This is a genomic window from Fluctibacter corallii (assembly GCF_025751585.1).
Lineage (GTDB): Bacteria > Pseudomonadota > Gammaproteobacteria > Enterobacterales > Alteromonadaceae > Fluctibacter_A > Fluctibacter_A corallii.
In genome coordinates, this window is the sequence record NZ_JAOWKX010000009.1 from 115,343 (window position 1) to 173,013 (window position 57,671).

The window sequence follows — 57,671 nt, forward strand, 5'->3', positions numbered from 1 at the left end:
CTGCTAATGATGCATGCGGATAAATTGCCTCAATGGCTTTTTCTGCATTGTCGCTTAGGTAGCGCTCAGCAATCGCGCCAGTGATGCGATGCCCTGTTTGTCCCCAACCTAGTGCGTTGGTGCTTACTACTGCAAGTAGCCCTGCTGTAAAAAGGTGTTTGATTTTCATTCTATTTCTTTTCCTCTGGCTGGTTGTAGCCCCAGCGTGAAGTTAACTGTTGGTCAATTCCCAGATGATCGAGAATGCGACCTACAACAAAGTCGACTAAATCCTCAATAGAGGTTGGATTGTGATAAAAACCTGGTGCAGCGGGCATCATGGTGACCCCCATTTGCGAAAGTTTCAGCATGTTTTCAAGGTGAATCGTCGATAAGGGCATTTCTCGGGGCACCATAATCAGTTGCCCACGCTCCTTAATTACCACGTCTGCGGCGCGCTCGATCAGGTTGTCACTCTTGCCCGTCGCGACAGCAGAGAGTGTGCCAGTAGAACAAGGGCAAATTACCATGTGTTTGGGCGCGGCAGAGCCAGAGGCAACAGGAGAAAACCACTCATCTTTACCAAATACGGTTAGCCGGCTCTCCTCAACGTCAAAATAGTCTTGAAAGAACGCGCTGGCGGCAGAGGGGTTAGCTGGAATCTTGATGTTGTTTTCTGTTGCTAGCACCACGCGAGCCGCGGATGAGATCAACAAGTACACATCTTTACCTGCTGCAAGCAGCGAGGCGACCAACTTCAACCCATACGGCGCACCGCTGGCGCCAGTAAATGCAACGGTAATATAATTAGTGTGCATGTTTCTCCTGCAATGCAGATAATAGTTTGTCATGAAGGCCGCCAAAGCCACCGTTACTCATCACAATGATTCGGTCTCCTGGTTTGGCGATAGCCGTGACAGACGTGACGATATTGTCTACATCACGGTGCAAGTGCGTAGGCACAATGCTTTTTTCTGTCAGTTCAGACATTTCCCACTGTAGTCCAGTCGGTTCAAAAAGAAAAACTTCATCCGCCATTTGCCACGATGTTGCCAGTGTGTCTTTGTGCGTCCCCTGTTTCATGGTGGCTGAGCGAGGTTCTAAGATGGCAATGATCTTGGCATTACCTACGTTAGAACGTAAGCCTTCAAGGGTGGTTAAAATGGCTGAAGGATGGTGTGCAAAATCGTCATACACGCGAATGTTGTTTATATCACCACGTAATTCCATGCGGCGTTTCACGTTAACAAATTTGCCAAGGGCTTCCATGGCTACTTTTGGGTCGATACCCGCGTGTCTGGCGGCGGCAATCGCCATGATGCCATTGGCGATATTGTGGTTGCCAATAAGTGACCACGTAACGCTGCCCAGTGATTCACCATGTAAAATCACCTCAAACTGGCTACCGTCTTTGGCCCTTTCACCAATTTGCCATTCTTTACCTAATTGCTGATGGTTGCTCCATAGCCCCATGTCTATTACATCTTCGAGATTTTCGTCGTCTGCTGGCGTAAGCACTAATCCATTCGAGGGCAGAATGCGCAGCAAATGGTGAAATTGCTTCTTAATATCTTTCAGGCTATCGAAGATATCTGCGTGATCGAACTCAAGGTTATTCATGATCAAGGTGCGAGGATGGTAATGAACAAACTTGGAGCGTTTATCAAAAAAGGCACTGTCGTATTCATCTGCTTCAATGACGAAAAACGGGGAGTCTCCTAACCGAGCCGAAATACCAAAGTTCTCAGGAATTCCGCCAATCAAAAAGCCAGGTTTCATGCCCGCATAATCTAGTATCCATGCAAGCATACTCGAGGTTGACGTTTTGCCATGGGTGCCTGATGCAGCCAATACCCAGCGGTGTTTAAGTACATTTTCAGACAACCACTGCGGGCCGCTAATGTAATTTATGTTGCGTTCAAGTACATATTCTACAGCTGGATTGCCGCGCGTCATGGCATTGCCAATGATCACAAGGTCAGGCTCAGGATTAAGTTGAACAGGATCAAACCCTTGGGTAAGCGTGATACCTAACTCTTCTAATTGTGTGCTCATTGGCGGATACACGTTTGCGTCTGATCCTGTGACGTGGTGGCCAAGAGATTTAGCAATCGCGGCGATACCACCCATAAAAGTACCGCAAATGCCTAAAATATGTATATGCATGTGTCTCACTGCGTAAAAATAGCTGTGCCAGTGTAATACCCTGACTCTGTGCGCCGCGTGCGCTTATTCGTTGCGAACCAAAGATAGCAAGACTACCAGAAAGAATGCGTGGCGTTAATGTCTTCCATCTTCTTTACAACAACTAGCTGAGTTTTTGTTCAATCCCAGTTACAATACGCCTAACAGTCTAAAAATAATAAAAATATTCACTGTTAGCTGATTTGTATCAGTTGTAAAACCCTACATAAAAACAGAAATTCAAAGGTTTGGATACCCATGAAACGACTCAACTCTCAACTTCAGGAAGACGGCGCACCGTTAGAACTGATTTTGCTTATTCGTACTTTACTGGCTGGCTGTAAAGAAATTTCCTTCCGTGTTAGTCAGGGTGCGCTGGCTGGCGTGCTGGGTTCACTACTGAGTGAAAACGTACAGGGTGAGACCCAAAAGAAACTGGACGTAATTTCAAACCAGATCTTAAAAGACATTTTGCGTGAATCGGGCTACGTTAAAGCGATTTCTTCTGAAGAAGAAGATGAAGTGGTGCCGTGTAACCCAGAGGGCAAATATTTAGTGAGTTTCGATCCGCTAGATGGCTCGTCAAATACCGATATCAACAGCTTAATTGGCACCATTTTCTCGATTACGCATGCGCCGCAATGGATGGAGCCAGATGACCCCTCCGCGTTCTTGCAACCGGGTACGCAAATGGTTGCGGCAGGATACGTACTGTATGGCCCATCAACCATGCTGGCCATGACAACGGGGCGCGGTACGCACATGTACACCCTCGATAAAACCCATGGCGGATTCCTGCTTACCGAGGCAAATGTCACCGTGCCAGAGCAAACCAAAGAGTTTGCTATTAACGCGTCAAACCAACGTCATTGGGAGCAGCCAATGCAAGATTACGTCACCGATTTATTGCTTGGTGATGAAGGGCCGCGCGGTAAAAACTTCAACATGCGCTGGGTAGGAGCGATGGTAGGTGATATTCACCGAGTGCTGTGCCGTGGTGGTATTTTCTCGTATCCTGCTGACAAACGTAACCCGAAAATTCCAGGCAAACTGCGTTTACTCTATGAAGCAAACCCCATGTCATTTTTGATTGAACAAGCTGGAGGCGCATCGTCTACAGGAGAAGGGCGTATTTTGGAAGTGATGCCAGAAGAAATCCATCAACGGGTGCCAGTTATCATGGGCTCTAAAGAAGAAGTAGAAACCTGCGTTAGCTATTATCGCCGATAGGTGCTTTGCTAACCCTTATCAGCAGCATGATTCGTCGCTAAGCTTGTTGGTTTAAAAGAGATGGCGCAAAGAGAACTTACTCTCTGCGCCATTTTTGTCTCTTTTATCTTATATATTTATCCACGTATTTTCTGTTTACAGCCATTACAGTAAGGGTGCGATCACTAAACTTACTATTGCCATCACGTTGATAAGAATATTCATCGATGGGCCAGACGTATCTTTAAAGGGATCGCCCACGGTATCGCCAACCACCGCGGCAGCATGCACTTCTGAACCTTTTCCACCAAAATGGCCTTTTTCTACGTACTTTTTGGCGTTATCCCATGCACCACCGGCATTTGCCATCATTAACGCAAGTAACACGCAGCCTAGTAACGCACCACCAAGCATTCCTCCTAACGCATGAGCGCCAATACCGAAGCCTACTGCGGGTGGAACGATTACCGCAATTGCACCCGGTAATATCATTTTCTTTAATGCGGCTGCTGTGGCGATATCCACACAACGCCCTGTATCTGGCTCGGCTTTGCCTTCCATCAAACCGTCGATTTCGCGAAACTGTCGACGAATCTCCTGAATCATATCAAAGGCAGCATCACCTACGGCGGTCATGGTGATAGAGGCAATCAGAAAAGGGAGTATCCCGCCAATAAACAGGCCGGTGAGCACGGTTGGATCACCTAAATGCAGCATGAACGTACCGCGGCTAAGCGACATGGTTTCAACGAATGCGGCAATGATTGCCAGCGCCGCCAGCGCCGCCGCACCAATAGCAAACCCCTTACCAATCGCGGCAGTGGTATTTCCTAGTTCATCGAGAGAATCTGTGATTGCGCGGGTGTCTTCGCCTAAGCCACCCATTTCCGCAATGCCTCCCGCGTTGTCAGCGACGGGGCCGTATGCGTCTATAGCCATTGTAATACCGACGGTTGCAAGCATACCAACTGCTGCGATACCCACACCATAAAGCCCAGACAAAGATGTTGAAATAAAGATAATGGCACAAATGGTTAGTACTGGAATCACTACAGATTGCATGCCAACAGACAGACCTGTAATCATGACTGTTGCGGGACCCGTTTCGCCAGATTGCGCAATTTTGCGTACCGGCCCAGCCGCCGTGTAATACTCGGTCACTAATCCAATAATGATGCCACCAATGGCACCACAAATAACCGACCACCACACATTGATACTAATGCCCGTTAAGGTAACGACGAAGTAGGCTGCTGCGATAAATAATATGGCGGCTGAAATTGTCCCTGCGCGCAGTGCCACTTCGGGTTTACTTGATGACATTAGGTTAACGAATACGATCCCTAACACCGAGCAAAGTAACCCTGTTGATGCCAATGCCAATGGCAGAAACATTAAGCTTTCTCGTGCGCCAAGGGTGCCAACTACCATGGTCGAGGCAATCGCAATGGTTGCGATCATTGAGCCGCAGTAGGACTCAAAAATATCAGAGCCCATTCCTGCTACATCGCCCACGTTGTCGCCTACATTGTCAGCGATCACCCCCGGATTTCGCGGGTCGTCTTCAGGAATTCCTGCTTCTACTTTACCGACTAAATCTGCGCCGACATCGGCGCTTTTGGTGTAAATGCCGCCACCAACACGAGAAAATAACGCCACAATCGATGCGCCCATGCCAAATCCGTGAATCACATGAGCGGATTCTGGGTTGTCGCCAAAGAACCAATACAACCCTCCCAGACCAAGTAATCCCATTGACGCAACGCACAAACCCATTATAGAACCACCTGAAAACGCAATCGACAACGCGGCGGGTGCGCCTTCATCGTGCGCTGCCTGCGTGGTGCGCACATTGGCCTTGGTGGCGGTGAACATGCCAATGTATCCTGCTAATGCGGAACAACATGCTCCCACTACAAAGGCGAGGGTGGTGTCGGCACCTAGCGAGAAAAACAATGCTAACCCGACCACTAGCGCAAAAATAAACAACATCTTGTACTCACGGTGCATAAATACCATCGCGCCTAAGTGAATGGCATCGGCAATCTTAGCAATAACAGGGTTACTGACGGGTTTACGTTTTATCATCTGATAAATAAGCAAGGCAATGACGAGCCCCGCGATTCCCAAGAAGGGTGGTAGGTATAGGTAGTCTGTCATAATGTCCCCTAAAAAGTGGCTATGACACAAAGTGCGACTGCAAGTTCGTCTCGTCTTGGAAGGCGTTGGAACCCCACGCTTTGCGTGATTGGCGAGCTGGATGCTTTATCATTTCCTCACGTTGCGCCCGTACCCGCTTGTTTTCGTTACAAAATATTTACATCCTCATGGTGAATATACCGAGCTATTCGGTAAGAACACAAGTGATTTGCACAAAAATACGTCAAATTGCGTAAAAACCTGACGATTCTAAAGCATTGTTGATTTCATCTTGACGGCGATCCCTTTATAATTTCGCCCAATATTCTTTGAACTATTCATAAAGGTTGATGTTATGAGCTTGAACGCTGTTCCAGCAGGTAAAAACCTGCCAGATGAAATTAACGTTATCATCGAAATTCCTGCGCACGCAGATCCGGTTAAATACGAAGTAGATAAAGAGTCTGGCGCGATTTTTGTTGATCGCTTCATGGCAACTTGTATGCACTATCCAACAAACTACGGTTACGTGCCACATACTTTGTCAGAAGACGGTGACCCAGTTGATGTACTTGTGATCACGCCTTTCCCACTTATGGCTGGCGCGGTTATTCGTTGTCGTCCAGTTGGCGTATTAAATATGACTGACGAGTCAGGTACAGACGCAAAAGTACTTGCAGTACCTGCAGACAAGTTGTCTACGATTTATCGTGGTATTACAGAAGTGGATCAGGTGCCTGAATTACTTCGTAACCAAATTGAACACTTCTTCGAGCACTACAAAGATCTTGAGCCAAATAAATGGGTTAAAATTGAAGGTTGGGCAAACGCAGCGGCAGCAAAAGAAGAGATTGTTGCAAGCGTTAAGCGTTACGAAGAAACTGAAGACAAGCCTGCGTTTTAATTCAGGCGTGGTGTCTTATACATTCCTAAAAGCCGGCGTTTCTGCCGGTTTTTTAGTTTTATGGCCTGCTTCGATCACACATACTTTGCTTTAAACCAATAGTAAATGCGGGTTAACCAACTTGGTTTTAGCGAAACCTGTTTCAGTTCAGAATGCAGCACGTTGTATATTTGCATACGACGCTCAACACAGAGTTCCTTTTTGGTATTGAGCTCGTCTTTTGTCATTTCGGTGTTGTTTCGAGAGGCATAGCTGTAAAATTCGGTGCCGCTCTCTCCGTACTTACGTACGAGCTGCTGCGCCTCATGGCTTCCCATTAATAATAAACGTGCTTCCGCGCTGCTTAGGCCTTTGGCTAGCGAGTACATTTCATCACGCGCTTCGGTTATCGCATTTTCACGTTTTTCTGAGAAGGATTTGCCTTCACTCAATACATTGACTCGCTCTGTAATGCGTGAGTGGTAAGTGAGTAGGGCATGGTGAAATGCTTCAATATCCAGCGACACATTTTCTAAAAATTCTTGTTGCTTGGTGGCGTATTGTTTTTCAAGCTCACGTTTGGTTGTGCTTCTGGCAATTAAATAGGTAAATACGCCGGTGATCCCTGCACCCAGCCCAACTTTGATGGCGGTATCAATCAGTTCAAATTCTTCTTTAGTGAGTGCCATATACAACCTGATGTGTTTAAACGTAGAAAAGCCCTAAGTTTTTCATATTCTCCCTATGATTGGCTACTGCAAATCGAACATCCAGCAATCTTTGGATTAAGTACTAATCTTAGTTTTGATAGTACATATGACTTTGGTGATTGAAAATTAGACTACATGTTTGCTATATTTTTAGAAAAAGGGATAGGTGACTAAGATTAAAGTGTAACTTCCTATACACACTTCAATCACATCTAGCTTCGAGTTTATTGCTTCTGCGTGAAGCCTAAAGTAAATTCAGAAATAGCCTCTTGCAATCTCGCTTTTTTGTGAGAGTCGAGTGTCAGTGTACCGCTATCTTCGAGGGCATTCACAATTTTTATAGATTGTTCATCGAATAATCGTTTTAGTTCCTTTTCTGCAATATCAGGGGAATTTTTAGTCATGTTTAATATCAAACTCGCCTCGTCTACAATATATGGATCCAACTGTGATAGCTTACTTAAAACCCAGCTACTGTTGAGGTTCTCTTGTATTGAACTGTAGCTTCCATTAGATTTGTCATCACTTACAGGCGTGATGCATTTAACAACTTTGCATGGGTCTTTTCCGCCACCGCCACCGCCACCGCTTACACCTACAGACGAGTGAACGGCCGCAACCGTAGAAACTCCAACCGCAACAGTTACCCCCACGTTTAAAGCTGCTACTACGTTTACCGCTACTGATACATATGTTGCCGCTACCGCCAACACCACTACCGCAGCCACTGCAACGCCGTTTGTAGATAGCCCGTAATCTTCACCCAGAATATTTGAGATTATGTTATGTAATTCATTTATATCTGAATCTTTAAGTGATTTAGACATGAGGGCTTGGTTTAATTTGTCCGAATTTTCCAGCAATGCTGATGATACTTTCTCTGAAAGCTCTGATTTTCGAGCTCCTTTTCCAATTAAACCCATATTCGCCAACTCGGAAAGATAAGCGGTGTAATCTCCTTTAATCAGAGCCTCTTGCATTGGAGGAGAGAGCGTGGCCTTCATGATTTTAATTTCCACTGAGCGTTCTTCTAGCAAATATTCAGGGAGAGAATACTCAGATAAAAATCGTTCTGTATCATATAAAAATTTGTTACGTTTACTTTCGTCTGTCAATACATGATGCCAAAGTAAAGAAACTTCCTGTAATTGTTCAAGCATATCGGCGGAAAAGTTTAATCCACTTAATTCTAGCCTTATTTTTTTCCTAGTTAAGCTATCCTTTGCCGCATCTCGACCGAAAAGGCTCATGGGCTTACCGTAAAGGCTGGCTCGATGATCTAATTGATTTTCGCTCGCAGTAAGGTCTGTAACAGGAATAGCAAGTGATGCGGCTGCGACTGTAATGCCTAATGACTTGGTTGCTTTTTTCTTTCTATCCATTTTATTCATCTCCTATGTTAGAACTGGATAAGAAATCAAGTAAGTTACCTGATATTAAGACTTGATAGTCATGCAATTTAAGCACAGTAACTTCAGCATACCCATCGACCAATAATAGAAAGGATTTTCTTCCTTCTACATCTTCAAACCATCCCGATTTGTAGCTTGGTAATCCAATGCCATTTATCCTTAAATTTGGAGCATAACTTCCTAGTTTTTCACTTTTTAAAATGAAAATGTCATCCACATTCTCATTTGGTATTTTTATGTTATAAAAAGCCGCTTTTATATATATTTCTTTTGAATCTTTCGTTATTCTATTCTTGCTTATTGTTAATAAAAAGAATAAGAAAGCTAATAAAAGTGCTGCAAATGTCCCATAAGATATGGTTTTTACTAATTTTTGATTTGTTATAAGTGCGGGTAATAAAACTATCAACCCTGGTACTAAAACAGATATCATGAAAAAAGTAATAGTTGTTTTTAGTTCTATGTCATAGCTGATCATTGTTATTTCCTACCTTTGTATTCAGGGAGATTTTAAAGACTGTTTCGGGTATATATTTTTTATATTCAGATTTTAATTTCTTAACTATCCTTTCGTCTTTATGAAGAAAAACGCAAGCTTGACATATGTGGCTAAAATTTGGCATCTCATTATTAATAAATTCAGAACCCATCACTTTCTCTATAATTGCATATGGTCCGTCTGTGTGGATCCAATGCTTTAAAAAATCATTTTTCTGAGAATTGTATAAGGTTTCTATGCTATTTGAGCCCAAGTCTCCCAATTTCATTTCAGGTATGTGTTCCAAAGTTAATCCACAACAAGCACTTAGTAAATTGTGGGGTGTAACTACTACATTCTTAAAAACTTGATCACAACCCTTTCTCAATGTATTTGAATCTAGCTGCTCTCCTCTCTCTATATGATTTTCTCTGAATGGCATCCATGAGTTTGACTGAACCAATATTTTGCCACTATAAATTTTTTCTTTCAGCTTAGTGTGGTTAATTATTTTTTCCAGAAAGTCAGAATCTTGAGTATCTTTCTCTACGGTTATTAATGTAAATATATCGCGATCGCTAGTTGATATGGCAGAATTCACGACAGATTCAATAGGAACCCATTTTTGATGATCAAGACCTGTACTGAAATTGATTTCGGTAAGACCAGATTGCTGCAACATATCCGCAACCTTTTCTGAGTTATCTCTAGTTTTACCCCAGAAACCATTAGTTACACATCTTGTCATAAGATTTAAACTGGCTGCCTCTTTTATTGATTTATATAGATCATTTTTTAGAAGGAAACATTCTCCACCACTAAAGACAACAAGTTTAAGAGATTTAAATTTCTCATGGGCATCATTAATTTGCTTAGTTATTTCTCTAAGCGACAATCTCCCCTTGACTTTGGGGTTTGACTCGAAGCAGCACTCAGCACATGCTGCATTGCAGCGATATGTTGTAAGAATAGTTAATATATCTGGTTTGTCTTGATAGAAAGACGTCGGAATGATGTCCATATTATAATCCTTTATATATTTCCTTGTTAATTGAAGGTATCTTAGCCTATTATTTGACCATTGCAAGCAAATTCGTATAAAAAATGATCATTGTCATGGAGCGCTGATTATGACCAGTTCAAAGAGATTTAGACTTTATAAATTTTTATTTTTTATTAATATGATGTATACATTCAGCTCATTTGCTGGAAGCGAATCGAATGTGTCTGGAAATTGGTATGGACTTCTTTCTTACCAAGGTCAAGATTTTCCTCTGATTTTTCGTATTGATGCTGCCGATGGAAGGGCATTTATAGATAGCCCTAGCCAAAATGCCTATAATATACCTGCTGAGGTAGTTAAAAACGAGAATAGTTCCATTACGCTAGTATCATCAATATTGGATGTAAATTTTAAAGGTGAAATAATTGTTCATGCTGGTGGTCCGTTTATATTTGGCTTATGGAAGCAAGGAGATATTGAACTAAAGTTGAAGCTTTATAAGAGGGTTGAAGGGAGTGGCTCACCTTCTTATCGAACTGAACATCTGTCGTTTAAAGGAATCGAAGGGAAGTTATCTGGCACTTTAAGTTTTCCAAAAGGAAACGATTTGCAAACACTCTTAATTTTATGTCATGGTTCTGGGCCCCATACTCGAGAACAAATTGTGGCGGGGCATAAGACATTCGAAGTTTTAACTAACCATCTGAACTCACTAGGCTTTAGCGTTTTCTCGTATGATAAACGAGGAACTGGAAGCTCTAAGGGAGATTTCATGTTTACAAGTCTTAAAGACCAGCTAGATGATCTTTACACAATAATTGATAATCTCTCGAATCGTCCTGAGTTCTCTAACTATTCAATAGGTCTTATGGGTCATAGTGAAGGTTCCTTGAGGGCGGCTGAAGCCTCTAGTAGCCAACATGTAAAGTTCATTGTTATGCTAGCACCGCCGATAGCAGATGGTGTAGATCTTATTAGAGACCAAAACCGAATTGCCATTGGTAAAATGGCTCTCTCAAAAAAGGCGAAAACGCTCATATTGTCAACTATGGATGTTATATACGAAGAAGTTATAGCTAATAGTGATGTAATTACAACAAAGTTAAAAGTCAATGAACATATTGATGAAATTTGGGAGGATCTGGGCTCGGAAGATAAAAAATTACTTATGGAGTGGAAGTTAAACTTAGTTCGTCAACTTACCGACAATTCGCTTTTGGGTGCTTCTGATAGAGATTTTATTAAGGCAAAGCCGATGAATATTATTTCTCGTATACGCAAACCCACTTTAGTGCTTTTTGGTGGTAAAGATGTTCAAGTAGAAGCCTCCAAAAATTCAAAATTACTAAATATGAGTAAAGTAAATGTTCATATCGAGTCACATATCATGCCAAATATGAACCATATTTTCCAAGAAACAACAAATGGTGCTGTAGAACTTTACTATAGGCCTATTGAGCCAATGTCAAAAACGATGGTGAGTTATATTGAAAATTGGGTCATTAAAAATCAGTTGTTTAAAAATTAAATTTATATATTAATTTCAGAGCTAATAGCTGCAAATCTGGCAATTTTGTGGCTTATAGGCCACCCGCTACATCAAGAAAACTGCCAGTGGTAAAAGATGACCTATCTGACGCTAGCCAGAAAATAGCTTCAGCCACTTCCTCGGCCGTGCCGCCCCTTTTCAATGGCAATTTGCTTTTTATTCTATCGACGCGGTTTGGCTCACCGCCTAATGCATGCATCTCTGTGTAAATCAGGCCAGGTCGCACAGCATTAACGCGAATACCTTCTTCAGCTACCTCTAAGGCGACCCCACGAGTTAGCGCATCTATGGCTGCTTTTGAAGCGGCATAATCTACATATTCATTTGGTGCGCCTGTTTTCGCAGCTGCTGATGAGACATTCACGATGCTTCCTCCTGCTCCCCCATTTTTTGTCGACATACGCTTGATGGCGGCTTGTGTGCATAAAAAACATGACAACAGGTTAACATCTAATATGTGCCTGAAGCGTTCCAAAGAGATGTTCGCTAAACGTGACTGTTTATCCAAGACGCCGGCATTGTTTACTAGCACCGCTAGTTCGCCTAATTTATCTGCTTCTTGAAACAAACGACACACATCTTCTTCTCGTGACACGTCGGCTTGCACGGCTACACAAGGCGTATCCCATTGACTCAGCGTACTTTTTAACGCTTCAGCGTGCGTTTTCGCATGCAGGTAATTGATAACTACACTATACCCCTTCTGTGCAAATAGCTGTGCTGAACGTGCGCCAATGCCTCTGCTACTACCTGTAATTACTACCACCTTGCTCACGCAGTTCTCCTCTTTGTTAACGATTTACAGTGAACAGACTGTATGTCAAATTGGTATCATTGTCGACAATAATAGTGTTAATAAAGAATATGTATGATAATAAAGTCATTTTCCAAGTTATATTGTCGACAAAAATAATGGGGTAATACTTTGACTGCATATACAATTTTTGGAACAGTAAATACACTGTTGATTATTGGTAGCCTTATTGGGGTTTTTTCACAATTAAGAACAATTTGGCAAAGAAAAACGCATCCAACCGGTAATAGCAGCCCGACTGCGCTATTGTCGCTTAATCAGTTTTCAGTCAGCTACTTAGCTTACCTATCGTTTTTCATTTATGGATATTCAATTGAGCCCTTCAATCACTACATCGTTTGGCCGCGCCTAATCGCATCCATATTGGTACTCCTCATATTGCTGGAGATCTTCAAGGACCGGAAAACTCGCGCGTCGCGGGCAAGTGTGGGATTCGCATGTATAGCATTAGCGCTCGGCGTAGCTGGATTATTCATTGGCGAAACCTTCGCAGATGAAGGTAGGACTGTTTCGACAATCATTATTTTGGTGGTCTCAATACTGATAGCGCAAGGCTACTTCCATCAAATCAGGCTTATTGTTCGTTCTGGTTCTACTGGCGCCGTTGACTTAACAATGAGTCAGTTCATTCTGATGATGGATATATCAACTATCGCATTCGCGTTTAGTATGGGGCTCGAAAATGGTTGGCCTTTACTTGTACTCGCGACAACGAGCGGCGTGACAAAAATCATTATTTGGTATTTATTTCATTGGGTTAAGTGCAGTCACACTGCTGAAATACGCAGAAATAGCATGATAAGTTAATTGTTATAAGACTAAGCCGCGACAGCCCAGCAACATGGCTGGGCTTGGTATGCATACCGCAGTTTGTGGTTGCTAATTGCCTTTAATCAGAGATCATTGCAATTATTAAAGAAGCTGATTTTGGAATGAAGGTAGGTGACTTGGAGTCTTGATATTTTTTGCTGCCTCTTTCCCAAAGGCCTCAAGCTCTTTCTTGTTCATGTGCCTATCCTCTATCCCAAAACGGTATGCATTGATAGGCAGTTACACATAACTATTTACAGTCTCAATTCAATTTATCTAGGGTATTAGCTAGGTAACTTTCTTCATTTAGAACAGCGTATCACCAGCTAATTTCTTTAAAGCAAATTTGCCTCGTTCAGCGACAGCAGCAGCTCGGTCAATAGCGAACTTATCTGCTAAAACCGATGAATCACTACCAAGGTTGTCCAACTCTTTAATTAGAATTTCGGCAGCAACTCTTCGCACTAAAGATGAGCGATCATTTGAAGCTAAAAGCAGTGTTGGCAAAAGCGGAACCCTGCACGATAAATTACGTTCAGCTACAATTGGTTTCATCCGACCTTCGTTGTATCTGCGATCTGTCCATTCCCATACTCGCCCCTCAAACCAGCTTATTTTGCCTTCAAATAAACTTCTATAAGCCTTTGCCCGCAAAGAAGGTTGAATAGCACTGGTGGCAATTTCCTCAAGGCTGTCATCTAAAGCATCAGTGCGGCCAACTTCCGACAAAATCGAAGCTAAAGGCCCTGCTGCTGAGTTAACTAACTTTGACTTCACCTGCTTAGCTATTTCTTTATTGTCCAAAGCATTAAGCAAAGTTTTTCTATTTGAATCGTCAATTCGCTGCCACGAAGACCAATGGCTAAGCGTAAAGCAGATCACCTCAGCCACATAAGAAGGCTCTGTGTTAACAAGCACCTTAGCAAGAGCATCTTGTGCAGCTTGCCTTACTTGTGGAACCCAGTCATTTAACCGTCTCAGGACAAGTGCCAAAAACAACTTGTTAGGAACCTTCTCACTAATGGTTCTTAGCGCTTTCTCTCTTCTATATCCGTCCCAACTGCATAAATCTAATAGCGTAATTCTAGGTGTGTTGCTCTCCCAAAATTTCCATCTATTCGAGTAACCTGATGCCAACGCATTATCATATTCATCTCGAATATACCTCTCCCAGTATTCTAAATTAGCCAAAGGCAACTCAGATGTTGCGTCAAGCACAGAGGATATATCCGCCACTACCTTGCTTGATGACTTTGTCGAATCAACAAATTCTTTTAATGCGGCAGATATCTTCAGCTCTAATTTTTCTATGTCAGCCACAGTTCTCTTCCTTCTCTTCGCTTTCAATCTCCCCGTTTTAAACGGGAAGATTTTCGTTCCTTTCCAATACCGCCTTGAATAGTAGGTTTAGTGATTCAAATTGAGCTCCTCGTCCTTTGTTACTTGCTGCATAGTTTTCATGACGAGTTAACTCTGATTCGATAAACTCGTTTATTACCGGAATCGCTGGTGCATACTCTTTTTCTAAACTTACTCTTTTGCGAGCTAATAAATCAGTTATAGCCTCATCTAACTTTTCATTATGGGCAACTAACTTGCGTAGCTCCTCAAATTCTATTGGTGCAGGCTTGTCATATTTTTCTAGCCACATGATGGCGAGCAACGGTCTCAACACATAGAAATATTTTTTCAAAGGCACTAAATCCTTTTTCAAATACTCTCGAAAGTTACCTTTCGCCATATGTAAGTAGTGATATATCCCTTTGTGCGAAGAGGCTATAGTCGGCATTAACTCTCTAGCCCTTTGAGCAAAATAACCGTCATCTACATAGATGATTGGAGACTGTAGCCATTCAATAAAAGCAGGATTTGACTTCCAAAATAGTTTTAAAGCTTTGCGCAGATCCCAACCATTGATATCTATTTCGTCGACTATTGGATATTCAATAACGTCGCGTCTATCTTCAAGATCTACTGAAAGATACCAGTCTTTCTTATGAACATAGATAAAACGCACATCATAATCGCTGTTTGGGCTAGAAAATCCCCAAGCCCGACTGCCAGATTCAATGGCATAAAGCACCGTAACATCGTGTTCTTTTTCTGCTTCAACGATACGACGCATTATCTCTGCACGTACTTCCTCGTCAATTGCTTCTTCAACATTGATTGTTAATTTTCTATCTTCCATTTTACCTACTCACTTTAATACGCCAACGACCTTCTTCTTCTTGACTAGCCTGTATGTTTATATCCAAGAACTGCTCAATCACCTCGATATTGGTTTTAGTATGCATACTTGGTTCTGTTGTGGTGAATTCTCCCTGTCCTGCTAATGCCATTGGCAGGAGCAACTGATCTGCCAAGTGTTCTTCAACTGAAGCTCCTACTTTTAAGAACTTTTTAACTCGGCCAACACAACGTTTAGCGACTCGTTCCGAGGACACTTCTAGCTCACCGACTTGTTCGAACAAACTCGTAAACACATCACCTTTTATCTTCGTCTGAAAACTATTGCCTGGCCCATTAGTTTTATGTCGCTCCACATCCCCCTCAGCTTCATTCCAGCTCAACGCTTTTCTACCTGCGGTCACTTCTTTTTGACCAATGGAGTCAGGTAAATCGCTCATTAATGCTTTAAAGGAGCAATTCTGTTGCTCCTGTTCAAAATCACTTCCTGCCGTTAACAGTTTGAGCGCTTTGAATTCCTCTATTGGTTCAATAGTTAACTGCCACTTGCCTCCTCCAGCTGGATAAAACCCTAAAGAATGAGTATCCACTTTGGTGTTAACTCCCATCTTCTTGAGAACCGCTAAATACGACTCTTTAAAGAAGCAAAGAGAAGGAGACATACCATTATGCGTTCCTCCTTCGAACGTAACTGTCGAAGGGCTATTAGCTAAAGCCAGCACAGGAAATATTGTCTGTGCAACCAAAACAGTGCTACCAGCAGTACCAATCACAAAGTGATAATCTCCAGGTTTTACATTACCTGGTGAAAACCTGATGCGTTTAGCCCCTAATTCGGCCCCTTCGGTTTTAGCACCGCTAATTTCTTGCGCTGCTTTTACAGACGTTAAATGCTGACGCAGAAGCCCAGGTCTATTCCTATTTGCCCTAATATTTACCAATTCAATTGGTGTTTTAGTCAAAATAGATAGCGTAAGCGCTGTCCTTAGCACTTGTCCGCCTCCCTCTCCTTGAGAACCATCAATTACTAAAAAGGACATTCTGCTTCCTATCCTTTCACACAAACCACTTGCTTCAGCGTATACACAACTTCCACTAAGTCTTTTTGCGCATCCATTACTTTTTCAATATCTTTATAGGCATGTGGAATTTCATCTATTACAGACTCATCCTTACGGCATTCCACTCCTTGCGTCGCTTCAATTTGATCTTTAACGCTAAATACTTTTTTGGCTTTAGTACGCGACATCACCCTACCTGCACCATGACTACAGCTGTTAAAGCTCTCTGGGTTCCCAAGGCCACGAACAATGAAAGAACGAGCTCCCATACTTCCAGGAATGATCCCCATTTCTCCCTTTTCAGCTCTCACCGCTCCTTTACGAGTAACAAAACAGTTTTTACCAAAATGCTTTTCACGTGAGATATAGTTGTGATGACAATTCACTGCCAACTCAGCTGTCGAGAATTCTACAGGGAGCGCTTTACGCAGCGCTGCAATTGCATTAAACATCATGATCTCTCGGTTTTTCTTGGCAAAATCTTGCGCCCACTCCACAGCCTCAACATAGTCATCAAAGTAGTCACTTCCTTCAGACAAGTAAGACAAATCCATATCTGGGAGGTTAATTTGATGACGCTCCATTTCTTTTTTGGCCAGCTCAATAAAGTAAGTGCCAATTCGGTTACCGACACCACGGCTTCCTGAGTGCAACATAATCCAGACTGCGTCGTTTTCATCCAAACACAGTTCCAAGAAATGATTCCCTGTACCCATAGTTCCAAGGTGATTTACATGATTACTTTTTCGAATAGCTGGATGTTTCTGGCAGATTTTTTCAAATCTGGCTTCCAGTTTTTTCCACTCTCCTGCAACTACATCAGGGATGTTATGCCATGCTCCTCTATCTCTAGAGCTTCCTTTACGGCCTCGTCTTCCACTAGTTCTTCCATGAGGTACAGCCGCCTCAAATGCATTTCTAATACCCAAAAGATTGTCAGGTAACTGGCTTGCAGTAAGCGTCGTTTTTGTAGCGACCATACCGCAGCCAATATCAACTCCCACTGCAGCTGGGATCACAGCGTCAATAGAAGGAATAACGCTTCCAATTGTCGCTCCTTTCCCCATATGTACATCTGGCATCACAGCAATATGTGAATGAATCAATGGCATACCCGCAATGTTTCTCAATTGCTGCTGAGCTTGCTCTTCAAACGGCACACCTTTGGTCCACGCCTTAATTGTTGCCATTCCTTCGCTTTCAATTACGTTGTAATTCTTACACATAACGATTTCCTAAATTCTTTACTTTCCCTTCAGCGGAGCTACCAATCAACAACGTGGCAGCTTCGCGATGACTCTTTAATTTGTGTGATAGACACTAGGCTATTTTGATTAAGCCATTGGTTAAGCCTTCCAGACCACCATATACCGTTAGGCTATCAATGCGGTCAGCTACTTTCTCAAGCGCTTCTAGCTCTTTAAGACGCATTAATGTAGGGTTGTTTTCAATAACCTTGGCAGTGTTGTGTAAGCTTCTCGTAGCTGAGGTTTCTTCTCTACGCTTTATCACGTTAGCTTCTGCGGCTTTTTGCGCTTCAACTACCTGATTCAATATGGCTTTCATTTCACCTGGCAAGATGATGTCTTTTACGCCAACGTTAATTAGCGTCACACCAATAGCGTCTAACTGTTGAACCACCAACTCTTTAACCGTTTCATTGACGTATAATTTATCCAAAAGGATATCGTCTAATGACTTAGTACCTACAGCTTCTCTTAATGCCAGTTGCAGTGTCTTGTAAACATAGTCATCGACCTTATCGACACTTTGAGCAACTAATTCTGTGTCTTTAATTTTGATGCTTGCACTTAAGTTAATTCTTAAACTAACTCGATCCTTACTTAAAATCTCTTGTCCCGAGATCTCGAGCATTTGTGTTCTGCGATCAAACGTCTTCAATTCCACATCGTGATTAAACTGCCAGTAGGCATGTTTACCTGGTGAAAGACGTTTAATTAACTTACCATCCACATACAATAAACCCTCTTGATCTTTAGTTACCGTTAGATCTGCTATTGGCTTTGTAGCTATTGTTCGCTCACTTCTAATCAACCTAGAAGATGTATTTGCTCCCGCTCGGTTGATTAAAAACATTAATTTGTCATCAACCTCTATGTCTTCGTCAATTACTAAAGTATCCAATCGGATATCACCAGCGTCTTTCCACAGATATAAATGTTCGCTTGGAGCCACTATGCCCCTTAATAAATCATTAATATAAAGCAACCCGACCTGATTACTTTCTAGCTTCCAGTGTGAAATATGTTCTTTGAGCACTTCACCATTTTGGTATAAACGCTCGGCATTTCGCTCACTAAAATAGAGCTCATTAATATCAAACGTTACAAAATCATATTCTTTTTTAATATCCCAAATTTTATGCTTTCCTGGCATAAGAACATCAGTCAGCACCTGGTTTTTGAACACTAAAACTCTCTGATTTTCAGTTACTAATTTGGTTGTTCTAAACATTTTCATTTCCTTTTTTATTCCGTTTAAAACGGTGTTAGTAAGGGGTGACTGCTTAACAAACAAAGGTTTAAAGCTTTGTATTATCAGGGAGCATCCTGCTTGCTGTTAATCGTCTGCCTTTTGCGTCTGTCAGTCATTGGCAACAACAACTTACTAACTATGTATTTTACAATTTGTATTTAGGGTGGGATTTGAACCCACAACAAACGACGTTAAAGGTCGTTGCTCTACCTGATTGAGCTACCTGTATTTAAGGAAGGATTCGAACCTTCGCCAACGGTTTGATGCCGTTGTTCTATCCTCTGAGCTACTTAAATAGTTGTTTGACTAGGTATACGCAGTCACAACTTACATGAGTAAGGTCAAAGCGCACCGGAGTGATATTTGAATCACAACCTCATAATCAGACAACTTATACATATCAAGTTGTGTACCAGACAATGATAAAAAGAGAAATAAAATCATAACTAATTGTTATTTAACGATTAAATAGAAATGCAACTAATGCATTGATGTTTATCATGGAAATAAAAAATCAATATGAGTAATCTTATGGATATTTAATATATCTAGATGGATATGACGAATGGGTGGAAAGACAATAGCTGTTAGTTTAATCGGTTCACAATTAGATTTTGTTGGAAAGCGCGTTGATCGATGGGCAAGGTGGCGACCTAATATTAGTCTTTGTAGCCAAGAGGATTTAATAATCGACGAGCTTCATATGTTGCACGACAATCACTCGGAACGTTTAGCAAACAATGTTGCCGTTGATATAGAAAGTGTTTCTCCAGAAACGAAAGTCAGCTTGTATAACGTCAATTTTCAAGACCCTTGGGACTTTGAGGAGGTATATTCGAAGCTCTATGATTGGTGCCAACAACAGTCTTTCGATACTGACCAGAATGACTACCTATTCCACATAACAACGGGCACTCACGTTGTCCAAATATGTAGCTTTCTACTGACTGAAAGCCGCCATTTCCCGGGCCGTCTCATTCAAACTTCTCCAGATAAATACAATAAGAATAAATCGGTAGGGCGAGTACAGATTATCGATTTAGATTTATCTAAATATGATCAGCTAGCGACACGATTTGACGGTGAACATTTAGAAGGAAAGGAGTTTCTTAAGGGAGGGATTCAGACCAAAAATGTAAATTTTAATCAACTCATATCACAGATAGAAAAAGTCGCGATACGTTCAAGTGATCCCATGTTGCTCACTGGCCCTACAGGCGCAGGTAAAAGCCAATTGGCTACCCGTATCTTTCAACTGAAGAAGCGTCGCTCCATGTTAAAGGGTGACTTAGTATCAGTGAACTGTGCAACCCTAAAGGGAGAAAATGCGATGGCTGCATTGTTCGGTCATACACGGGGTGCATTCACAGGAGCACAGAAAGAAAGAAGTGGCTACCTGTTAACGGCCAATAAAGGTGTATTGTTCCTTGATGAAATAGGTGAACTAGGCATAGAAGAGCAGGCTATGCTCTTACATGCGATAGAGAACAAATCGTTTCACCCCGTAGGCAGCGACAAGGCTGTTGAAAGTGACTTCCAGCTTATCGCAGGAACAAATAAAGACCTCAAATCCGAAGTAGCTAAAGGTCAATTTAGAGAAGATTTATTAGCTCGTATTAATCTGTGGACGTATAAACTGCCTGCACTCAAAGAGCGCAAAGAAGATATTCCCGCAAACATAGATTATGAAATTGAAGTCTACACGCAGAAAAATAGTCAACGTGTTCAGTTTAATAAAGAGGCAAAAGAGGCATTTGAAAAGTTCGCGGTATCAGCCGAGGCTATTTGGTCAGGTAACTTTAGAGATCTGAGCTCCGCGATTACTAGACTTTGCACGTTAGCTGATTCCTCCCGCATTTCAATTGATGACGTGCAAGAGGAAATCGAACGGTTAAAAAGTGCTTGGGAAAACCCTGCCGGAAGAAGTTCTGATAATTTGATAGCTAAGTACTTACCTGCCCATAAAATATCAGAGATGGATCAATTCGATATTCAACAACTTAACTATGTTCTCTCGGTTTGTCTGCGACACAGTAGTATGGCTTCAGCTGGGCGCGAGCTATTTAACGTTAGTAGAACAAAGAAGGCGCAAGTTAATGACTCTACCAGACTTCAAAAGTACTTGAATAAGTTTGGTTTAAGATGGTCACTGATACATTAACGAGCAGGTGTTTCTAAAGATAAGTTTCGTCAAAAATCTTAGCTTGCAGCGTGAAACAAGCAGACGCGTTATTAAATGCTGTGATTAAGAAGAGTTTTTCTCTCACTATTACTCAAAACTGAGCATTCGCGACAACAAGAAAGCCGCTTAATAGCGGCTCTCTTAGAAATTTATCAGCATTTAGTGTCTTACAACTTTTAGAACGGGATATCGTCGTCGAAGCTGATATCTGGTTCAGACATTGGCTGTTGCGGGCGGTTCTGGCTGCCACCTGATGCAGGTTGCTGGTTAAATCCACCTTGTTGCTGCTGGCCGCCGCTAAACTGGTTATTTGACTGCTGAGGCGCGCTTTGCTGAGGGGCCTGATTGTAACCCTGATTTTGTGGTGCCGCCGCTTGCTGATAGCCTTGCTGTGACTGTTGCTGGAAGCCACCGCTACTTTGCTCATTGCCACGGCCACCCAACATTTGCATTTGGTCTACGATGATTTCAGTCGTATAGCGATCTTGGCCTTGTTGGTCTTGCCACTTACGTGTTTGCAATTTGCCTTCTACGTAAATTTGAGAGCCTTTACGCAAATATTCGCCCGCGACTTCTGCCAAACGGCGATACATGGTTAGACGGTGCCATTCGGTACGCTCTTGAAGCTGACCTTGTTGATCTTTCCAGCTTTCGCTGGTTGCGAGGGTTAGATTTGCAACAGCATTGCCATTAGGCATATATCTCACTTCTGGATCTTGCCCCAGATTACCCACCAAAATTACTTTGTTTACGCCTCTGCTTGCCATGTTTACTCCTAACTCGTTCTCGCGATTCCGGTGCCGTAGAGGATCAGACTGTACCATATAACACTGCGCCACTTACGCGACCTTTGCATAAAGCGACAAAGGCGTTGCGCGTATTTAATACTACAACCAAAAGCCCGGAAGATATCCGTGTAGTGTAACCTGAAAATCTTAGGTTGTCCTACTGAATGATGGTTAGATTGAGACAAATCGCCTCAACCTCTTGATGACTCAAGCAAAACCATTCTGCCACAGTTTGCTGTGGCTAAACGTACGGTTTTGTCTGTTTTAAGTATGGGCAACAGGTATCTTACATGTGCCCACAAGTGTGCTTAGTTGGTGCTCACAATTTGTTGCGCTTTACCCATGTCGAACTCATTGCCATTCACTTTCAAATAGGCGACACGCTCTTCTGAAATAACGGTGATATCTTGCACGCCTTTGAGGGCGCCAAGTTGTTCACTGAGTACATTTGCGTCGAACGATGCCAGTTCAATAGGCAGTGAAAAGCGCTTAGCGGCACTGTGAGTTTGTAAGCCTTTTAGCCACAATGCCCAAAGCAGGCAAATGAATGCTGTTGCCACAAAGAGCACCTCTACGGAGGCATATTGTGTGACGACGCCTGCCATCGCTCCACCTATAAACGCACCCAAAAACTGGAAGCTTGCATACACGCCCATGGCCGAGCCTTTTTTGCCAGCTGGCGCAATGCCTGACACCATGGCTGGGAAGTTGGCTTCTAAATAGTTAAATCCAGTGAAGAACACAATACTAAAGAGCATGACCAGCAAGAATTGTTGCGAAAGTATTCCCAAACCTAGAAAGGCAATACTGAGCAATAATACTGCGCTAAGCAGTACACCTTTTTCCTTGCCTCGACGCGCCATCGACATCAGGCCTGCCATCGTTACGATCGAAAGTAACAAAACAGGCAAGTACACTTGCCATTGCGACGCCATCGTATAGTCATGAGCAGACAGCAGTGCGGGAAGTTGCATGAAGAGAATCGTAATCAACATATGCAATACGCACACGCTCATGTTCAAACGCATCAAGTTTTGGTCAAAGAACAAGCGTTTGATGTCCTCTAAAACAGGCAGCGTGTCTCCGCTTGGGGCTTTATTGGTGGCATTTGGCACAACCCACCAAATCAATGGCATGGCAGCCATTGCTAAAAATGCGGTTACCGTGAATATGCCTTCAAGGCCATACGAGTTGGCTAGGGGCGGGCCAATTAGCAGGGAAACATAAAATGAAAATCCAATAGCGATACCGATAATCGCCATGACTTTGCTGCGTTCGCTGTCTCGGCTTACGTCGCCCGCAAGTGCCATGACCGCGCCCGCGATTGCACCAGTACCTTGTAACATACGGCCAATTACAACCCAAAGAAGGGAATCTGCGCTTGCTGCAATGCCGCTGCCAATGGCGAAAAAGGCCAGGCCCAGAAGAATCACAGGTTTGCGACCAATGCGGTCAGACAACATACCCATGGGAATTTGCAATAGAGCTTGAGTCAGGCCATAGCCACCAATGGCTAAACCGACCAACAAGGGAGAATAATCTTTAAAATCCTGCGCAAGCAATGCCATCACCGGCATAACCATAAACAAGCCAAGCATGCGCAATACATAAACACTAGCGAGAGAAATCGCTGCGCGAATTTCTGTACGATTCAAACGAATATCCTGTCTGACAAAAAATAACCACTAAAACGGGCGCGAAGCTTACCATAATTTTGCGTTTTTCGCAGCGCTACAAACGATGAGCCTCTTGTTTACGTGTCAGTTGCCGATTTGGTTTCTCAGATGTACGCACTTTGGAATCTAAACCTGTGTAATGTCAGCCAGTATAGGTAATGCAACAATCGTCATAGAGCTATAGGACAGAGTGTGTAATACTTATTCCTTTTCACTGCGCAAAGAAAACTCGAGCATGGATAAAATTGAAGTACGTGGTGCCCGCACCCACAACTTAAAAAACGTCAACCTTGAACTCCCCCGCGATAAGCTGATTGTTATCACTGGTTTATCGGGTTCAGGAAAGTCGTCTCTGGCATTTGACACCCTTTATGCGGAAGGGCAAAGACGTTATGTGGAATCGTTGTCGGCTTACGCGCGTCAGTTTTTGTCAATGATGGAAAAGCCCGATGTGGATCACATCGAGGGCTTGTCTCCGGCCATTTCGATAGAGCAAAAATCCACCTCTCACAATCCACGTTCAACCGTTGGAACCATTACTGAAATATACGATTATTTGCGTTTGTTGTATGCGCGAGTGGGGGAGCCGCGTTGTCCTGACCATCATGTACCGTTAGCCGCACAAACTATCAGCCAAATGGTGGATCGCGTACTTGAGATGGAAGAAGGCACCAAACTTATGTTGCTTGGTCCTGTCGTGCAAGAGCGCAAGGGGGAGCACATTAAAACCCTTGAAAATCTGTCAGCGCAGGGCTTTATTCGAGCGCGAATAGACGGCGAAGTCTGTGATTTATCGGATCCACCTGAACTCGACTTACACAAAAAGCACACCATTGAAGTGGTCGTCGATCGCTTCAAAGTGCGAGATGACCTAAAGTTGCGACTCGCTGAGTCGTTTGAAACGGCGTTACAGCTGTCTGGTGGAACGGCGAAAATTGCATTTATGGACGCGCCAGAAACGGATGAGCTGGTTTTTTCTGCGAATTTTGCGTGTCCTCACTGTGGTTACAGCATGGCAGAGTTGGAGCCACGTCTGTTTTCATTTAACAATCCGGCGGGGGCATGCCAAACCTGTGACGGATTGGGAACTCGCCAATTCTTTGATCCGCATCGTGTGGTGACCAATGACGAATTGAGCCTATCTGGCGGTGCTATTCGTGGATGGGATAAACGCAGCTTTTATTACTTCCAGATGTTGCAAGCTGTGGCAGAGCACTATGGCTTTGATTTGTCTAAGCCGTTTGCTTCTTTAGACAAAAAAGCGCAAGACGTCGTGCTATATGGCAGTAAAGGCACGTCAATCAAATTTAAATACATTAATGATCGCGGCGACATCATGGAGCGCAAGCATCCATTTGAAGGGGTAATCCCGAATATGGAGCGTCGCTATCGTGAAACTGAATCAAACGCGGTACGTGAGGAGCTATCCAAATTTTTGAGTCAACAAAGTTGTACAGGCTGCGGTGGCACACGCCTTCGTCTTGAAGCGCGTAACGTGTTTATTGGAGAGACGACGCTACCTACCATTACAGACATGTCGATTGCCGATGCGTTGGGATTCTTTGATGCGTTGAGATTGACTGGCCAACGGGCTCAGATTGCAGAAAAAATACTGAAAGAAATTAATGATCGGTTGTCGTTTTTGGTGAATGTGGGGCTTAACTATTTAACGATGTCTCGTAGCGCAGAAACCTTATCCGGTGGAGAAGCACAGCGCATTCGACTTGCCAGTCAGATTGGTGCTGGGCTGGTGGGCGTGATGTATGTGCTTGATGAACCGTCTATCGGTTTACATCAGCGCGATAACGAGCGCTTGCTAAAAACCCTGACTCACCTGCGTGATTTGGGCAACACGGTATTGGTGGTTGAGCACGATGAAGATGCCATCAAAGAAGCCGATTACATTGTTGATATCGGCCCAGGTGCAGGTGTGCATGGCGGAGAAGTTGTTGCCGAGGGTTCACTGGATGATATTTGCAAAAGTGAACATTCACTAACAGGTAAGTATTTGTCTGGCAGAGAAAAAATTGATGTGCCAGCACAGCGCCATGAAAACAAAGACGACAACTGGGTGGTGCTGGAAGGGGCGACAGGCAATAACCTTCAAGATGTGACGTTGAAGGTGCCCATTGGACTAATGACCTGTATTACCGGTGTGTCAGGCTCAGGGAAATCCACCCTTATCAATGATACCTTTTATAAGATTGCTCACCGGGAGCTTAACAACGCCACCACCAGTGAGCCATCGCCTTACACATCCATTGAAGGCTTGGATCAACTTGATAAAGTGGTCGACATCGATCAAAGCCCGATTGGGCGCACGCCGCGCTCTAACCCTGCCACGTATGCAGGTATATTTACGCCAATTCGGGAATTGTTTGCGGGCACGCAAGAAGCGCGCTCACGAGGCTACAAGCCTGGACGTTTCAGTTTTAATGTAAAAGGCGGACGCTGTGAGGCTTGTCAGGGCGATGGCGTGATCAAAGTAGAAATGCATTTTTTGCCAGATATTTATGTGCCGTGTGATGTTTGTAAAGGCAAGCGCTACAACCGTGAAACCTTGGAAATTCAATATAAAGGCAAAAACATCCACGAAGTACTTGAGATGACAGTGGAAGACGCACGTGACTTTTTTGATGTGATCCCTGCCATTGCGCGCAAATTGCAAACCCTGATGGACGTTGGGTTATCTTATATAAGATTGGGACAATCTGCGACGACGCTTTCTGGTGGCGAAGCGCAGCGCGTCAAGCTGGCAAAAGAATTGTCTAAGCGTGATACTGGCCAAACCCTCTATATTCTTGACGAACCAACCACCGGGCTGCATTTTCACGATATAAAACAATTGCTTCAGGTCTTGCATCGTTTACGTGATCATGGCAATACTGTGGTGGTCATTGAGCATAACTTGGATGTGATCAAAACGGCAGACTGGATTGTCGACCTTGGGCCTGAAGGCGGTTCAGGCGGTGGTCAAATTATTGCTGAAGGTACGCCAGAATATATAAGTGAACTGACGCACTCCCACACCGCGCGGTTCTTGAAACCTTTGCTCAAATAACCTCGGAGGAGCAGCATGTTTTCACAGGAGTATGATGTCAGGTTTTATGAAACTGATGCCTTGGCACACGTGAGCAATACGGTATTGGTAGGTTGGTTCGAAAGTGCCAGAGAGCCGATTTTTCGTATTTTTAATCCCTCGCTTGATTTAACGCGGTGGTCTTTGATTTTAGCCAGCTATAAAGTCGATTTTCACAAACAAATCTTTTACGGCCATGCTGTTGAGGTGCGTACTTATATCAGCCGCATTGGTGGTGCGTCGTTCGATGTTCACCAAGAGGTATGGCAACAAGGTGAAAAATGCGCCACAGGGTTAACCACGATGGTGCATTTTGATTATCAATCTCAGTCTTCACAACCAATTTCTGACGAGGTTCGGGCAGAACTTCAAGCCCATAAACTGGAGCAACGCGCATGAGTGATTTTGTTGAAGTGATTGATGATGTGCTAAGCCCTGAATTGTGTCAGGAGTTTATTAATGTATTTAATAAAAGTGATCATCTTGCACCAGGCATGACAGGCGGTGGAGTTGATACTGATAAAAAACGCAGCACCGATGTGTCGATTTCACGTCACCCTGAGTTTAGCCAACTGTTTCAAAAAGTCCTGCCTCATGTGACTGAAAATGTCATGAAGTACTTTGAAAAATACCATTTTGCGTTAATCGGGCCGATTGGCTTGACCGTCCAGCATCCTGAAACGGGCCAACCGGTTAAACTCACGCATGAGAATTTTGAAGAAGTGGGTAAACCACGCCTAAATGCTTTAGTTCAATTACTATTTCGCATCGGCGAAATCAATGCCCAAAAGTATGAAGTCGGCAAAGGCGGATACCCTTATTGGCACTCAGAAGTGTACCCTCAGTCTGGACCAGCTGATGCCTTACATCGCATTTTCTTATTTATGTTTTACCTAAATGATGTTGATGAGGGGGGCGAGACAGAGTTTTACTACCAAAATAAGAAAGTCGAGCCTAAAGCCGGAAGAATGGTGATCGCGCCAGCGTATTTTACCCATACCCATCGAGGCAATATTCCCGTCTCGAACGATAAGTACATTCTTACTTCTTGGATTCTGTTTAATCCAGCGGAGAAAATTTACACACCGCCAGCCGGTTAATAACGATCCTATCGAATCGTTATGCAGTTGTGAGTGAAAGAAGCGCCATTGGAGCGGGCTACTTGCTAAGCCCGCCCCATATTCAACTATAGACTTTTCGTTGCAGGGTGAGCCATACCTTGCTCAAACTGTTTCTTACCCATAACGTAGGTTGCGTGAATGTTTCTGTCGTCACCAATCGTCATTAACACAAATAACTTTTCATGCAGTGACGTAGTTTTGGATTGGCGATATGCCTGAAAGGGCGTGCCGCCCCAATCGATTACGACAAAATCAGCTTCTTTTCCGGTTTCAAAATTGCCAATGTATTGGTCTAGGCTGAGCGACTTAGCGCCGCCTAACGTGGCGAGATAAAACCCTTCAAACGCTGACAACTTTTGGTTTTGTAACTGAATAATCTTGTAGGCTTCGTTAAGTGTTTCTAGCATGGAAAAACTGGTTCCCGCTCCCACGTCTGTGCCAAGGCCCACACGCACACCAGCTTCTTTCATGGTGCTCAATTTAAATAACCCACTGCCAAGAAACAGGTTCGATGTGGGGCAAAAAGCGATGGACGATCCTGTTGAAGCCAGCGTTGCTACTTCGTCGTCATCAAGGTGGATGCTGTGAGCAAAAATAGACTTATCGCTGGTTAACTTATAAAAATCGTATACGTCGGTGTAGCTTTTTCTATCGGGAAATAGAGACTTTACCCATTCAATCTCGCCTTTGTTTTCTGAAAGGTGAGTATGCACCCATGTATCAGGAAACTCCTCTTTGAGTTGACCTGCAGCCGTCAGTTGTTCGGGGGTGGATGTTGGCGCAAAACGAGGTGTAATCGCATACAAAAGTCGGTCTTTGTTGTGCCATTTTTGAATCAACGCTTTCGTCTCGTCGTAGCTGCTTTTAGCCGTATCGAGTAAATAATCGGGCGCGTTTCTATCCATCATCACTTTGCCTGCAATAAGGCGCATGTCGAGAGATTTAGCCTGTGAGAATAAGGCATCGACAGATTCTGGGTGGACAGTGCCAAATACTAACGCAGTGGTGGTGCCATTGCTTAAAAGTTGATGCAAGAATATGTCCGATACGTCTTTTGCATACGCCTTATCAGAAAATTGCTTCTCCGCGGGAAACGTATACTTTTTAAGCCAGTCTAATAACTGTTCGCCAAATGCGGCAATCATTTCAGTTTGAGGGTAGTGAATGTGGGTGTCTATAAAGCCAGGAATGATGAGCTTGTCTTTATAATCTATCACTTTACTCTGCTTGATGAGCGCATCAAGCTCTGATGCAATACCTACTTTAACCACCTTGCCTTTATCAACAATCAGCGCGCCCTTTTCAAAATACTGGTATGCATCTTGAGGATTAGTTGCTTGGCTTGGATCGCCAGTAAAGTGCAAAACCTGCCCAAGATAAGCGACTTTTTGTGCTTGCGCAGTGAAAGAGAGCATAAGCATCAACAACATGATGCTTTGTAGCGTTTTAAACATAGTGTGTTCTCCGGATTTTACTCAGTAAGATACCGTCTCGCGGAAGTGCTAAAAGCTGTTAAACGCAATGTGTAAATCTTGGTTTAACAGAGACTAAAGAAAGTATGGAAGGGATTCTGAATTTCGCGAATTTAAATGCTTGTTCAAACTCACATTATTCTGTGAATGAACTGGCTTTGAAGTAATAAGATTACTTGTTCTTATACTGAAAGCGAGTGCCAGCCTTGATCATAAGATCAGAGCTGGCTTTCGTATGACATCAAATGAATGGTGGAAATGGCCTACACTTTAAATTGCTTAGTAATTCGACCCAAATGCGCCGCTAATTGTGCAAGCTCAGAGCTCACTTTTGCTAATCGACTAGAGCTGTCTGCGGTATCAGAGGTGCGATTGTAAATTTCATCCACATTGATGCTGATAGTATCAGCGACTTTTTGTTGCTCACCCGTAGAATCTGCAATTTGATCATTCATCGCAGTAATTTTCGTAATGGTTTCATTAATCGCATTTAAGCTCTCGCCCGCTTTATTGGCTGTTTCTACGCTGGTTGTTGCTTGTTCTGTGCCTTTAGCCATGACGCCAACGGCAGAGCGCGCTGCATTTTGCAGTTGCTCAATGGTGCTTTGAATTTCTTCTGTAGACTGCTGGGTACGCGAAGCCAAAGTACGTACTTCGTCGGCTACTACAGCGAACCCGCGGCCTTGCTCACCTGCACGTGCAGCCTCAATTGCCGCATTTAGCGCAAGTAAGTTAGTTTGTTCCGCAATACCTTTAATCACATCCAGCACCACACCGACCTGATTTGAATCAGATTCGAGCTTGCGAATAACTTCAGCAGTTTCTTCTACATTTGTGGCTAATTGTTGAATACTTTGAACGGTGCGGTTTACCACAGATTGACCATCGCTGGCTGCATGCGATGCATCGCCGGCAGCGCGTGCTGCTTCAGCGGCGCTGGCTGCAACCTCAGACACACTGTGAGTCATTTCGTCTACTGCAGATTTTGCTTCAGTTGCAGAGCGTTGTTGAACATCAATGGTTTTGTTCGTATCGTCAGTGAGCTGATTGAGGTTCTGCGCTAGTTCATTTAGCGGCAGCGATGAATTGACAATGTCTTTTACAACACCTTGTAGTTTTGCCATGAACTCATTGAACCAATGCACAAGATCGCCAATTTCGTCTTCGCTTTTTGTCTGAATACGCACAGTAAGATCGCCATCTTCTTGGGCAATGTCTTTCAGTGATACCACGACTTTATCAATACTGTCTTTGATACCGCGTACAATCGGATAAGCAAAGGCAAATAAAATTGCGGTAGAGACCACTGCCATTATTACACCAATACTGACTAGTGACTGCGCTGCTGTGTTGGCGTCAGAAATAGATTGCTCAAAATTATCCAACCGATCCGCTCTGAACTTAGAAAGCGCCTTGACGGTGTTGTCATAGGTCTCATTCATATTAGTAGAGAGTTCGCCCAGTTTAGAAAAATCAGCCGTGTTATTAACCATAGATTCTGAGACGCTGTAGGCGAGCTGAAAATACGCCTCAAAATCACTCAAAATAGAATTGGCTTCTGCCGATAATGATGGATTGATCGACTTGAGACTGTTAAGAGATTCACGCACTTGGCCTGCCTGCGTTTTCGCTTTCGAGAGTGATTCTTCGTCGCCAGTCGTAACGGCGCTAGATAGCGTGTCTCGTACTTTTTCTAGCGTCACTAAAGCAGAGCTGGTTTCTTGAAGGGCGGGAAACTGTACGTCTTTTGCATCATCAAGCAAATCTGCGTTGTTTAGCGCCGTTATCGTCGTTATCGCCAAATAGATGATGAAACTCACCGTTGCGATAATGGGAATTAGAAACAACTTTTGTGCGATTGACATGCGTTGTAAGAAATTCATCTAGTCACCTGTGTATACTGCCTAATAAAAGCCATCGGTTTTTATTGTGTTTTTAGTCCTTGAAGACACTTAAAGGAGTATAGACAAAAATATAAGAAACCAAGAAAAATCCTTAGACTAGATATATTTAAGCCTTTTACCCCTCGAAGGGTTCAATTTTGATGCCTTCTAGCGTGTAACCGACCGTCGCGATGTCGCCAGACCAACCTTTGGTTGATAATGTCCCCTCAACCCAGATTGCATCGTATAGGTTGTCTATCGGCACACCTTCAGAAAACTTCACATAAACTATCTGGTTTGGCGGTGGAGGCGGAACATGGATACATGCGCCGAAATACGGTACCAGTAAGAATTCCTTGGTTTCGGTTGCACTCCCTTCCAGCGGAACCACAAAGCCGGGAATGCGCACCAACTTGCCATCGTGTTTCTTTACCACAGGCGCGTCTAAATTGGGCTGGGTCATTGAGCCATCATGTACAATCGCTGTTTCTGGCGCGACATAGTTTTTCGGCACCAGATCTTCCCAATATAGTTCCAAAGGCGGCTTCGCCCAAGCGCAATAGGCTAAAGCGTTTAATATAAAAACAAGTAAAAGTCGGTAGTGCATTGTTTACTCGCATAATGCTAAATAGGTTTGTAGTTTACCATTAGATGAAGACATTCACTTCACATCATCAATATTTAGGCGCATGTTAAGTGATTTACTTAACTATTACAGTGAGATAATGTTTGTCTACACTGTAGTTATAGCAATATTAAAAAGGGATAGCCGTGCTTTTACAACTGGGAATTGGAACCATAGCCATCACTACCACTACGGTGATTCAGGTTGTATTTATGGCAATGCTAGCGCGTTTTTTTCAATTCCAAACAGGATGGACGGTTCAGGTCCCTTTTCCCGTCAAATTTACTATTGTGATGGTCGCCTCTGTATTGTGGTTGGTGCTCGGTATTACAGTAAGTACATGGGGGTGGGCGACAATTTACTTAAAAATAGACGCGTTTGACCATTGGGAGCCCGCGCTGTATTTCGCTATTTCATCGTTTACCACCTTGGGCTATGGTGACGTAGTGTTAGACGAAAAGTGGCGTATTTTAGGTGCGTTGAGCGCAGTGAATGGCATGATAGTATTTGGTTTGAATACCGCCTTTTTGATGGAGCAAATTATCCGGTGCAACAAAGAGGATGACGCAAACTCTTGATTACATTTGTGCTATTTGACACAGAGTTTACCGCTTGGCCTGGCTCCCAGAATCGTAATTGGTCGGGCGACAATGAGTACAAAGAGTTGATTCAAATTGCCGCAATTAAAGTAGGTGTTTCTGCTCATCAGCCTATCAAAATACTGTCTAGTTTTAATGAACTTATCAAGCCGCAAATTAACCCCCAGTTAAGTCCATACATTATTGAACTGACGGGTATTTCACAAACCATGGTGGACGAACTCGGCGTCGATTTTGCCTCTGCGCTGTCAGCCTTTCATGGTTTTGCCGAACAAGGGCAGTTGGCGTGCCTGTCTTGGGGCAATGACCATCATATTTTACTCGAAAACTGTGATTACTACGGCCTTACTCCACCGATGTTTCAGACGTGCCTTAACGTTCAAGCGTGGGCGATAAAAGAGGCGTTGCCGTGTGCGCAATATTGCAGTGGCGATCTGGCTAAACAGTTGGGGGTCAGTATGAAAGGTCACGCACATAATGCGCTGTTTGATGTAAACAGTATCGCCCGTGCGATGGATGTTTGGCTGAAAAGCGAAGCCTTAGATTACAAGCGATTAATGGAATGGGTAAATCAATAGACTTACCCATTTATAACAAAAATCGTGTTATGAATTGGTTTCTCTGGCAATGGCACGATAGGCGATATCTGTACGATATTGCACGCCATTCCAATCAATCATTTTTGCAATTTCATACGCAGCTTTTTGGGCCTCTGTTACGCTGTTACCTAACGCCGTGGCGCATAGAACACGACCACCAGCAGTTACCACGCTGTTTGTACTTGGATCTAATGCAGTACCCGCATGGAATACTTTTCCAATGCTCGGATTTACGTCATTCAGACCGGAAATAATATCCCCTTTTGGATAGCTGCCAGGGTAACCGCCTGCGGCAAGCACAACACCGACAGCGGCTTTGTCTGTGAAGGTGATGGATGTTGCGTTTAATTCACCCTTGATAGCAGATTGACACAAGTCGACCAAATCCGACTCAAGGCGCATCATGATCGGTTGAGTTTCTGGGTCGCCAAATCGGCAATTGTATTCAATCACTTTGGGTGTGCCGTCTGACATAATCATTAATCCAGCATACAAAAAGCCTTTGTACGGCATGCCTTCGGAAGCCATACCCTCGACTGTGGGGTAGATGACTTCGTCTAAAATACGCTGATGGATATCTGGTGTTACTACAGGCGCTGGTGAATAAGCTCCCATACCGCCAGTGTTGGGGCCTGTATCGCCATTTCCTGCACGTTTGTGGTCTTGGCTGGTGGCAAAGGGTAAAACGTGCTTACCATCTACCATGACGATAAAACTGGCTTCTTCACCGTCTAAAAACTCTTCAATTACAACGCGGCTACCTGCTTCACCGAAGGCATTGCCAGCAAGCATGTCTTTAATGGCGTCTTCCGCTTCTTGCAGCGTCATGGCTACGATAACGCCCTTACCTGCGGCCAAGCCGTCTGCTTTGACCACGATAGGTGCGCCTTTTTCACGCACATAGGCAATGGCAGGTTCAATGTCAGTGAAGTTCTGATATTCGGCAGTAGGAATATGATGGCGCGCTAAAAAATCTTTGGTAAATGCTTTCGAGCCTTCTAACTGTGCAGCTGCCTGTGATGGGCCAAAAATAGCCAATCCTTCAGACTCAAAGCGATCAACCACGCCCGCTACAAGCGGGGCTTCAGGCCCGACAATCGTCAGTGTAATGTCTTTCGCTTTAGCAAAACGTACCAGTGCATCAATATCTTCTGCATTGATATCTACATTCGTAAGCTTAGGTTCTGTTGCGGTGCCAGCATTGCCGGGGGCAACGAATACCTCAGTAACATTTTCCGATTGTGCAGATTTCCACGCCAATGCGTGCTCGCGACCACCGCCGCCGATTATCAGAACGTTCATGAAGATTTAAAGTTTCCTGATTATGATTTTACAAATTTAAGGGTCATGCGGTCACTTTCACCAATGGCCAAGTACTTAGCTTTATCTTGATCATCAAGTGCAAGACGAGGAGGTAACGTCCATACGCCTTTTGGATGATTCGCAGTATCTAGCGGATTCGCATTGATGTCGCTCGATTCCACCAATTTGAAGCCCGCTTTTTCAGCCAGTTTTACAACATATGACTCTTTCATATAGCCTGATTTTTTTTGCATTTCATCGTCAGCGCCTTCTGGCAAGCGATGTTCCACTACGCCAAGTACGCCTCCGGATTTTAACGCTTTGTTAAAGGCTTTAAATGCATTAAGCACGCCTTCTTCACCCTGACGCATGTACCAGTTATGTACGTTTCTGAAGGTAAGTACTGCATCAGCAGAGCCTGCTGGTGCAACGTCTAACGCGTCGGTAGGGTGAAAACTGGTGATTTCAACATTCTTATATTCAGCTTGGCTTTTGACTTTTTCTTCAAAGGCGTTGCGAGATTTTTTGAAATAGTCGTTGGTGTTTTCTGTAATGTGAAAGTGTGCTGCGTAAAGTTTGCCATCGTTGTTTAGCAATGGCGCTAAGATGTTGGAATACCAGCCACCGCCCGGTGAGATCTCTACCACGGTCATAGACGGCTTAATACCGAAAAAACGAAGGGTTTGCTGCGGATTTCTGTATTCATCGCGAAGGCGTTCTTTGTCAGCACGAATGCTACTATTGGCCGCTTCGCTGATTGCATCTTTTGCTAGTACAGTTGGCGCGGCTAAGGCACATAGTAAGCTCAAGGCAATGCCTGTTTTCGCGAGAGTGTGAAGGCGGTTACGCATAATGTATTCCTTTGTTGGTTAATTGAATGCGGATTTCCTATACAAAAGTGTAACGGAAGGCTGTGCTCAATTACCAGTCAGAGGTGAGCAAACGGATTGTCAGTCAACCCGTTTGCCGCCCCTTCCATCTTATTTTAGTGTCTGAAATGACGCATTCCGGTGAACACCATAGCAATGCCATGTTCATTCGCCGCTGCAATCACTTCCTCGTCACGCATTGAACCGCCGGGTTGGATTACCGCAGTAATGCCTGCTTCTGCGGCCGCATCTATGCCGTCTCGGAAAGGAAAGAATGCATCAGAGGCCATGACCGAACCTTTTACTTCGAGGTTTTCATCCGATGCTTTAATCCCCGCAATTTTTGCAGAATACACGCGGCTCATTTGCCCTGCGCCAACGCCAATGGTCATGCTGTCTTTTGCGTAAACGATAGCGTTAGATTTGACGTACTTTGCAACTTTCCAGGTAAATAAGAGATCGTTGAGTTCTTTCTCAGTGGGTTGGCGTTCAGATACCACTTCTAGATCTTCTAGCTCCACCATGCCAAAATCGCGTTCTTGAACAAGCAAACCGCCGTTTACTCGTTTAAAGTCAAAGCCATCGGTGAGTTGCCCTTGCCAATCTCCACACGCTAATAAACGCACATTCTTTTTCTCTGCAACTACGGCTGCGGCATCATTTGACACCGTCGGAGCAATAATGACTTCTACAAATTGACGATCGATAATTTCTTTCGCGGTCACCGCATCCAGCTCTCGGTTGAATGCAATGATGCCGCCAAATGCAGACGTAGGGTCGGTTTTAAACGCGCGGTCGTAAGCGTCAAGAATGTTGCTACCTAAGGCGACACCACAGGGGTTCGCGTGCTTTACGATAACACAAGCAGGCTCTGCAAACTCTTTTACACATTCAAGTGCCGCGTCGGTATCTGCGATATTATTGAAAGACAGTGCCTTACCTTGAAGCTGCTTGGCTGTCGACACTGATGCTTCCTGAATGTCATTCTCTACATAAAAGGCTGCATTCTGGTGGCTGTTTTCGCCGTAGCGTAAATCTTGTTTTTTGGTGAATTGCGCATTAAATGTGCGAGGAAATTCACTGTGGTGATGATCGCAATCTTCTTCACTGTCGTGACCACAATTGTGCTCGTCTAATCGCGCCCCAAAATAATTGGCAATCATGCCGTCATACTCAGCGGTGTGCTCGAATGCCGCTACGGCAAGATCGAAACGTGTCGCATGGGTGAGAGAACCTTGGTTAGCGTCCATTTCGTTAATAACGCGTGTATAGTTTGCTGCATTTACTATGATCGTCACATCTTTGTGATTTTTGGCTGCTGCGCGAACCATTGTCGGGCCACCAATATCAATATTTTCGATGGCATCGTCTAAAGAGCAATCTTCTTTTGCTACCGTTGCAGCAAAGGGGTAAAGATTGACAACCACCATGTCTATGGCAGCAATATCATGTTCGCTCATGACTGCTTCATCTATGCCACGGCGGCCTAAAATTCCGCCATGCACTTTTGGGTGAAGGGTTTTAACGCGTCCCGCCATGATTTCTGGGTGGCCGGTGTAGTCAGATACTTCAGTGACATCAATACCATTTTCAGCCAACAGTTTTGCTGTACCACCGGTAGATAAAATATGAACATCACGATTGACCAGATTTTTCGCGAATTCAACAATACCGGTTTTATCAGACACACTGAGTAAGGCTCGGCGGATAGGTTTTGCAGTTTCCATTAGCTCTCTCTTTACTGGGGTTAACTGGCGGTGTTATTTGACTAAGTAGTCAGGTTCAGCTCAAACAAAAAGAGCACCGTGTGGTGCTCTTCTTAATATTAGGCTGTATTAGTTCATGCCGTACTGTTTTAGCTTCTTGCGTAGTGTACCGCGGTTGATACCTAGCATGATTGAAGCACGCGTTTGGTTACCGCGAGTGAAAGTCATGATTTCTTCAAGAAGTGGTGCTTCAACTTCTGCTAACACCAACTCATACAAGTTATCGATGTCAGCGTTATCTAGTTGCTTAAGATACTTGTTAACTGCTTGCTTTACAGAATCACGTAAAGGCTTCTGAGCCTGAGTTTGAGAAGGTGTAGTCACTGTTGTAGTGAAAGGAGAAGTCACATTTTGATCGAACATAAACATCTTGCTCTTTGGTTATTAATCACTAATCAGCAAAGGGCGGGTTACGCACACTTTGCCATCTGGTCAAAATAGTCGTTAAGTGCTTCAAGCTGCGCTTGAGCATCATCGATAGCGTTAAACTCAGCGCGAAAGCGCTTTTCCTTGTCATGCTCGGATAAATACCACCCTACGTGTTTACGAGCGATTTTCGCACCCATAAACGCACCATAAAACGCGTGTACGTTTTCAACATGTTCTAATAGCACATGTCGTACTTCGTCCAACGTTGGTGGAGGAAGAATTTCACCAGTTTGCAGATAATGTAAGATTTCACGGAAAATCCAAGGGTTACCTTGTGCTCCCCGTCCTACCATTAATGCATCTGCGCCAGTGTAATCGAGCACTTGTTTGGCTTTTACTGCTGAGGTGATATCCCCATTTGCCACAACCGGAATAGACACATTCTGCTTGATTGCCCGAATCGTGTTGTATTCCGCTTCGCCTTTATACATACAAGCACGTGTACGACCGTGAACCGCCAGCGATTGAATTCCATTTGCCTCAGCGATTTTTGCGATCTCGACACCATTACGATTGTCGGGATCCCAACCTGTACGTATTTTTAAACTTACGGGTACATCTACAGCATTAACAACAGCCTGAACGATAGACTCTACCAATTCGGGATATTGCAACAGCGCTGAACCAGCGAGTTTCTTATTCACCTTTTTGGCTGGGCACCCCATATTGATATCAATAATCTGTGCACCATTGGCAACATTAAATTGTGCTGCCTCTGCCATGAGTTGTGGTTCCGCACCCGCAATTTGAACAGAACGTATGCCAGTTTCACCCGCATGGTTCATTCTTTGTCGCGATTTGTCGGTGTTCCACACCTTTGGATTACTCGACAACATTTCAGAAACAACTAACCCTGCACCAAGACGTTTGCACATCTGGCGAAATGGTCTGTCAGTTACCCCAGCCATTGGGGCAAGCATTAAATTGTTGTCAAGCTTGTAGGGACCTATCTGCATATTGTTTCAGTACCGCTCAATCGTGCAAAAAACGTCCAATTAGCCAAAAAGGGCGCACATATTACGGTTTTTTTACGCGCTTGAAAAGTACATAATTTAAACAAAAATTGACTTTATTTTTCAGTTTGCTCTTGACATTAAATAAGGTAAATAAACGATGCTCATTAAGTCATTGTTAAATATGAAAAAAATAAAAAATGACCAATCTTTGTACTAACTAAAATGTAAGAAAAAAACTTTTAAAAATATCGCTTCAATAACAGGAATTACCTGCTTAGAGGTAACATTAGTTACCTCTGTCGGTAGCGGGGTTACTTCTTGGTTCCCGACAACCGCGCCCATTCACCTTCAACCGCCGCTGAGTCCATCTCGAAATCAACTTGGTAAAGCGCTGAAATTTCGTTTGCTTGTGACTCCAAAATACCAGACAACGCCAACTTGGCACGATCGCCACAGTACTCAGTGATGACACTTCTTAGCTCTCGCAATGGCCCTGCAAGTATGTTCGCCAGCACAACATCTGCTTTTAATTCTGGTTGGTTTTGAGGCAAATATACCTCTAGCTGATCGGCAACGCCGTTACGTTGTGCGTTATCTTTGCTTGCTATGAGTGCTTGTGGGTCGATATCAATCCCTACTACGCGCTTTGCACCCAGTTTAAGCGCCGCGATGCCTAAAATGCCGGAACCACAACCAAAATCAACAACCGTTTTGCCAGTTAGATCAAGGCCGTCTAGCCACTTAAGGCATAAGTATGTAGTAGGGTGAGTGCCTGTGCCAAAGGCAAGGCCTGGGTCAAGCATCACGTTAACGGCATTAGGGTCAGGCACGTCTCGCCAGCTCGGACAAATCCACAAACGGTCACCGCACTGAATTGGGTGGAAGTTTTCCATCCATTCACGCTCCCAATCTTTGTCTTCAAGCTGATCGAGTTTGTGTGGAAAGTTCTTGCCGAGCAGCCTAGCATGTTCTAATCGTTTAATAACCGCTGACATGTCATGTTCAGCATCAAACAGACCAACAACTTGTGTATCTGGCCAGAGCATGACCTCACCGGGTTTGGGCTCATACATAGGGGTATCTTTGGCGTCTACGAAGGTGACAGCTTGTGCGCCATTGGCTGAGAGCATGTCGCCGATTTGTTCGGCATGTTCCGCCTGCGTGTTTATTTTAAGTTGTATCCAAGGCATGATGAGAATTAAACGGGTAAAAAATCGATTATATCAAGCTTAGTTCGTATCAGCATTAAACAAGCGGATTTAATTCCCAGCAGAGTAGGGGGGTTTAGTGAAGTATTTGAGTGTATTGATAAATGTAGTCTTGTTGGTGGTCGCGGTTGCTGCAAATAGTCGCGTTTATGCTAGTTTTTCAGTGTCGCCTAATCTCGATAAAAATGTTGATATTGCAGTAGGGTGGACAAAGCCTCCGTACGTGATTGCTGACGGCAATACTGGGTATGAACTTGATTTGATCCGTACTGTATTTGCCTCAATTGGCTACGACATTACGCCAATATATGTGCCGTATGGTCGTTCACACAGCATGTTACGTAAAGGCCTGGTAGACGTAACCCTTACACTCAACGAGAGGCTGGGCATTGAGCCAGAAAAGCTCAGTGATGTTTATGTGGTGTATCAAAATGTCGCCATTAGTTTAAAAAAGCGCAATTTACACATTACCAGACTGGAAGACTTGTCTAATCGTTCGGTTGTTGGCTTTCAAGATGCAAACCGCGTGTTGGGAGAAGAATACCGAAAAGCGGTAGAAAAAGCCTATCGCTATGTGGAGCTTCCAGAGCAACGCAGGCAGGTTGAAATGCTACTGCTGGGAAATGCTGACGTGGTGGTGATGGACTTGAACATCTTTTTGCATGTGAGTGCCGATGTTGCTGGCACACCCATGGGTGACAATATCAATATTCACCGACTCTTTCCTCCAAATCCTTACCGAGCGGGCTTTCGAAGTACTGAGTTAAAAATTGCTTTTGATGTTGCCTTGCGCCAATTTATGAGCTCAGAAAAATATGAGTGGCTGAAGAATAAATACGTGTTAGTTCAGCCCGCTAATTTGAATCAATAGACAAGCGGCAGATGCAAAGCACAAAAAAAGCGGCCGAAGCCGCTTTAGTTACACGATAAGAATACTTATTTTGCAATACCTAGCTTCTTCTCTAAGTAATGGATATTCGTGCCACCGTTAAAGAAGTTTTCGTCTGCCATAATGCGTTGCTGTAAAGGAATGTTTGTTTTAATTCCTTCAACTACCAGCTCATCAAGTGCATGGCGCATACGTGCAATCGCAACGTCGCGGTTCTCACCATAAGTAATTAACTTACCTATCATTGAATCGTAATGAGGCGGCACAGAATAGCCCGCATAAATGTGAGACTCCCAACGCACACCAAATCCACCCGGAGGATGAAACATGTTAATTTTGCCTGGGCTAGGAATAAAGGTATTAGGATCTTCCGCATTGATTCGACATTCAATGGCATGGCCACGAATTTGTATGTCTTTTTGCTCAATGGCAAGAGGCTGACCTGCGGCAATACGTAATTGCTCTTTAATCAAATCTACGCCCGTGATCATTTCAGATACAGGATGTTCGACTTGAATACGCGTGTTCATCTCAATGAAATAAAACTCGCCATTCTCGTACAAAAATTCGAACGTACCTGCGCCACGGTAGCCAATTTCGATACAAGCTTTACGACAGCGGTCGCCAATTCGTTCGCGGGTTTCGGCATTAATACCTGGTGCTGGCGCTTCTTCCACAACCTTTTGGTGACGGCGCTGCATTGAGCAGTCACGCTCACCCAAGTGAATCGCGTTGCCTTGACCATCAGACAATACCTGAATTTCAACGTGACGCGGGTTCTCTAGGAATTTTTCCATGTATACCATGTCATTGCCGAATGCAGCACCGGCTTCGGCTTTTGTTGTGGCGATAGCATTGATGAGTTCATCCTCGCTTCTTACCACACGCATTCCGCGACCACCACCGCCGCCGGCGGCTTTAACAATGATAGGGTAGCCAATGCGCTTAGCAATGGTTTTATTGCGCTCTTCGTCTTCTGTTAATGGTCCATCAGAGCCCGGTACGCAAGGAACGCCTGCTTTACGCATTGCATTAATCGCTGATACTTTGTCACCCATTAGGGTAATGGTATCTGCTTTGGGGCCAATAAATACGAAACCACTTTTTTCTACCGCTTCCGCAAATTCAGCATTTTCCGCTAGAAAGCCGTAACCAGGATGAATGGCTACTGAGTTTGTCACCTCAGCGGCTGCGATGATCCGTGGAATATTCAGGTAACTCTCGTTTGCTGGCGCTTTTCCTATGCAGATGGTCTCATCTGCAAGCAACACGTGCTTGAGATTGCGATCTGCCGTTGAATGAACCGCTACGGTTTTAATGCCTAATTCTTTACATGCACGCAGAATACGTAAGGCAATTTCACCGCGGTTGGCAATTAACACTTTATCTAGCATAACGTTAAGCCTGCTTATTCAATAACAAAAAGAGGTTGGTCGAACTCGACAGGCTCTGCATTATCTACCAATACTTTCTTTACCACGCCCGCTTTGTCTGCTTCGATTTGGTTCATCATTTTCATCGCTTCTACGATGCATAGCGTTTGACCTACCGTTACCGTGTCACCTTCTTCAACATAAGATTTCGCGGTAGGAGAAGAAGCGCGGTAGAACGTGCCTACCATCGGCGAGCGTACTAAGTGTCCACTGATTTCTGTTGCTTCTTCGCTCGCTGCTGGTGCCGCTGGCGCGACAGGTGCAGCCGTGGCAACGGGCGCTTGTGGTGCAACAGCGTATTGCATTGGCATCGGTGCAGCTTGAGCGCCACCTCGATGAATACGCACTGACTCCTCACCTTCGGTGATTTCCAGCTCAGCAATGCCAGATTCTTCTACTAACTCGATTAATTTCTTTATCTTGCGAATATCCATGTTTATGTCTCTTTATTCGTTGGTGTCTTTTTGTTGCTGTAGATGCTTTTTCGCTGCATACAAAGCAAATTCGTAGCCTTGTTCCCCTAACCCACATATCACGCCAACCGCTTTGTCGGCCAAGTAAGAGTGATGCCTAAACGGCTCTCTGGCATGTACGTTAGACAGGTGAACTTCAATATAAGGGATGGCAACGCTTAGCAATGCGTCACGGATAGCGACACTGGTGTGTGTGTAGGCAGCGGGATTAATAATAATAAAATCAATATTTTCGTGAGCCTGATGAATGGCGTCAATGAGTTCATGCTCTGCATTCGACTGAACATCACTTAATGTAATGCCGTTTTGAGAGGCAATTTGACGAAGATCTGTCACGATATCTGCCAAAGTACGAGAACCATACACTTCAGGTTCGCGTTTACCTAGCATATTGAGATTTGGGCCATTAAGTAATAAAACTTTCACGATATTGTCGCTATTTTCCGTAAAAAATCCATGATTAGGTATTTCAAAGTAAAATACTAGCCTATCTTTTTAAAAAAGTATGAAAAATCATCACTAACAGGATAAGCTGAGCCCATTATATGAGTTATCTGAAAAATCTCAGCAAAATACTGGTCTAATCACCGACGTTTGCAGCAAGTTTTTACGGAGAGAAGCATTAAATGAATATGGTTAACTTAGTCATTAACTTTCATCAACCTGCTGATTGGCTGTTTGCACAGTTAGCCGATCACCAACGATTTGGCGAAATCATCGGTGCGAATATAAAGCGAGTAAAGGATGCCCCTCAGACAGACTCGACTAAAACTGATGGACTTTATAATATTAACGGATCCGGATCAGTACGTAGAATCTATAATGTAACGGGTAATTTCGAGGAAGTGATTACCCAATTTGAACCCTGTTGTTTTATTCAATACCGTGTAAGTAAAGGCAGCCCCATTAAGAATCATCTTGGAGAAATGCGTATTACAGCTACACAAAGTGGGTGTACGCTTGATTACCAAATTCGTTTTGAGCCCAAGTTACCGGTCCCTGGGTGGGGGAAACTGTTAGAAGTGATTATTGCTGCGCCGCTGCGCCGCGGACTGACCGACCTTGCCAAAAAGAGCCGCAGAGCATAACTAACATATAATAAGGTGTTATTTGAATTACCTAGCCCATATTCACCTTGCAAGAGAAACACGCACTTCTCTGCTAGGTAATTTCCTAGGAGACTTCGTTAAAGGCGATGCGTATTTGTCGCTACCTGCTGAATTGCAACATGGCATATGGCTGCATCGCAAAATCGACATCTTTACTGACCGACATCCTTCAATTAAAGTCTTGAACAAGGCCTATCCCACACATTTAAGGCGTATGGCTGGCGTAATTACTGATATCTACTTTGACTATTTACTTTGTCAAAACTGGGATGTTTATTGTGCCATTTCGCTGTCAGAAGTGTGTGATAGCTTTTATCAAGAACTGGAACACAGCGCGCTTTTTATTTCACCGAGATTTCATCATATCAAAACCAGCTTATTGACAGATAAGTGGCTCGATAACTACCAATATATTCACACCTGTTTAGCTGCTTTCAAACATATCGAAAATCGTTTAAAAAATCGGGTGATTTTTGCTGATAGCGCATACACTTACATTAACCAGCATCATGAATTTTTTTATCAAACTTTTGTAGAATTTTATCCACAATTGATAGAGTATTCACATACTATTTCTACGATACACAATGAGGTTCGCACATAATGGCTGTGTATGAGATTAAGCATCCATTGGTTCAACATAAACTCGGGTTAATGCGTGCTAAAGGCGTGAGCAGTAAAGACTTTAGAGAGCTAGCCAGTGAGGTTGGTAATTTACTGACTTACGAAGCAACCCGCGATTTGGAAACCGAAACAGTTAACATTACTGGCTGGACGGGCGAGCCTATGTCGGTTCAAAACATTAAAGGTAAGAAGATCACTGTGGTACCTATTTTGCGTGCGGGTCTAGGTATGCTAGATGGCGTTATGAAGCTTGTGCCTAATGCTAAAATTAGTGTGGTAGGGCTCTATCGCAATGAAGAAACGTTAGAGCCAGTGGCGTACTTTGACAAAGTTGTAAAAGACGTTGGCAAGCGTACCGCGCTGATTGTTGACCCAATGCTGGCCACAGGCGGCACGCTTATTGCGACCATCGATTTACTTAAGCAAAAAGGGTGTGAGCGCATCATGGGGCTGTTTTTAGTTGCGGCACCTGAGGGGATTGAAGCCGTGCTTGAAAAACATCCTGATGTTGATATTTATACAGCATCTATCGATGAAAAATTGAATGAAAAAGGATACATATTGCCAGGGTTGGGTGATGCTGGAGACAAAATTTTCGGCACACGATAAGGAAAAACTTAGGCCGACAAGGATGCCATGCCTCGATTATTTTGAGCCTGCCATAGCGCAGGCTTATAACACCTAAAAGAGGAAACAGTTTGGCGATACCTGCATTGATTAATAGAAAAATAAGAAATATCAAGCACGTCGACGTTATTCGCTATGTCGTTGTTATTGTATTGTTTTGCATGTCTTGGCTGACATATGCAACCCCGCTACTAAATGAACCTAAATTTTCCGTCCTCTCAACTGCTTCAGGGCTAACGCAAGACAGCGTGACCAGCTTATTAGTTGACCAACGAGGTTACTTGTGGGTGGCGACTCACGGTGGTCTCAATCGTTTCGATGGCTATCAAGTTAAACCGGTTTTGGGCTCCGATCAAGTCTTCAAAGACATTACCATCGACAACGTATTTATGTCGAAAAGCGGTTCTATTTTTGTCAGCTCCAGTGTCGCAGGCATTCATGTACTAAATCCAAATACACTTGAATCGACAAGATTGGGTGATTGGAAATTATTGAGCCAACCTGATTTTTACGACTATGCCAGTGATTTTTTTGCTCCTCAAAACAGTGATCGGCTTCTCATTGCTTTAAACGAGCGAGTGATTGAGCGCAGAGGAAATAAAAACCGTGTTATCTACTCATTAGATGATACCGATGTATTTCGAGGACAAGCCATTCGAAAAATTTGGGCGAACGACAATATCTTGTTGTTGGCTACCACGTCGGGATTATTTGGCGTTAACCTCAAAAATGGTGAGTCTAAGCGTATACATCACACGCGTCCTGTGACAGAAAACAGCAATAATCAGAATGTTAAATTGCTGCGTGTCGACGACGGAAAGACATTGTGGATTGGCTCGGTTGAAGGTCTTTATAAGAGTAACCTTAGAGGGGTTGAGAATTATATTCTTGGTAAAACCGATACTGTCAATGTTGAGCGCGTTATCGAAACACTGAATATTTGGAAGATGCTGCCTGTTGATAAGCAATTCTACTACGTGGCAACAGACGACGGGCTCTATAAGCTAGCACCGCAAACCGGGAAATTAATCCATCTTTTTCGTTTAACCGATTCGCGAGAATACATTTCTGATAACAATATCGTGGATATGTTGTTAGATAAGCGCGGTAACTTGTGGCTGGCTACCCGATATGATGGGGCGATTTATTGGGTGAGTCGTTCCACCCACTTTTCTAACCTGACGACTAATCAGAATTTAGCCTCTGTGTCAGAGAATAAGGGGCAACTTAGTAGTGGTGTGGTGCAGTCGTTATATCAGTCAGATAAAGATACCTTGTGGGTGGGCACGCGAAATGGATTGAATCGCGTTGATGTAGATACGCAAAAGGCAGCGCAGTTTCTCGTCAATCAAGACAAGAAAGCATTGGAATCAAACTCTACTGTGTACCAAGTATTGCCTGCAACGGCGAACCACCTTTGGCTAGTAACACTCAATAAACTCTTGCTATTTGATGCAAACACCGGTGCAGTAGTGCCGCCTATGTTTGCTAACAAAAAAGCAGAAGAGTTACTCAGTAACAATGTATGGTATGCCTACAAAGGTCATAATGATTTACTGTGGGTGGTAACAGATTTTGGCGTTGTCACCTATTCTCCAGAGACGGGAGAGATTCACTTTGTTGATGGTATTAACGAACAACTGCCCGTCTTAGACATTTATAAAATATTTGATGATATTGATAAGCCTGATAGTTTTCTCATTGCCGCAGAGCGCGCCTTGTACCGCTATCATATTAACGACAATACTCTGACGAAGGTTCATTCGCTAACCAGCGACATGCTGGTGAAAGACTTAGCGCCTGATTCTGTGGTGATGTGTGACAAAGGCTTGTTGTGGATAGCTTATCCTGGGCATGGCCTCGTTGCCATTGACCCATCAACGGGAGAGGAGAAAGTTACTCTCAATAGGAATAACGTGTTACCCACTAGCGTGGTGTACGGGTTAACCAAAGATCGGCAGGGCAATATATGGATGAGTTCACATCAGGGGATCTTAAAGCTCTATCCTCAAAATAAACACGTTCAGCAATTTACTGTGCTTGATGGCATTGTTACGAATGAGTTTAACCAAGGCGCGAACCTCAAACTTTTAGATGGGCGCATTGTGTATGGGTCACAAAAAGGGTTAACACTATTCAATCCCAGCCAATTTCAAAAATCTAACCAAACTGCTTATCACACGTGGATCACGGAAATTTCGATAGCGGGACAACCATTGGAAGTATCTGAACATGATGATGGCACTAAGTATATTGAGTTAGAGCACGATCAGGTAGGGCTTGAAATTCGTTATTCCACGTTAAATTATGACAGTATTCAAAACACGCGTTATGAATATCAATTGGAAGGCGAAGAACGGGTGCTTTATCCCGCTACAAAAGAGCCCAAAGTGACTTTTCCAACCTTAAAACCTGGCGACTATGTATTTGCGGTGACAGCTATTGATCCTATCACTGGCAAGCGAAGCCTTCCTGCAACCCTCTCAATACAGGTGTTCCATCCGCCTTGGGCGTCACCTGTGGCGTACAGCTTTTATGTGCTGCTCTCTCTTATCCTGCTCATATCGTGGTGGAGTCGACGTCACATTCAGGAGCGCCAAATTCGAGACTCTCATAATGAGGCACTGAAAAGTCGTAACCGATTAACCATGGCGTTAACGGCCAGTAACAGTAACATTTGGGAGTGGGATGCGCGTAAGAGACTGTATTATGCGCCTCGTATGTCTGATGAACTGGGCTACGGAGACTTAGGAAACGACATCTCATTTGATAAACACGTGTCACTCATTCATGCCTCTGATAGAGAGCTATATCTTCAACGTTGGCACTATTTTATCGACAATCAGGCGATGGGGTTTGATGTTACTTACCGATTGAAAAGCCAAAACGGCGAGTGGCAATGGTATCGCGACGTAGGAAGCGTGGTAAGTGATAGCCATGATCCTGACCATATTGTGGTATCAGGCACTTATACCAACGTAACTGAAAGCATGGCCAACCGTGAAAAAGTACGCTTGTTCGGTGAGGCGTTCAAACATACCCGCGATTGGGTAATGATTTTAAATCGTCATTATAAGCCTGTTGCTGCCAATGCGGCCTTTAACGAAGCCTTTGGTATCAACGAAGAGGCTGAATTAGAAGAACAAGTGGCAGAAGTTATGCAGCTTGGAACAAAAAATCAGCCTAACTTCTGGAAGAAATTGTACAACCTCAACACAGAAGAACACTGGAAAGGCGAAGAGAACCTTCAAACGAAGATTGGGCTTGGCGGCCATGTGTTGATTACCCTAACCAGTATAGACGGCAATAAAAGCGAAGGTGGTGCAGATTTTTACTTATTGATCATGTCTGATATCACCGAGCAAAAACGTGCAGAAAATAAACTCCGTAGGCTGGCAAGTTATGACAGTTTAACGGGGTTACCGAATCGTACATTATTGCTCGATAGAGTTAACCACGCCATTGACCAATGCAAGCGACAACAAAAAGCGTTGGGCTTATTTTTTATTGATCTTGATCGCTTTAAACAGGTAAATGACAGCTTGGGCCACAAGGCAGGTGATGAGCTATTGGAGATCATTGCCCAGCGATTAAAGGCCTTATTACGCCAAGATGATACGGTGGCAAGACTGGGCGGTGATGAGTTTGTGGTGGTGCTTGAAAATGTAAAAGAACCATCGAAATTGAGTGCATTGGCGAGTGAAATGATCTCAGTGCTCGAAGCGCCTGTCACGTTAGGACAACAAGTGGTGAGTGTTTCTTCCAGCATCGGAATTGCCTTATTTCCCGGTGATGCTGCCGATGCCGAGTCGTTATTGCGTAATGCTGATATCGCAATGTATCACGCCAAAGAGCAAGGGCGAAGTGGCTACCAGTACTTTACCGAGCATATGAATTTTCAAGCACAACAACGTCTTGAACTAGAGAACAAAGTTAAACAGGGGTTCAAAAACGACGAATTTTATAATTTTTATCAACCTATTATCGATGCCGAAACCGGAACGGTTGATGGCTTTGAGCTGTTGATGCGATGGGAGCATGACGGTGTGTTTATTCCGCCTGATGTGTTTATTCCCGTTGCAGAAGAGTTGGGGTTGATTGAAAAAATGACATTTAACGCGATATCGCGTGCACTACCGCTTATTGCTAGTTGGCAAGCTTGTGGACGCTCGATTTACCTTTCGGTTAATTTGTCAGCGAGACATTTTGACCGGCAAATGTCATTGGAAGAGATTGCTGACATGTTGGCGTCTCATGATTTATCGGTGTCAAACTTACGTTTTGAAATTACTGAAGGCGCGCTTATGCGTGATTATGAGCGTGCGCAAGCCTATATGAGTAGCATGACCAACTATGGATTTGTGATTGCTTTGGATGACTTTGGAACAGGCTACTCCTCGTTGAAATATCTGAAGGAATTTCCGATAGATGTATTAAAAATCGATAAGAGCTTTGTTGAAGACATTGGTTATGACACCAGTGACGAAGCGATCATCAAGGCGACATTGAGTATGGCAGACAGTTTAAATATGCAGTGTGTGGCTGAGGGTATTGAAGAGCTCAAACATATTGAGTTTCTTACTCGGTATGGCTGTGAAAAATTTCAGGGATATTATTTTTCTCGACCCGTCGCAGCGGAAGATACCATGGCGTTAACGCAAGAATCGTGGCAATTCGATTAATGTGGTCTTTAGTTTTACTTAAATCGAAAAGGTAATGATTCAAACTTACCAAATGGTTTGGCACGGTAAACCGCAAAATGTAAGTGTGGGAGAGACGAAAAGCCAGTATTGCCTGAGTATCCAATCATGTCTCCGGCTTTCACCGATTGCCCCAGTGAGACGGCCGCTCCGTTGTATTTGAGGTGATAGTACTCGCCCGTTGTGCGGTCGCTATGCAAAATCACGATGTAGTTAGCATATTTGGCGTAGCGTCTGCTGGCTCCGCCTTGGTTGTGATGCTCGGCTATGTCAATCACTACACCATCTCGCGCGGCATGAATGGGTGTACCAATTGGCATGTCAAAATCAATTGCATAGCGAGATGCGCCCGAATGGCTATAGCTGCCTCTAAATCCTTGCACGATGGGGAAGTACTGTCCTTTAGCATACGGTTTTAAATAAGCTATATCATCGTGCGTTGCGTGCATATCTCCGGGCGCCCAAAAAAACGCATCGTGATATGAAAACGGGAGGTGCTGCCGTGCCTTGGTCAGAGACAGAAACAATTGCCGTGTATTGCCTTCTACCACCACAGAACGCTCAAAGGTGTTGCCTTTAGCGTTGTCTGCCAATTTTTGGCTGTCTAACAGGTTTTCCCCTGACACACGTAACGAGGCAGTAAAGGGATAGGCACGTTTGTTTTCCACATAAAACTGCACACCATCAACAGTTTCACTAGATTCAATACACGCCCATTGTTCAATACAATAGGCGTTGGCGGTGTTACGTGATGCGATTACTACGAATAAACTAAGTACTACTCGCGTAATCACATTCATTATGTTGCTCTGTTATTTAAGTATGGCATTGACGTGGTTTGCAAACGGCTCCGCTTTCATAAAGCCAGTTACGCGCCCCGCCGTGAGTTCATTACCGCTTTCGTCAAAAAAGAGAATGGTTGGCAAACCTAAAATGTCAAAATGTTCCTGAAAAGCAATATTGGTTGGCGTGTTATCAGTCAGGTCAATTTGCATCCATACGGTGTCTTCAAGCGAGTTGATAACGCGCACATCAGTAAAGGTATACTTTTCAAACTCTTTACAGGCGACGCACCAGTCGGCATATAAGTCGACCATCACACTTTTGCCTTGTTGGTTGGCGGTTTGAAGTTTTTGCTGAAAATCATCAAGATCTTTTACTTTCATAAATGGCGGGTGCTTCACCTGATAAGAAGACGTTGAAGGGGTATTGGTTGAACCTTGGCTCAGTTGCCATTGTTGGCTCAACGTATGGTAACCCCACAGAAAAGACAGAATAAAACCAAGCAAAATGGTTAGGTTACGCACCCCTTTCATAAAGGTAAGTTCAGTATTCTGATTCATTGTGTAGAAATAGGCGAACGTTGCCAAACCCAGTGCTGACCAAATTAGTTCTGTCCACCATTGAATAATCATCCGTTCAATAAAAATAAGTGCGACAGCAAGCATCATGAAACCAAACGCGACCTTAACAACGTTCATCCAGCTACCCGCTTTGGGTAACAGTTTACCGCCGGTGACACCAAATAGCATTAATGGAATTCCCATGCCTAAACTTAGTGCGTAAAGTGCGGTAAAGCCCAGTATCAAGTCACCACTTTGCGCAATGTAAAGCAAAATACCGGTGAGCGGTGCGGTAGTGCAAGGTGAGGCGACTAAACCTGAAATTACTCCCATAAGGAATACCCCTGCCACATTGCCTGCTTTTTGTTGATTGCTAAGTCCATTAAGCTTTTCTTGCCATCTACTTGGAAGTTGTAATTCCCAGGTGCCAAACATAACCAGCGCGAGCACAATAAATATGACGGTGAATGTGACAAGAATGGCTGGATGTTGCAGAGCCGCTTGAAACTGGACACCCACAGACGCGACAACCAAACCAAGCAGCGAGTAGGTAATAGCCATGCCTTGTACGTAAACAAATGACAACCATAGTGCTTTTGATGCACGGATTTGCTTACCCTGGCCAACAATAATTCCTGACAAAATGGGGTACATTGGAAATACACAGGGGGTGAAGGCTAAGCCGATACCAAGTAAAAGAAAGATGCCCAAAAGAACAGCTAAGCTTTTGTCTGACGACAATAAATTTGCCAACTCGAATTGTTGAGAAACGGGTGCTGAAGCCGGTGTTGTGTCCGATTCAGTAGCCATAGTCTCAGATAGTGAATTTCCGCTGACCTCTGATAAATACACCACTTTGGTTGTGGGTGGGTAACACAGTCCCGCTTCTGCGCAGCCTTGATATCTAATCTTAACCACGCCATCTTCAACCGAGTGAATAATGGGGTATTTAACACTTACCTGATTAAAGAAGACGTCAGAAATACCATAATACTCGTCTTCTATTTGTACTGATTCTGGAAAACGTGGCGTACCAATTTCGGCATCTTTTACGGCAGTTTTGAACTGTTTTTTATAAAGATAATAACCTTCTGCGATTTGCCAAGTTAATGTGAGCTGATCGTCTTTTTGGGTAAAGTCGAATTGAAAAGCCTCATCAACAGGCAAAAATTCAGGCTCGTCTGAGAACAGGTCATTGAATCCGCCAGACGTTTGGCTGTGAACCTGACCAGCAAGAGCAATAAAAATGCATGCAAAAACTGAGAGTAAAGCGTTAAATTTCATCGTATACAACTTTCTAACCATTCAATATAAGGTTCACTGCCAGTGATGTTTTGGATCACTAACCACTCAGGGACATCATAGGGATGCAGCGTATTTACCATATCATAAGCGTCGTTTAAAACGGCGTGTTGGGTTTTTATTACCAGCTGGAATTCCTGACTTTTTTCCACCTTTCCTTCCCATCGATACAGAGATGTGATGGGATGAGAAATAGAAACACAGGCAGCAAGCTGCTGCTCAATCAATGCAGAAGCAATACGTTCAGCACTGTTGGTGTCTGGGCACGTACAAAGTACAATGCACACGTCGGTCATAGCTCATGCTCCTGTATTTATCTGGTGTAGAATGACCCGATGCCTGCCAAAAAGCTTTCAAAAATATCGAAAAAGACTTGCTATTATGTCTTATCTCCCCCATTTCGTTTAAGACAAAGAGACCAATTACATCGACAGTCGACGAAACGTTGAGAGAGAAAACGGGTCTCAATTTAACAGACTTTCTAACAGGAAATATGGTGTTCGGTAAATTATTTTTGTTATTTGCAATTCTTCCTATCATTGAGATCGCACTTTTGGTCAATGTGGGAGAAGAGATTGGCGGCTGGAATACCGTTGCCATTGTTATAGCAACTGCTTTTTTAGGGGCTTGGCTGGTCAGAAAAGAGGGCTTTGCCACGTTAATGCAAGCGCAGCGAAAAATGCAGAGCGGCGCCTTGCCCGGTCAGGAGATGGCAGAGGGACTGTTATTGGTGATTGCTGGCGTATTGCTGGTTACACCAGGTTTTATTACTGACGGCATTGGCTTTCTGCTTAGTCTGCCAATAACTCGTCCTGCCATTGCGGGTGCTTTGCTAAAACGTATGCAGGTGCATATTGTCGGCGGAGCACAACAACAGTACGCCCATTATCAACACTCCCATCAGCATTACGCAGAGCGCGGTAACCCGTATTCTGGTTCGTCATCCGCGAGTTCACAGCAAGATGGTGTGATTGAGGGGGAGTATGTAGATACGACAGACGATAAGTCTACTCTAGACAATCCTCATTCCCGAAAGTAATCACCTGCGGATAGCCATAAAAAGTGACGTGATTTAAAAAACTTACAAAAGAAATGGTTTTTTTTTCACTCCCAGACTTGAGATCTATATGGGTATCCCCATTTTACCTCCCATACAAATTATCGCGCAGTGGCGATTGCTTAGTCACACGTTGCTGCGTATTAAATTACCCTTTATCGGGTTTACTCGTTAAATAAAATTGGAATTTTCAGGAGATTTGAAAATGGCAATCCGTCCTTTACACGATCGCGTTATCGTTAAGCGTCAAGAGCAAGAAAGCAAATCTGCCGGTGGCATCGTGCTAACGGGCTCTGCAGCAGAAAAGTCAACTCGTGGTGAGATTGTTGCTGTGGGTAACGGTCGTATTCTAGAAAATGGTGATGTTAAAGCACTCGATGTAAAAGTGGGTGACATCGTAATTTTCAGCGATGGCTACGGCGTTAAGACTGAAAAGCTTGATGGCGAAGAAGTGCTAATCATGAGCGAAAGCGACATCCTAGCGGTTGTTGAATAAGACCATTTTTAAGTAAACAGAATATAGAGGAATTATAAGATGGCAGCTAAAGAAGTACGTTTTTCTGACGACGCTCGCGCAAAAATGCTTGCGGGTGTAAATGTTCTAGCAAACGCAGTAAAAGTAACACTAGGCCCTAAAGGCCGTAACGTTGTACTAGACAAGTCTTTCGGCGCACCTACGATCACTAAAGATGGTGTATCAGTTGCAAAAGAGATCGAGCTTGAAGACAAGTTCGAGAACATGGGCGCGCAAATGGTAAAAGAAGTTGCGTCTAAAGCAAATGACGAAGCGGGCGACGGTACAACAACTGCAACTGTGCTTGCGCAAGCAATCGTAACAGAAGGTCTTAAGTCTGTCGCGGCAGGCATGAACCCAATGGATCTTAAGCGCGGTATCGACAAAGCGGTAGCAGCGGCAGTTGAAGAGCTTAAGTCTCTATCTGTTGACTGTGCAGACAGCAAAGCAATCGCACAAGTAGGAACCATCTCTGCAAACTCTGATTCAGAAGTGGGTCAAATCATTGCTGACGCAATGGACAAAGTAGGCAAAGAAGGCGTAATCACTGTAGAAGAAGGTCAGGCACTTCAAAACGAACTAGACGTAGTTGAAGGTATGCAGTTTGACCGTGGTTACCTATCTCCTTACTTCATGAACAACCAAGAAAACGGCACAGTTGAGCTAGACAGCCCGTTCATCTTGTTAGTTGATAAAAAGATTTCTAATATCCGCGAATTGCTACCTACGCTTGAAGGTGTAGCTAAAGCGTCTAAGCCACTTCTTATCATCGCTGAAGATGTAGAAGGTGAAGCACTTGCTACATTGGTTGTTAACAACATGCGCGGTATCGTTAAAGTTGCAGCAGTTAAAGCACCTGGTTTTGGCGATCGTCGTAAAGCGATGCTACAAGACATTGCAATCCTAACGGGTGGTACTGTGATTTCTGAAGAAATCGGCCTAGAGCTAGAAAAAGCACAGCTTGAAGACCTAGGTACAGCAAAGCGCGTAGTGATCAGCAAAGACAACACAACGATCGTTGATGGTGCTGGCGAAGAAGATGCAATCGAAGGTCGCGTAGCGCAAATTCGTGGTCAAATTGAAGAATCAACATCTGACTACGATAAAGAAAAGCTGCAAGAGCGTCTTGCTAAGCTTGCTGGTGGTGTTGCCGTTATCAAAGTAGGCGCAGCAACAGAAGTTGAAATGAAAGAGAAGAAAGCGCGCGTAGAAGATGCACTTCACGCGACACGTGCTGCGGTAGAAGAAGGCGTAGTACCTGGTGGTGGTGTTGCATTGGTTCGTGTTGCAGCAAAACTTACCGAACTAACTGGTGAGAACGAAGATCAAACTCACGGTGTTCGCCTTGCGCTACGTGCAATGGAAGCGCCACTTCGCCAAATCTCTACTAACGCTGGCGCAGAAGCATCTGTTGTGACTAACAACGTTAAAGCCGGTGAAGGTAACTACGGTTACAACGCAGGTAACGATACTTACGGCGACATGATCGATATGGGTATCCTTGATCCTACAAAAGTAACGCGCTCTGCACTTCAGTTCGCTGCATCAATCGCAAGCTTGATGATCACGACTGAAGCTATGGTGACCGACGCACCTAAAGAGGAAGCTGCTTCTGCAATGCCTGATATGGGCGGCATGGGCGGAATGGGTGGCATGGGCGGCATGATGTAGTGCGACGAGAGTCGCGTAGGTCGCTAACCTAGCAGGCTATATTCATAGTGAGCACTAGCACCGCTGGTGCTCACTCCATCATCCTGCAAAACTAGTAGTCGGTTTCCGGCATCGGAAATAAAACGTTGCCGGACTATCCTCTCTATGAGGGTTAACCGCGCAATCGTTTTACGATTGGAATGTCAGTCAATTTGTTGTTTTGACTTCTGCCGTTTTAGAAAGTCCTTTCTGAAATTGTCTTCAGGGCTTGTCCTTGAATCCTTACTGCGAGTCTAGACTCGTTTTCTACTTACTATTTAGTTGTTTGTAAGTCGTTGTGTAATGACACGTCGATTATGGCTTTTGGCTATGGTCTGCGCGGTAATTCCAATTCCGGCTACTTGCGTCCTACTGACGTAAGCTGTTGCGGTTATTGTCTCATCCGCTTGCGGATAGTGAGACCTGTTATACGACTAACAGTAGCCTAGGGATAGTGCGATGCTGGTAACGGCATGGTGCGAAGCTTCCTGACAATGTACTTCCACTTAGGTGGCACTGTACTCCGCGAGGAGGGTGTAGTTGGTGAACAATACACTGACTGAAGGCTAGGCTGGACAATAGGGTTAACGTATGTGAACTGCTGTTAAACACCGTCAACCGCGATGAGCGAAACATTGTTGATACGCTCTAACCAAAAGGTATGTGGCTGGTTATTCCTTTTACATCTGGGAATACGTCGTCATTCAGCCATCGGTGAATAGGCAGAACCTACGTTGTTCGTGTGACTGCAACGGAACTCGATAAGCCCAATCAATCGCCCTCATAGTTTCGGCTTGGGCAGGTGATCCGTAAGGTGAACTGTTGATTGAGTGGGTAAAGGAGATTGAAGTAAGCGAATGCCAGCCTGTAATGGGTTGGATAGGGGTTCAGACTTTGCCCTGACCGGAAACGGTGCTGACTTTCAATTGGTCTTTAATCGTGTGAAGACGTGTAAAGCCGTCAATCACTGAGCTTGTGGGAAGCAAATTGCTTCCCGTAAGGGAAGTGGCTTGTTTTCTCTCAACGCTTTTTTAGCATAGGAGAACTGCAAGATGAGTACGGCGTTTTCAGTACCTGCGTTCTCCCACTCGGCGAGTAGTTGGCACTCCATTAATTGGAACGTCATACATCAAAGAGTGAGAGGGCTACAAGTACGGATCGCGAAAGCGACTCAGCAACAACAGTGGCGTAAAGTGAAAGCTTTGCAACGCTTGTTGGTACGTTCGTTTGCTGCCAAGGCATTGGCGGTTAAACGAGTGACAGAAAACCGTGGCAAAGGAACGCCCGGTGTCGATGGGGAGTTGTGGAGTACACCTGAGTGTAAATGGAAGGCCATCACGCGCTTGTCGCGAAGTGGCTATAAACCTAAACCGTTGCGGCGGGTTTATATTCCTAAATCGAACGGCAAACGCCGTCCTTTGGGAATACCGACCATGTTAGATAGAGCCATGCAAGCGTTGTATCTTCTGGCTTTGGACCCTGTGTCGGAGACAACTGCTGACCGAAATAGCTATGGGTTTCGCCCAATGCGTTCTACTGCCGATGCAATTGAGCAATGCTTTGTTGCACTGAGTAGAAAGAACTCAGCCAAATGGATTTTGGAGGGGGACATTAAGGGGTGCTTTGACAACATTAGCCATGACTGGTTACTTGCCAACATTCCGTTGGATAAACAGGTTCTCAGAAAATGGCTTAAGGCTGGATTCATGGAATCTGGTGGTTTGTTCCCCACGGAGGCGGGTACGCCGCAAGGCGGTATCATTTCTCCAGTATTGGCCAATATGGCACTTGATGGTTTGGAAGCGGAGCTTGAATCCCATTTTGGGAGGAAGAACACCAAAGCCAGCTACAAGACTAAGGTCAATTTTGTCCGATATGCGGACGACTTCATCATTACCGGGATCTCGAAGGAGCTACTGGAACGTGAAGTTAAACCCGTTGTTGTGGCTTTTATGGCACAACGCGGACTAACGCTATCGGAGGAGAAGACGGTCATAACCCATGTTTTCGAGGGGTTCGACTTTTTGGGACAGCATCTGCGTAGTTTTGACGGTAAGTTGCTAGTGAAGCCAAGCCGGAAGAACATGCGCAATGTACTTGGAAAGTTGAAAAACATAGTGACAGGTAACAAAGCGACAACTGCTGGAAATCTGATAATGGCACTCAATCCTGTTTTGCAGGGGTGGGCAAATTATCACCGACACGTTGTGGCGAAAGAGACCTTTAATTATGTGGACTATCGGATGTGGAAAATGCTCTGGCAGTGGTGCCGTCGACGACATCAAAATCGTCGTAAACGCTGGATTAAAGACAAGTACTTTAAATCAGCAGGCAACCGCAACTGGGTATTTTCTGGCGTAAACAATAAGGGTGATAACGTTCGACTTGTTTACACCATGGATACTCCGATTAAGCGACACATTAAAATCAGGGCAGAGGC

At 44.1% G+C, this 57,671-nt stretch carries 50 protein-coding genes (2 of these 50 running past the window's edge); 19 read left to right on the forward strand and 31 right to left on the reverse strand.

The window, feature by feature from the left end; translation table 11 throughout:
- The 3 genes in view from OE749_RS16225 to mpl are tightly spaced (at most 1 nt apart) and all read right to left on the reverse strand, a layout consistent with a single transcriptional unit that may run on beyond the window.
- Positions 1–169 carry the 5' end (the start) of a S1/P1 nuclease gene (locus OE749_RS16225; protein WP_263713527.1) on the reverse strand. The gene continues 608 nt to the left of window position 1, outside the view, so 169 of the gene's 777 nt are visible here — the first part of the coding sequence; the start codon lies at positions 167–169; its stop codon lies beyond the left edge, outside the window.
- Between the two features lies 1 nt (position 170).
- Entirely contained in the window at positions 171–797 is a 627-nt protein-coding gene (locus OE749_RS16230; RefSeq protein ID WP_263713528.1) for a flavin prenyltransferase UbiX, read from the reverse strand.
- Entirely contained in the window at positions 787–2,145 is a 1,359-nt protein-coding gene (gene mpl / locus OE749_RS16235) for a UDP-N-acetylmuramate:L-alanyl-gamma-D-glutamyl-meso-diaminopimelate ligase (RefSeq protein ID WP_263713529.1), read from the reverse strand. The genes OE749_RS16230 and mpl overlap by 11 nt, the downstream gene beginning before the upstream one ends.
- Positions 2,146–2,421: 276 nt before the next feature.
- Between mpl and OE749_RS16240 the strand changes: the two genes are divergently transcribed.
- Positions 2,422–3,393 carry a class 1 fructose-bisphosphatase gene (locus tag OE749_RS16240; RefSeq protein ID WP_263713530.1) on the forward strand — a complete coding sequence of 324 codons (972 nt, stop codon included), beginning with the start codon at positions 2,422–2,424 and terminating at the stop codon, positions 3,391–3,393.
- 144 nt (positions 3,394–3,537) lie between these two features.
- On the opposite strand, the gene OE749_RS16245 is transcribed toward OE749_RS16240, so the two are convergent.
- Positions 3,538–5,532: a sodium-translocating pyrophosphatase gene (locus OE749_RS16245; RefSeq protein ID WP_263713531.1), complete on the reverse strand. Its 1,995-nt coding sequence runs from the start codon at positions 5,530–5,532 to the stop codon at positions 3,538–3,540.
- 334 nt (positions 5,533–5,866) lie between these two features.
- Here OE749_RS16245 and ppa point away from each other — a divergent pair, with 334 nt between their 5' ends.
- Positions 5,867–6,415: an inorganic diphosphatase gene (gene ppa, locus OE749_RS16250; protein WP_263713532.1), complete on the forward strand. Its 549-nt coding sequence runs from the start codon at positions 5,867–5,869 to the stop codon at positions 6,413–6,415.
- A 74-nt stretch (positions 6,416–6,489) separates the two neighbouring features.
- On the opposite strand, the gene OE749_RS16255 is transcribed toward ppa, so the two are convergent.
- The 4 genes from OE749_RS16255 to OE749_RS16270 form a co-directional block, all read right to left on the reverse strand.
- Positions 6,490–7,083: a hypothetical protein gene (locus tag OE749_RS16255; protein ID WP_263713533.1), complete on the reverse strand. Its 594-nt coding sequence runs from the start codon at positions 7,081–7,083 to the stop codon at positions 6,490–6,492.
- Between the two features lie 245 nt (positions 7,084–7,328).
- Entirely contained in the window at positions 7,329–8,486 is a 1,158-nt protein-coding gene (locus tag OE749_RS16260) for a hypothetical protein (protein WP_263713534.1), read from the reverse strand.
- Position 8,487: 1 nt separating this feature from the next.
- Complete coding sequence (locus OE749_RS16265) at positions 8,488–8,994, reverse strand: PH domain-containing protein (protein WP_263713535.1); 507 nt, start codon at positions 8,992–8,994, stop codon at positions 8,488–8,490.
- Entirely contained in the window at positions 8,981–10,015 is a 1,035-nt protein-coding gene (locus tag OE749_RS16270; protein ID WP_263713536.1) for a radical SAM protein, read from the reverse strand. The genes OE749_RS16265 and OE749_RS16270 overlap by 14 nt, the downstream gene beginning before the upstream one ends.
- Positions 10,016–10,124: 109 nt before the next feature.
- Between OE749_RS16270 and OE749_RS16275 the strand changes: the two genes are divergently transcribed.
- Positions 10,125–11,525: an alpha/beta hydrolase family protein gene (locus tag OE749_RS16275; RefSeq protein ID WP_263713537.1), complete on the forward strand. Its 1,401-nt coding sequence runs from the start codon at positions 10,125–10,127 to the stop codon at positions 11,523–11,525.
- 52 nt (positions 11,526–11,577) lie between these two features.
- Here the strand turns inward: OE749_RS16275 and OE749_RS16280 are convergent, their stop codons facing one another.
- Positions 11,578–12,321, reverse strand: coding sequence for an SDR family oxidoreductase (locus tag OE749_RS16280; protein WP_263713538.1), 744 nt, complete (start codon positions 12,319–12,321; stop codon positions 11,578–11,580).
- A 150-nt stretch (positions 12,322–12,471) separates the two neighbouring features.
- On the opposite strand from OE749_RS16280, the gene OE749_RS16285 reads away from it, so the two are divergent.
- Entirely contained in the window at positions 12,472–13,167 is a 696-nt protein-coding gene (locus OE749_RS16285) for a hypothetical protein (RefSeq protein ID WP_263713539.1), read from the forward strand.
- Positions 13,168–13,476: 309 nt separating this feature from the next.
- Here OE749_RS16285 and OE749_RS16290 read toward each other — a convergent pair whose 3' ends face one another.
- The 5 genes from OE749_RS16290 to OE749_RS16310 all read right to left on the reverse strand — a co-directional run bounded on the left by OE749_RS16290 (position 13,477) and on the right by OE749_RS16310 (position 18,896).
- A complete protein-coding gene (locus OE749_RS16290) occupies positions 13,477–14,490 on the reverse strand; it encodes a hypothetical protein (protein WP_263713540.1) in 1,014 nt (337 codons plus the stop codon).
- Positions 14,491–14,527: 37 nt separating this feature from the next.
- Complete coding sequence (locus OE749_RS16295; RefSeq protein ID WP_263713541.1) at positions 14,528–15,361, reverse strand: nucleotidyltransferase domain-containing protein; 834 nt, start codon at positions 15,359–15,361, stop codon at positions 14,528–14,530.
- A gap of 1 nt (position 15,362) precedes the next feature.
- On the reverse strand, positions 15,363–16,400 hold the full coding sequence (rtcA, locus tag OE749_RS16300) for an RNA 3'-terminal phosphate cyclase (protein WP_263713542.1): 1,038 nt from the start codon (positions 16,398–16,400) through the stop codon (positions 15,363–15,365).
- Positions 16,401–16,408: 8 nt separating this feature from the next.
- Entirely contained in the window at positions 16,409–17,647 is a 1,239-nt protein-coding gene (locus OE749_RS16305; protein ID WP_263713543.1) for an RtcB family protein, read from the reverse strand.
- Between the two features lie 94 nt (positions 17,648–17,741).
- The gene (locus OE749_RS16310; RefSeq protein WP_263713544.1) at positions 17,742–18,896 is read right to left on the reverse strand and encodes a slipin family protein; all 1,155 of its coding nucleotides are present in this window, start codon (positions 18,894–18,896) and stop codon (positions 17,742–17,744) included.
- Positions 18,897–19,482: 586 nt separating this feature from the next.
- Here OE749_RS16310 and rtcR point away from each other — a divergent pair.
- The gene (gene rtcR / locus OE749_RS16315) at positions 19,483–21,078 is read left to right on the forward strand and encodes an RNA repair transcriptional activator RtcR (RefSeq protein ID WP_263713545.1); all 1,596 of its coding nucleotides are present in this window, start codon (positions 19,483–19,485) and stop codon (positions 21,076–21,078) included.
- 197 nt (positions 21,079–21,275) lie between these two features.
- Here the strand turns inward: rtcR and ssb are convergent, their stop codons facing one another.
- Both ssb and OE749_RS16325 read right to left on the reverse strand, forming a co-directional pair.
- Positions 21,276–21,866, reverse strand: coding sequence for a single-stranded DNA-binding protein (gene ssb / locus OE749_RS16320; protein WP_263713546.1), 591 nt, complete (start codon positions 21,864–21,866; stop codon positions 21,276–21,278).
- A gap of 329 nt (positions 21,867–22,195) precedes the next feature.
- Positions 22,196–23,542 (reverse strand): MFS transporter, encoded by a 1,347-nt coding sequence (locus OE749_RS16325; RefSeq protein WP_263713547.1) that lies wholly within the window; start codon positions 23,540–23,542, stop codon positions 22,196–22,198.
- Positions 23,543–23,798: 256 nt separating this feature from the next.
- Here OE749_RS16325 and uvrA point away from each other — a divergent pair, with 256 nt between their 5' ends.
- Genes uvrA through OE749_RS16340 form a run of 3 tightly spaced genes read left to right on the forward strand, consistent with a single transcriptional unit; the run spans position 23,799 to position 27,742 of the window.
- On the forward strand, positions 23,799–26,624 hold the full coding sequence (gene uvrA, locus OE749_RS16330; protein WP_263713548.1) for an excinuclease ABC subunit UvrA: 2,826 nt from the start codon (positions 23,799–23,801) through the stop codon (positions 26,622–26,624).
- Positions 26,625–26,639: 15 nt separating this feature from the next.
- Entirely contained in the window at positions 26,640–27,041 is a 402-nt protein-coding gene (locus tag OE749_RS16335; RefSeq protein ID WP_263713549.1) for an acyl-CoA thioesterase, read from the forward strand.
- Complete coding sequence (locus OE749_RS16340) at positions 27,038–27,742, forward strand: 2OG-Fe(II) oxygenase (protein ID WP_263713550.1); 705 nt, start codon at positions 27,038–27,040, stop codon at positions 27,740–27,742. Before OE749_RS16335 ends, OE749_RS16340 begins: the two co-directional genes overlap by 4 nt.
- An 86-nt stretch (positions 27,743–27,828) precedes the next feature.
- Here the strand turns inward: OE749_RS16340 and guaD are convergent, their stop codons facing one another.
- The 3 genes from guaD to OE749_RS16355 form a co-directional block, all read right to left on the reverse strand.
- Positions 27,829–29,178, reverse strand: a complete 1,350-nt coding sequence (gene guaD / locus OE749_RS16345) for a guanine deaminase (RefSeq protein ID WP_404828199.1) — start codon at positions 29,176–29,178, stop codon at positions 27,829–27,831.
- Between the two features lie 320 nt (positions 29,179–29,498).
- Positions 29,499–31,118 (reverse strand): methyl-accepting chemotaxis protein, encoded by a 1,620-nt coding sequence (locus OE749_RS16350; protein WP_263713552.1) that lies wholly within the window; start codon positions 31,116–31,118, stop codon positions 29,499–29,501.
- Between the two features lie 136 nt (positions 31,119–31,254).
- Positions 31,255–31,725, reverse strand: a complete 471-nt coding sequence (locus tag OE749_RS16355) for a DUF3299 domain-containing protein (protein ID WP_263713553.1) — start codon at positions 31,723–31,725, stop codon at positions 31,255–31,257.
- Positions 31,726–31,889: 164 nt separating this feature from the next.
- Between OE749_RS16355 and OE749_RS16360 the strand changes: the two genes are divergently transcribed.
- Together OE749_RS16360 and OE749_RS16365 are read left to right on the forward strand one after the other, a co-directional pair.
- Entirely contained in the window at positions 31,890–32,321 is a 432-nt protein-coding gene (locus OE749_RS16360; RefSeq protein ID WP_263713554.1) for a potassium channel family protein, read from the forward strand.
- Positions 32,318–32,920 carry a 3'-5' exonuclease gene (locus OE749_RS16365; protein ID WP_263713555.1) on the forward strand — a complete coding sequence of 201 codons (603 nt, stop codon included), beginning with the start codon at positions 32,318–32,320 and terminating at the stop codon, positions 32,918–32,920. The genes OE749_RS16360 and OE749_RS16365 overlap by 4 nt, the downstream gene beginning before the upstream one ends.
- Positions 32,921–32,947: 27 nt before the next feature.
- On the opposite strand, the gene purD is transcribed toward OE749_RS16365, so the two are convergent.
- The 6 genes from purD to prmA all read right to left on the reverse strand — a co-directional run bounded on the left by purD (position 32,948) and on the right by prmA (position 39,453).
- A complete protein-coding gene (gene purD / locus OE749_RS16370) occupies positions 32,948–34,243 on the reverse strand; it encodes a phosphoribosylamine--glycine ligase (protein ID WP_263713556.1) in 1,296 nt (431 codons plus the stop codon).
- A 20-nt stretch (positions 34,244–34,263) separates the two neighbouring features.
- The gene (locus OE749_RS16375) at positions 34,264–35,094 is read right to left on the reverse strand and encodes a class I SAM-dependent methyltransferase (protein WP_263713557.1); all 831 of its coding nucleotides are present in this window, start codon (positions 35,092–35,094) and stop codon (positions 34,264–34,266) included.
- A gap of 134 nt (positions 35,095–35,228) precedes the next feature.
- Positions 35,229–36,839, reverse strand: a complete 1,611-nt coding sequence (purH, locus tag OE749_RS16380) for a bifunctional phosphoribosylaminoimidazolecarboxamide formyltransferase/IMP cyclohydrolase (RefSeq protein ID WP_263713558.1) — start codon at positions 36,837–36,839, stop codon at positions 35,229–35,231.
- A 108-nt stretch (positions 36,840–36,947) separates the two neighbouring features.
- Positions 36,948–37,241 carry a DNA-binding transcriptional regulator Fis gene (gene fis, locus OE749_RS16385; protein WP_263713559.1) on the reverse strand — a complete coding sequence of 98 codons (294 nt, stop codon included), beginning with the start codon at positions 37,239–37,241 and terminating at the stop codon, positions 36,948–36,950.
- A 47-nt stretch (positions 37,242–37,288) separates the two neighbouring features.
- Positions 37,289–38,263 (reverse strand): tRNA dihydrouridine synthase DusB, encoded by a 975-nt coding sequence (dusB, locus tag OE749_RS16390; protein ID WP_263713560.1) that lies wholly within the window; start codon positions 38,261–38,263, stop codon positions 37,289–37,291.
- Between the two features lie 311 nt (positions 38,264–38,574).
- Positions 38,575–39,453, reverse strand: coding sequence for a 50S ribosomal protein L11 methyltransferase (gene prmA, locus OE749_RS16395; RefSeq protein ID WP_263713561.1), 879 nt, complete (start codon positions 39,451–39,453; stop codon positions 38,575–38,577).
- 97 nt (positions 39,454–39,550) lie between these two features.
- Here prmA and OE749_RS16400 point away from each other — a divergent pair, with 97 nt between their 5' ends.
- Positions 39,551–40,342 (forward strand): substrate-binding periplasmic protein, encoded by a 792-nt coding sequence (locus tag OE749_RS16400; RefSeq protein WP_263713562.1) that lies wholly within the window; start codon positions 39,551–39,553, stop codon positions 40,340–40,342.
- A 65-nt stretch (positions 40,343–40,407) separates the two neighbouring features.
- On the opposite strand, the gene accC is transcribed toward OE749_RS16400, so the two are convergent.
- Genes accC through aroQ form a run of 3 tightly spaced genes read right to left on the reverse strand, consistent with a single transcriptional unit; the run spans position 40,408 to position 42,692 of the window.
- Positions 40,408–41,754 carry an acetyl-CoA carboxylase biotin carboxylase subunit gene (accC, locus tag OE749_RS16405; RefSeq protein WP_263713563.1) on the reverse strand — a complete coding sequence of 449 codons (1,347 nt, stop codon included), beginning with the start codon at positions 41,752–41,754 and terminating at the stop codon, positions 40,408–40,410.
- A 14-nt stretch (positions 41,755–41,768) separates the two neighbouring features.
- Positions 41,769–42,227: an acetyl-CoA carboxylase biotin carboxyl carrier protein gene (gene accB / locus OE749_RS16410; RefSeq protein WP_263713564.1), complete on the reverse strand. Its 459-nt coding sequence runs from the start codon at positions 42,225–42,227 to the stop codon at positions 41,769–41,771.
- Between the two features lie 12 nt (positions 42,228–42,239).
- Positions 42,240–42,692: a type II 3-dehydroquinate dehydratase gene (aroQ, locus tag OE749_RS16415; protein ID WP_263713565.1), complete on the reverse strand. Its 453-nt coding sequence runs from the start codon at positions 42,690–42,692 to the stop codon at positions 42,240–42,242.
- 200 nt (positions 42,693–42,892) lie between these two features.
- Here aroQ and OE749_RS16420 point away from each other — a divergent pair, with 200 nt between their 5' ends.
- The 4 genes from OE749_RS16420 to OE749_RS16435 all read left to right on the forward strand — a co-directional run bounded on the left by OE749_RS16420 (position 42,893) and on the right by OE749_RS16435 (position 49,308).
- On the forward strand, positions 42,893–43,354 hold the full coding sequence (locus OE749_RS16420; RefSeq protein ID WP_263713566.1) for an SRPBCC family protein: 462 nt from the start codon (positions 42,893–42,895) through the stop codon (positions 43,352–43,354).
- Between the two features lie 22 nt (positions 43,355–43,376).
- Entirely contained in the window at positions 43,377–43,979 is a 603-nt protein-coding gene (locus OE749_RS16425) for an acyl carrier protein phosphodiesterase (RefSeq protein ID WP_263713567.1), read from the forward strand.
- Positions 43,979–44,608, forward strand: coding sequence for a uracil phosphoribosyltransferase (gene upp, locus OE749_RS16430; protein WP_263713568.1), 630 nt, complete (start codon positions 43,979–43,981; stop codon positions 44,606–44,608). Before OE749_RS16425 ends, upp begins: the two co-directional genes overlap by 1 nt.
- Before the next feature lie 89 nt (positions 44,609–44,697).
- Positions 44,698–49,308 (forward strand): EAL domain-containing protein, encoded by a 4,611-nt coding sequence (locus tag OE749_RS16435; RefSeq protein ID WP_263713569.1) that lies wholly within the window; start codon positions 44,698–44,700, stop codon positions 49,306–49,308.
- A gap of 14 nt (positions 49,309–49,322) precedes the next feature.
- Here the strand turns inward: OE749_RS16435 and OE749_RS16440 are convergent, their stop codons facing one another.
- The 3 genes from OE749_RS16440 to cutA are packed head-to-tail and all read right to left on the reverse strand — an operon-like array spanning position 49,323 to position 52,267.
- Positions 49,323–50,126: a M23 family metallopeptidase gene (locus OE749_RS16440; protein ID WP_263713570.1), complete on the reverse strand. Its 804-nt coding sequence runs from the start codon at positions 50,124–50,126 to the stop codon at positions 49,323–49,325.
- 12 nt (positions 50,127–50,138) lie between these two features.
- Positions 50,139–51,953, reverse strand: coding sequence for a protein-disulfide reductase DsbD (locus OE749_RS16445; RefSeq protein ID WP_263713571.1), 1,815 nt, complete (start codon positions 51,951–51,953; stop codon positions 50,139–50,141).
- Positions 51,950–52,267, reverse strand: coding sequence for a divalent-cation tolerance protein CutA (gene cutA / locus OE749_RS16450; RefSeq protein WP_263713572.1), 318 nt, complete (start codon positions 52,265–52,267; stop codon positions 51,950–51,952). The genes OE749_RS16445 and cutA overlap by 4 nt, the downstream gene beginning before the upstream one ends.
- A 200-nt stretch (positions 52,268–52,467) precedes the next feature.
- Here cutA and OE749_RS16455 point away from each other — a divergent pair, with 200 nt between their 5' ends.
- The 4 genes from OE749_RS16455 to ltrA all read left to right on the forward strand — a co-directional run.
- Entirely contained in the window at positions 52,468–53,010 is a 543-nt protein-coding gene (locus tag OE749_RS16455) for an FxsA family protein (protein ID WP_404828197.1), read from the forward strand.
- 223 nt (positions 53,011–53,233) lie between these two features.
- Positions 53,234–53,524: a co-chaperone GroES gene (locus OE749_RS16460; protein WP_263713574.1), complete on the forward strand. Its 291-nt coding sequence runs from the start codon at positions 53,234–53,236 to the stop codon at positions 53,522–53,524.
- 39 nt (positions 53,525–53,563) lie between these two features.
- The gene (gene groL / locus OE749_RS16465) at positions 53,564–55,213 is read left to right on the forward strand and encodes a chaperonin GroEL (protein WP_263713575.1); all 1,650 of its coding nucleotides are present in this window, start codon (positions 53,564–53,566) and stop codon (positions 55,211–55,213) included.
- 1,070 nt (positions 55,214–56,283) lie between these two features.
- On the forward strand, positions 56,284–57,671 hold the 5' portion of the coding sequence (gene ltrA / locus OE749_RS16470) for a group II intron reverse transcriptase/maturase (protein WP_263713576.1). It continues 295 nt past the right edge of the window; only the first 1,388 of its 1,683 coding nucleotides appear in the window; the start codon lies at positions 56,284–56,286; the stop codon falls past the right edge of the window.

Excerpts from the sequence above, each read along its gene's own strand:
- OE749_RS16260 (WP_263713534.1), bottom strand. The coding sequence starts at position 8,486 with ATGGATAGAAAGAAAAAAGCAACCAAGTCATTAGGCATTACAGTCGCA.
- OE749_RS16245 (WP_263713531.1), bottom strand. The coding sequence starts at position 5,532 with ATGACAGACTACCTATACCTACCACCCTTCTTGGGAATCGCGGGGCTC.
- OE749_RS16270 (WP_263713536.1), bottom strand. The coding sequence starts at position 10,015 with ATGGACATCATTCCGACGTCTTTCTATCAAGACAAACCAGATATATTA.
- fis (WP_263713559.1), bottom strand. The coding sequence starts at position 37,241 with ATGTTCGATCAAAATGTGACTTCTCCTTTCACTACAACAGTGACTACA.
- groL (WP_263713575.1), top strand. The coding sequence starts at position 53,564 with ATGGCAGCTAAAGAAGTACGTTTTTCTGACGACGCTCGCGCAAAAATG.
- purH (WP_263713558.1), bottom strand. The coding sequence starts at position 36,839 with ATGGAAACTGCAAAACCTATCCGCCGAGCCTTACTCAGTGTGTCTGAT.
- rtcR (WP_263713545.1), top strand. The coding sequence starts at position 19,483 with ATGGGTGGAAAGACAATAGCTGTTAGTTTAATCGGTTCACAATTAGAT.
- OE749_RS16440 (WP_263713570.1), bottom strand. The coding sequence starts at position 50,126 with ATGAATGTGATTACGCGAGTAGTACTTAGTTTATTCGTAGTAATCGCA.
- OE749_RS16305 (WP_263713543.1), bottom strand. The coding sequence starts at position 17,647 with ATGTGTAAGAATTACAACGTAATTGAAAGCGAAGGAATGGCAACAATT.
- OE749_RS16230 (WP_263713528.1), bottom strand. The coding sequence starts at position 797 with ATGCACACTAATTATATTACCGTTGCATTTACTGGCGCCAGCGGTGCG.
- OE749_RS16375 (WP_263713557.1), bottom strand. The coding sequence starts at position 35,094 with ATGCGTAACCGCCTTCACACTCTCGCGAAAACAGGCATTGCCTTGAGC.
- OE749_RS16460 (WP_263713574.1), top strand. The coding sequence starts at position 53,234 with ATGGCAATCCGTCCTTTACACGATCGCGTTATCGTTAAGCGTCAAGAG.
- OE749_RS16310 (WP_263713544.1), bottom strand. The coding sequence starts at position 18,896 with ATGTTTAGAACAACCAAATTAGTAACTGAAAATCAGAGAGTTTTAGTG.
- OE749_RS16420 (WP_263713566.1), top strand. The coding sequence starts at position 42,893 with ATGAATATGGTTAACTTAGTCATTAACTTTCATCAACCTGCTGATTGG.
- mpl (WP_263713529.1), bottom strand. The coding sequence starts at position 2,145 with ATGCATATACATATTTTAGGCATTTGCGGTACTTTTATGGGTGGTATC.
- dusB (WP_263713560.1), bottom strand. The coding sequence starts at position 38,263 with ATGCAGATAGGTCCCTACAAGCTTGACAACAATTTAATGCTTGCCCCA.
- OE749_RS16355 (WP_263713553.1), bottom strand. The coding sequence starts at position 31,725 with ATGCACTACCGACTTTTACTTGTTTTTATATTAAACGCTTTAGCCTAT.
- guaD (WP_404828199.1), bottom strand. The coding sequence starts at position 29,178 with ATGCTCTCTTTCACTGCGCAAGCACAAAAAGTCGCTTATCTTGGGCAG.
- accC (WP_263713563.1), bottom strand. The coding sequence starts at position 41,754 with ATGCTAGATAAAGTGTTAATTGCCAACCGCGGTGAAATTGCCTTACGT.
- ssb (WP_263713546.1), bottom strand. The coding sequence starts at position 21,866 with ATGGCAAGCAGAGGCGTAAACAAAGTAATTTTGGTGGGTAATCTGGGG.
- OE749_RS16340 (WP_263713550.1), top strand. The coding sequence starts at position 27,038 with ATGAGTGATTTTGTTGAAGTGATTGATGATGTGCTAAGCCCTGAATTG.
- prmA (WP_263713561.1), bottom strand. The coding sequence starts at position 39,453 with ATGCCTTGGATACAACTTAAAATAAACACGCAGGCGGAACATGCCGAA.
- uvrA (WP_263713548.1), top strand. The coding sequence starts at position 23,799 with ATGGATAAAATTGAAGTACGTGGTGCCCGCACCCACAACTTAAAAAAC.
- rtcA (WP_263713542.1), bottom strand. The coding sequence starts at position 16,400 with ATGTCCTTTTTAGTAATTGATGGTTCTCAAGGAGAGGGAGGCGGACAA.
- OE749_RS16445 (WP_263713571.1), bottom strand. The coding sequence starts at position 51,953 with ATGAAATTTAACGCTTTACTCTCAGTTTTTGCATGCATTTTTATTGCT.
- cutA (WP_263713572.1), bottom strand. The coding sequence starts at position 52,267 with ATGACCGACGTGTGCATTGTACTTTGTACGTGCCCAGACACCAACAGT.
- OE749_RS16275 (WP_263713537.1), top strand. The coding sequence starts at position 10,125 with ATGACCAGTTCAAAGAGATTTAGACTTTATAAATTTTTATTTTTTATT.
- OE749_RS16265 (WP_263713535.1), bottom strand. The coding sequence starts at position 8,994 with ATGATCAGCTATGACATAGAACTAAAAACAACTATTACTTTTTTCATG.
- OE749_RS16335 (WP_263713549.1), top strand. The coding sequence starts at position 26,640 with ATGTTTTCACAGGAGTATGATGTCAGGTTTTATGAAACTGATGCCTTG.
- ppa (WP_263713532.1), top strand. The coding sequence starts at position 5,867 with ATGAGCTTGAACGCTGTTCCAGCAGGTAAAAACCTGCCAGATGAAATT.
- OE749_RS16295 (WP_263713541.1), bottom strand. The coding sequence starts at position 15,361 with ATGGAAGATAGAAAATTAACAATCAATGTTGAAGAAGCAATTGACGAG.
- OE749_RS16240 (WP_263713530.1), top strand. The coding sequence starts at position 2,422 with ATGAAACGACTCAACTCTCAACTTCAGGAAGACGGCGCACCGTTAGAA.
- purD (WP_263713556.1), bottom strand. The coding sequence starts at position 34,243 with ATGAACGTTCTGATAATCGGCGGCGGTGGTCGCGAGCACGCATTGGCG.
- accB (WP_263713564.1), bottom strand. The coding sequence starts at position 42,227 with ATGGATATTCGCAAGATAAAGAAATTAATCGAGTTAGTAGAAGAATCT.
- OE749_RS16350 (WP_263713552.1), bottom strand. The coding sequence starts at position 31,118 with ATGAATTTCTTACAACGCATGTCAATCGCACAAAAGTTGTTTCTAATT.
- upp (WP_263713568.1), top strand. The coding sequence starts at position 43,979 with ATGGCTGTGTATGAGATTAAGCATCCATTGGTTCAACATAAACTCGGG.
- OE749_RS16255 (WP_263713533.1), bottom strand. The coding sequence starts at position 7,083 with ATGGCACTCACTAAAGAAGAATTTGAACTGATTGATACCGCCATCAAA.